The organism is Stenotrophomonas sp. ESTM1D_MKCIP4_1 (assembly GCF_003086895.1).
In the GTDB taxonomy this organism is placed as follows: domain Bacteria; phylum Pseudomonadota; class Gammaproteobacteria; order Xanthomonadales; family Xanthomonadaceae; genus Stenotrophomonas.
In genome coordinates this window covers 4417576-4475246 of sequence record NZ_CP026004.1, presented here as the reverse complement: position 1 = coordinate 4475246, position 57671 = coordinate 4417576, and the positions used below count along the sequence as shown (strand labels likewise).

46 protein-coding genes (2 of these 46 only partly in view) are annotated in these 57671 nt (G+C 68.3%); 23 read left to right on the top strand and 23 right to left on the bottom strand.

Going from position 1 to position 57671, the window contains the following annotated elements; translation table 11 throughout:
* The 5 genes from rnpA to C1924_RS20190 form a co-directional block, all read left to right on the top strand.
* Positions 1–262, top strand: partial view of a ribonuclease P protein component gene (gene rnpA / locus C1924_RS20210; RefSeq protein ID WP_108766916.1) — the 3' portion only. Its footprint begins 233 nt before the window's first position; the window shows 262 of its 495 coding nt (coding positions 234–495); its start codon lies off the left edge, out of view; its stop codon occupies positions 260–262.
* The gene (gene yidC / locus C1924_RS20205) at positions 262–1977 is read left to right on the top strand and encodes a membrane protein insertase YidC (RefSeq protein WP_108766915.1); all 1716 of its coding nucleotides are present in this window, start codon (positions 262–264) and stop codon (positions 1975–1977) included. Before rnpA ends, yidC begins: the two co-directional genes overlap by 1 nt.
* Positions 1978–2125: 148 nt before the next feature.
* Entirely contained in the window at positions 2126–4798 is a 2673-nt protein-coding gene (locus tag C1924_RS20200) for a polysaccharide deacetylase family protein (protein WP_108766914.1), read from the top strand.
* A gap of 3 nt (positions 4799–4801) precedes the next feature.
* Positions 4802–6151 carry a tRNA uridine-5-carboxymethylaminomethyl(34) synthesis GTPase MnmE gene (gene mnmE, locus C1924_RS20195; RefSeq protein ID WP_108766913.1) on the top strand — a complete coding sequence of 450 codons (1350 nt, stop codon included), beginning with the start codon at positions 4802–4804 and terminating at the stop codon, positions 6149–6151.
* Between the two features lie 148 nt (positions 6152–6299).
* Positions 6300–7403, top strand: a complete 1104-nt coding sequence (locus tag C1924_RS20190; RefSeq protein ID WP_108766912.1) for a glycerophosphodiester phosphodiesterase — start codon at positions 6300–6302, stop codon at positions 7401–7403.
* A gap of 63 nt (positions 7404–7466) precedes the next feature.
* On the opposite strand, the gene C1924_RS20185 is transcribed toward C1924_RS20190, so the two are convergent.
* Both C1924_RS20185 and C1924_RS20180 read right to left on the bottom strand, forming a co-directional pair.
* Positions 7467–8237: a rhomboid family intramembrane serine protease gene (locus tag C1924_RS20185; protein WP_108766911.1), complete on the bottom strand. Its 771-nt coding sequence runs from the start codon at positions 8235–8237 to the stop codon at positions 7467–7469.
* A 107-nt stretch (positions 8238–8344) separates the two neighbouring features.
* Positions 8345–9307 (bottom strand): TerC family protein, encoded by a 963-nt coding sequence (locus tag C1924_RS20180; RefSeq protein WP_108766910.1) that lies wholly within the window; start codon positions 9305–9307, stop codon positions 8345–8347.
* Positions 9308–9659: 352 nt separating this feature from the next.
* Between C1924_RS20180 and C1924_RS20175 the strand changes: the two genes are divergently transcribed.
* Together C1924_RS20175 and C1924_RS20170 are read left to right on the top strand one after the other, a co-directional pair.
* The gene (locus C1924_RS20175; RefSeq protein ID WP_108766909.1) at positions 9660–10829 is read left to right on the top strand and encodes a class I SAM-dependent rRNA methyltransferase; all 1170 of its coding nucleotides are present in this window, start codon (positions 9660–9662) and stop codon (positions 10827–10829) included.
* A gap of 199 nt (positions 10830–11028) precedes the next feature.
* Positions 11029–12270 (top strand): dipeptidase, encoded by a 1242-nt coding sequence (locus tag C1924_RS20170; RefSeq protein ID WP_108766908.1) that lies wholly within the window; start codon positions 11029–11031, stop codon positions 12268–12270.
* Positions 12271–12426: 156 nt separating this feature from the next.
* On the opposite strand, the gene C1924_RS20165 is transcribed toward C1924_RS20170, so the two are convergent.
* The 4 genes from C1924_RS20165 to C1924_RS20150 form a co-directional block, all read right to left on the bottom strand.
* Complete coding sequence (locus C1924_RS20165) at positions 12427–13854, bottom strand: amino acid permease (protein ID WP_108766907.1); 1428 nt, start codon at positions 13852–13854, stop codon at positions 12427–12429.
* Positions 13855–14024: 170 nt separating this feature from the next.
* Positions 14025–14681, bottom strand: a complete 657-nt coding sequence (locus tag C1924_RS20160) for a suppressor of fused domain protein (protein WP_108766906.1) — start codon at positions 14679–14681, stop codon at positions 14025–14027.
* Between the two features lie 68 nt (positions 14682–14749).
* Positions 14750–15745: an aldo/keto reductase gene (locus C1924_RS20155; protein ID WP_108767138.1), complete on the bottom strand. Its 996-nt coding sequence runs from the start codon at positions 15743–15745 to the stop codon at positions 14750–14752.
* A 38-nt stretch (positions 15746–15783) separates the two neighbouring features.
* Entirely contained in the window at positions 15784–16851 is a 1068-nt protein-coding gene (locus tag C1924_RS20150) for an aldo/keto reductase (RefSeq protein WP_108766905.1), read from the bottom strand.
* Positions 16852–16962: 111 nt separating this feature from the next.
* Between C1924_RS20150 and C1924_RS20145 the strand changes: the two genes are divergently transcribed.
* Positions 16963–17865 (top strand): LysR family transcriptional regulator, encoded by a 903-nt coding sequence (locus C1924_RS20145; protein WP_108766904.1) that lies wholly within the window; start codon positions 16963–16965, stop codon positions 17863–17865.
* 35 nt (positions 17866–17900) lie between these two features.
* Here the strand turns inward: C1924_RS20145 and leuE are convergent, their stop codons facing one another.
* Together leuE and C1924_RS20135 are read right to left on the bottom strand one after the other, a co-directional pair.
* The gene (leuE, locus tag C1924_RS20140) at positions 17901–18530 is read right to left on the bottom strand and encodes a leucine efflux protein LeuE (RefSeq protein ID WP_108766903.1); all 630 of its coding nucleotides are present in this window, start codon (positions 18528–18530) and stop codon (positions 17901–17903) included.
* A gap of 8 nt (positions 18531–18538) precedes the next feature.
* The gene (locus C1924_RS20135; protein WP_108766902.1) at positions 18539–19516 is read right to left on the bottom strand and encodes a LysR family transcriptional regulator; all 978 of its coding nucleotides are present in this window, start codon (positions 19514–19516) and stop codon (positions 18539–18541) included.
* A gap of 92 nt (positions 19517–19608) precedes the next feature.
* Here C1924_RS20135 and C1924_RS20130 point away from each other — a divergent pair, with 92 nt between their 5' ends.
* Positions 19609–20616, top strand: a complete 1008-nt coding sequence (locus tag C1924_RS20130) for a zinc-binding alcohol dehydrogenase family protein (RefSeq protein ID WP_108766901.1) — start codon at positions 19609–19611, stop codon at positions 20614–20616.
* Positions 20617–21144: 528 nt separating this feature from the next.
* Here C1924_RS20130 and C1924_RS20125 read toward each other — a convergent pair.
* Entirely contained in the window at positions 21145–21747 is a 603-nt protein-coding gene (locus C1924_RS20125; protein WP_108766900.1) for a glutathione S-transferase N-terminal domain-containing protein, read from the bottom strand.
* Positions 21748–21791: 44 nt separating this feature from the next.
* Here C1924_RS20125 and rmuC point away from each other — a divergent pair, with 44 nt between their 5' ends.
* The 3 genes from rmuC to C1924_RS20110 all read left to right on the top strand — a co-directional run bounded on the left by rmuC (position 21792) and on the right by C1924_RS20110 (position 24486).
* Complete coding sequence (rmuC, locus tag C1924_RS20120; protein WP_108766899.1) at positions 21792–23342, top strand: DNA recombination protein RmuC; 1551 nt, start codon at positions 21792–21794, stop codon at positions 23340–23342.
* 72 nt (positions 23343–23414) lie between these two features.
* Entirely contained in the window at positions 23415–23813 is a 399-nt protein-coding gene (locus tag C1924_RS20115) for a hypothetical protein (RefSeq protein ID WP_108766898.1), read from the top strand.
* A gap of 127 nt (positions 23814–23940) precedes the next feature.
* The gene (locus C1924_RS20110; RefSeq protein WP_108766897.1) at positions 23941–24486 is read left to right on the top strand and encodes a glutathione peroxidase; all 546 of its coding nucleotides are present in this window, start codon (positions 23941–23943) and stop codon (positions 24484–24486) included.
* A 106-nt stretch (positions 24487–24592) separates the two neighbouring features.
* Here the strand turns inward: C1924_RS20110 and C1924_RS20105 are convergent, their stop codons facing one another.
* From C1924_RS20105 to C1924_RS20080, 6 genes are read right to left on the bottom strand one after another with little or no spacing between them, the layout of a single operon-like run.
* Positions 24593–25594, bottom strand: a complete 1002-nt coding sequence (locus tag C1924_RS20105; RefSeq protein WP_108766896.1) for a VacJ family lipoprotein — start codon at positions 25592–25594, stop codon at positions 24593–24595.
* Position 25595: 1 nt separating this feature from the next.
* A complete protein-coding gene (locus tag C1924_RS20100; protein WP_108766895.1) occupies positions 25596–25907 on the bottom strand; it encodes an STAS domain-containing protein in 312 nt (103 codons plus the stop codon).
* Complete coding sequence (locus tag C1924_RS20095) at positions 25897–26559, bottom strand: ABC transporter substrate-binding protein (RefSeq protein WP_108766894.1); 663 nt, start codon at positions 26557–26559, stop codon at positions 25897–25899. Before C1924_RS20095 ends, C1924_RS20100 begins: the two co-directional genes overlap by 11 nt.
* Positions 26556–27080: an outer membrane lipid asymmetry maintenance protein MlaD gene (mlaD, locus tag C1924_RS20090; RefSeq protein WP_108766893.1), complete on the bottom strand. Its 525-nt coding sequence runs from the start codon at positions 27078–27080 to the stop codon at positions 26556–26558. Before mlaD ends, C1924_RS20095 begins: the two co-directional genes overlap by 4 nt.
* A 58-nt stretch (positions 27081–27138) precedes the next feature.
* On the bottom strand, positions 27139–27888 hold the full coding sequence (locus C1924_RS20085) for an MlaE family lipid ABC transporter permease subunit (protein ID WP_079224408.1): 750 nt from the start codon (positions 27886–27888) through the stop codon (positions 27139–27141).
* The gene (locus C1924_RS20080; RefSeq protein ID WP_108767137.1) at positions 27888–28676 is read right to left on the bottom strand and encodes an ATP-binding cassette domain-containing protein; all 789 of its coding nucleotides are present in this window, start codon (positions 28674–28676) and stop codon (positions 27888–27890) included. The genes C1924_RS20085 and C1924_RS20080 overlap by 1 nt, the downstream gene beginning before the upstream one ends.
* Before the next feature lie 208 nt (positions 28677–28884).
* On the opposite strand from C1924_RS20080, the gene recC reads away from it, so the two are divergent.
* From recC to recD, 3 genes are read left to right on the top strand one after another with little or no spacing between them, the layout of a single operon-like run.
* Positions 28885–32226, top strand: coding sequence for an exodeoxyribonuclease V subunit gamma (gene recC / locus C1924_RS20075; RefSeq protein ID WP_108766892.1), 3342 nt, complete (start codon positions 28885–28887; stop codon positions 32224–32226).
* On the top strand, positions 32223–35861 hold the full coding sequence (gene recB / locus C1924_RS20070; RefSeq protein WP_108766891.1) for an exodeoxyribonuclease V subunit beta: 3639 nt from the start codon (positions 32223–32225) through the stop codon (positions 35859–35861). Before recC ends, recB begins: the two co-directional genes overlap by 4 nt.
* Positions 35858–37723, top strand: coding sequence for an exodeoxyribonuclease V subunit alpha (gene recD / locus C1924_RS20065; protein WP_108766890.1), 1866 nt, complete (start codon positions 35858–35860; stop codon positions 37721–37723). Before recB ends, recD begins: the two co-directional genes overlap by 4 nt.
* A gap of 123 nt (positions 37724–37846) precedes the next feature.
* Here recD and C1924_RS20060 read toward each other — a convergent pair whose 3' ends face one another.
* The 6 genes from C1924_RS20060 to C1924_RS20035 form a co-directional block, all read right to left on the bottom strand.
* The gene (locus tag C1924_RS20060) at positions 37847–38245 is read right to left on the bottom strand and encodes a hypothetical protein (protein ID WP_108766889.1); all 399 of its coding nucleotides are present in this window, start codon (positions 38243–38245) and stop codon (positions 37847–37849) included.
* A 92-nt stretch (positions 38246–38337) separates the two neighbouring features.
* Positions 38338–40377 (bottom strand): FUSC family protein, encoded by a 2040-nt coding sequence (locus C1924_RS20055; protein WP_108766888.1) that lies wholly within the window; start codon positions 40375–40377, stop codon positions 38338–38340.
* Between the two features lie 3 nt (positions 40378–40380).
* Complete coding sequence (locus tag C1924_RS20050; RefSeq protein ID WP_108766887.1) at positions 40381–41850, bottom strand: efflux transporter outer membrane subunit; 1470 nt, start codon at positions 41848–41850, stop codon at positions 40381–40383.
* Positions 41847–42764 carry an HlyD family secretion protein gene (locus C1924_RS20045; protein ID WP_174208977.1) on the bottom strand — a complete coding sequence of 306 codons (918 nt, stop codon included), beginning with the start codon at positions 42762–42764 and terminating at the stop codon, positions 41847–41849. Before C1924_RS20045 ends, C1924_RS20050 begins: the two co-directional genes overlap by 4 nt.
* Complete coding sequence (locus C1924_RS20040) at positions 42761–42970, bottom strand: DUF1656 domain-containing protein (RefSeq protein ID WP_010487502.1); 210 nt, start codon at positions 42968–42970, stop codon at positions 42761–42763. The genes C1924_RS20045 and C1924_RS20040 overlap by 4 nt, the downstream gene beginning before the upstream one ends.
* A gap of 108 nt (positions 42971–43078) precedes the next feature.
* Positions 43079–43534, bottom strand: coding sequence for a MarR family transcriptional regulator (locus tag C1924_RS20035; protein WP_108766885.1), 456 nt, complete (start codon positions 43532–43534; stop codon positions 43079–43081).
* Positions 43535–44138: 604 nt separating this feature from the next.
* Here C1924_RS20035 and folE point away from each other — a divergent pair.
* From folE to C1924_RS20015, 4 genes are all read left to right on the top strand, one after another.
* Entirely contained in the window at positions 44139–44750 is a 612-nt protein-coding gene (gene folE, locus C1924_RS20030; protein ID WP_004141296.1) for a GTP cyclohydrolase I FolE, read from the top strand.
* Positions 44751–44862: 112 nt separating this feature from the next.
* Positions 44863–46332, top strand: coding sequence for a DUF3375 domain-containing protein (locus C1924_RS20025; RefSeq protein ID WP_108766884.1), 1470 nt, complete (start codon positions 44863–44865; stop codon positions 46330–46332).
* Positions 46319–47017 carry a DUF4194 domain-containing protein gene (locus C1924_RS20020; protein ID WP_108766883.1) on the top strand — a complete coding sequence of 233 codons (699 nt, stop codon included), beginning with the start codon at positions 46319–46321 and terminating at the stop codon, positions 47015–47017. The genes C1924_RS20025 and C1924_RS20020 overlap by 14 nt, the downstream gene beginning before the upstream one ends.
* 16 nt (positions 47018–47033) lie before the next feature.
* Positions 47034–50414, top strand: coding sequence for an SbcC/MukB-like Walker B domain-containing protein (locus C1924_RS20015; protein ID WP_108766882.1), 3381 nt, complete (start codon positions 47034–47036; stop codon positions 50412–50414).
* A gap of 95 nt (positions 50415–50509) precedes the next feature.
* Here the strand turns inward: C1924_RS20015 and C1924_RS20010 are convergent, their stop codons facing one another.
* Positions 50510–51289 carry a TSUP family transporter gene (locus tag C1924_RS20010; protein WP_108767136.1) on the bottom strand — a complete coding sequence of 260 codons (780 nt, stop codon included), beginning with the start codon at positions 51287–51289 and terminating at the stop codon, positions 50510–50512.
* A gap of 83 nt (positions 51290–51372) precedes the next feature.
* On the opposite strand from C1924_RS20010, the gene C1924_RS20005 reads away from it, so the two are divergent.
* Positions 51373–51765, top strand: coding sequence for a YchJ family protein (locus C1924_RS20005; protein ID WP_108767135.1), 393 nt, complete (start codon positions 51373–51375; stop codon positions 51763–51765).
* Positions 51766–51768: 3 nt separating this feature from the next.
* Here the strand turns inward: C1924_RS20005 and C1924_RS20000 are convergent, their stop codons facing one another.
* On the bottom strand, positions 51769–53049 hold the full coding sequence (locus C1924_RS20000; RefSeq protein WP_108766881.1) for a GGDEF domain-containing protein: 1281 nt from the start codon (positions 53047–53049) through the stop codon (positions 51769–51771).
* A gap of 142 nt (positions 53050–53191) precedes the next feature.
* On the opposite strand from C1924_RS20000, the gene egtB reads away from it, so the two are divergent.
* From egtB to C1924_RS19985, 3 genes are all read left to right on the top strand, one after another.
* Positions 53192–54463 (top strand): ergothioneine biosynthesis protein EgtB, encoded by a 1272-nt coding sequence (gene egtB, locus C1924_RS19995; RefSeq protein ID WP_108766880.1) that lies wholly within the window; start codon positions 53192–53194, stop codon positions 54461–54463.
* Complete coding sequence (gene egtD, locus C1924_RS19990; protein ID WP_108766879.1) at positions 54460–55446, top strand: L-histidine N(alpha)-methyltransferase; 987 nt, start codon at positions 54460–54462, stop codon at positions 55444–55446. The genes egtB and egtD overlap by 4 nt, the downstream gene beginning before the upstream one ends.
* Before the next feature lie 141 nt (positions 55447–55587).
* Positions 55588–57671, top strand: the 5' portion of a protein-coding gene (locus C1924_RS19985; RefSeq protein WP_108767134.1) for a lytic murein transglycosylase. The gene runs 19 nt beyond the window's last position; 2084 of the gene's 2103 nt are visible here — the first part of the coding sequence; the start codon lies at positions 55588–55590; its stop codon lies off the right edge, out of view.

Below are 57671 nucleotides of genomic sequence, written 5' to 3'. Positions count from 1 at the left end.
CCGGATCAAGCGCGTCCTGCGCGATACCCTGCGTCAGACACGAACCGACATCCAGCCAGGCGACTTCGTCGTCGTGGCTCGTAGTGCTGCGCGTTCCGCCAGCAACGACGACATCCGCCAGGCCTTTCTGCGCCTGTTGCGGCGCCTGCGTGCATTGCCCGCGCCGGGCGTGGACGGCACAATGCCGCCGCCAGATGGCATCGCATCTCCTTCTTTGACCGAGCCGGCATCGCGTCCCGGCCCCGCCGAGCCTGTCCGCTGATGAACCAGACCCGCGTATTCCTTATTTTTGCCTGGCTGATGGTGGCCGTGCTGCTGTGGATGGAGTGGAGCCGTGAAAAGGCGGCCCCGACCCCGGCACCGACCACGACGTCGGTCCAGGCCGCCGCACAGAGCGTTCCAGGGGCGACCCCGGGCAGCATCCCCAGCGCGCAGGTTCCCGGTGCACCCGGCCAGGCCGCGGTGCAGGCCCAGGCCAGCGCCACCCCGGCTGCCCAGCGCGTGACGGTCACCACCGACGTGCTGCGCCTGGTGCTGGATGGCGGCCGCGTGCTCGATGCCGAGCTGCTGCAGTTCCCGCAGTCCAAGGACGAAGGCAGCCCGCCGGTCCGCCTGCTGACCGAAAACCCCGCGCATCCGTACAGCGCGATCAGTGGCTGGGCCAGCGAAGACAAGAACACCCCGGTGCCGGGCGCCGATGGCTTCAAGCTGGTCGGTGACGTCCATGACTTCGTGCTGGCCGACGGCCAGAACCAGCTGCAGATCCCGTTCGTGTGGACCGCCGACAACGGCGTGACCATCAAGCGCACCCTGACCGTCTCGCGCAACGAGTACGCCGTGCGCTTCAAGGACGAGGTCAGCAACACCGGCGCTGCCCCGTGGAACGGCTACGTCTACCGCACCCTGGACCGTACCCCGACCATCCTGTCGCGGAACATGACCAACCCGGACTCGTTCAGCTTCAACGGCGCGACCTGGTATGACAACGACAAGAAGTACCAGCGCCGTGCGTTCAAGGATTACCTGGACGATGGCGCGCTGAACCAGAACATCACCGGCGGCTGGCTGGCGATGCTGCAGCACCACTTCTTCACCGCCTGGATTCCGCAGAAGGATCAGACCGCGCACTACGTGCTGTCGCAGGTGGCAGGTCGTGACCTGATCGAAGCACGTGGCCCGGCCTTCACCGTGGCCCCCGGCCAGTCCACCAGCACCGAAGCCCGCCTGTGGGTCGGCCCGAAGCTGGTGAACCAGATTGCCAAGGAAGACGTGCCGGGCCTGGACCGCGTGGTCGACTACAGCCGCTTCTCGATGATGGCGGTGATCGGCCAGGGCCTGTTCTGGGTGCTGAACCAGGTGCACAAGCTGGTCGGCAACTGGGGCTGGGCCATCGTCGGCCTGGTGGTGCTGCTGAAGCTGGTGCTCTACCCGCTGTCGGCCGTGCAGTACAAGAGCGGTGCGAAGATGCGTCGCTTCCAGCCGCGCATCGCGCAGCTGAAGGAACGCTATGGCGATGACCGCCAGAAGTTCCAGACCGCGATGATGGAGCTGTACAAGAAGGAAAAGATCAATCCGATGGGCGGCTGCCTGCCGATCCTCATCCAGATGCCGATCTTCTTCGCCCTGTACTGGGTGCTGGTGGAGTCTGTCGAGCTGCGCCAGGCGCCGTGGCTGGGCTGGATCCAGGACCTGACCGCACGCGACCCGTACTTCATCCTGCCGGTCATCAACGTGGCGGTGATGTGGGCCACGCAGAAGCTGACCCCGGCACCGGGCATGGACCCGATGCAGCAGAAGATGATGCAGTTCATGCCGATCGTCTTCGGCTTCATGATGGCCTTCATGCCGTCGGGCCTGGTCCTGTACTGGGTGGTCAACGGCGGCCTGGGCCTGCTGCAGCAGTGGTGGATGACCAAGCGCCATGGTGGCGAGCCGCTGCCGGCAACCACGGCACCGGCCCCGGTCAAAAAGAAATAAGCCGGGTAGAGTCGACCGTTGGTCGACTTCTCCAACGCCAGTCGACCAACGGTCGACTCTACCGCTGCAAAAGCCCGCCGCAAGGCGGGCTTTTCGCATGCAGGGGTAGAATCGCCCGCACACCGCTCCTCCCACCTCCGGTCATGCCATGCCGCGTACGTCGTCGTTCCGCCTGTTCCTGCCTTCGCTGCTGCTGACCCTGGCCGTTGCCGGCTGTGGCGACCAGGACGCGAAGGCGCCGGCGACCGCCGTTACCCAGCCCAGCGCGCAGGCCGCCGCCGCCGCCGACCCGGCCGCTGCACCGATCCTGGCTGCATTGCAGAAGCAGCTGGATGGCTACCGCCGCATCATCGTGCTGCTGGCCGACGAAGCGCAGCAGAGCCCCGCTGACCGCGGCACCTCCACCCGCATCGGCCAGCAGCTCTTCCACGACGGCCTGGAACAGCGCACCGCCATCGCCGCGCAGTTCGACAGCCTGCTGCGCAATGGCAGCCCGCAGCGCTTCGCCACCCTGGGCACGGTGCTGGACTACATCGAATCGGCACCGGAACTGTTCGACGCCGATCGCCTGGCCTTCCGCGAAATGCTGCGCGACCTGCACGAACGCGTGGGTACCGATTCCTCGCTGCCGGCGGTGAAGCTGCACCAGCGCATCGGCGAAGACCTCGATGCGCTGGATGAAATAGAGCGCAACTACAACCAGGAACTGACCCGCATCTTCAGCCGCTTCGAGCGCACCCGCGCCATCGACCTGAAGCGGGAGAAGTGGGAGGACTACATCGCCCACCTGCACAAGGACTACAGCCGCGAGGCCATCCAGCGCGACTACGGGGTGATCGAGCCGTACCCGATGTCGATGAAGGACAGCGACCGCGAGATCTTCGGCCGTGACCTGCCGCCGAAGACCGTGGTGCTGACCTTCGACGATGGTCCGCACAAGGCGTACACCGATGAGGTGACGGCCATCCTCAAGCGCTACGACGTGCCAGGCGTGTTCTTCGAGGTCGGCCGCAATCTGGGCAAGGTGGAAGCCGACGGCAAGGTAACCCTTGGCCCGATGGCGAAGATCAGCCGCACCCTGATGGAAGAGGGCTATGCGGTCGGCAACCACAGCCTGACCCACGCCCAGCTGTCGCGCACCACCGGCGATGCACTGCGCCAGCAGGTGCTCGATACCGACACCCTGTTGAAGGATGTCGACAGCAAGCGTGCGCCGCTGTTCCGCTTTCCGTATGGCGCGCGCAACGCTGAAGGCCTGCAGCTGCTCAACGAAGCCGGCCTGAAGTCGATCATGTGGAACATCGATTCGATGGACTGGGCCGACCCGGTGCCGGAATCCATCGTCCAGCGCGTGCTCGACCAGGTGCACAAGGAACAGCGCGGCATCATCCTGTTCCATGACATCCACGACCGCGCAGTGAAGGCGCTGCCACAGATCCTGGATCGCCTGATTGCCGATGGCTACCAGTTCGCCGGCTGGAATGGCCGCGAGTTCACCGTCGCCCGCGCGCGCAAGGGCGCGGCCAGCGATGCCACCGTCACCACCGGTTACGAGAAGTCGTGGGCGATCGTGGTCGGCATCGACAACTACGCCAAGTGGCAGAAGCTGGAATACGCCAGCCATGATGCGCAGGCGGTGGCCGACACCCTCACCGGGCAGTTCGGCTTCCCGTCCTCGCAGGTGATCGTGCTGAAGAACGAGCAGGCCACCCGCAACAACATCCTGGCCGCCTTCCACGACCGCCTGGCCGACGACCGCACCGGCAGGAACGACCGCGTGTTCGTGTTTTTCGCCGGCCATGGTGCTACCCGCCAGCTCGCCTCCGGCCGCGATCTGGGTTACATCATCCCGGTCGACTCGGACCCGAAGGAATTCGCTACCGACGCCATCGCGATGACCGACATCCAGAACATCGCCGAGAGCATGCAGGCCAAGCACGTGATGTTCGTGATGGATGCCTGTTACAGCGGCCTGGGCCTGACCCGTGGTGGCCCCTCGTCGTCGTCGTTCCTGCGCGAGAACGCACGCCGCAGCGCGCGGCAGATGCTCACCGCCGGCGGTGCCGACCAGCAAGTGGCCGACGCCGGCCCGAATGGCCATTCGGTATTCACCTGGGTGCTGCTGCAGGCGCTGGCCGGCAAGGGTGACCTCAATGGCGACGGCCTGATCACCGGTACCGAGCTGGCTGCCTACGTGGCGCCGGCGGTCTCGGCGGTCTCGCAGCAGACCCCGGCCTTCGGCAGCCTGCCCGGTTCGCAGGGCGGCGAGTTCGTGTTCCAGGTGCCTGACAGCCAGGAATACCTCAACGCCGATTCGCGCCAGCTGACTGCAGATGCCATCGCGTTGAACAACAAGGTCGACGCCGCGCAGGATGCCAGCGCTGCCCAGGCGCCGGTGACCGTCGCCGACCTGCAGGGCGGCAAGGCCAGGCTGGTGGTGCCCACGGCCGGACCGGCATCGGACCGGCAGCGCGCGCAGCAGGCCAACGACCGTGGCCTGCAGCTGTACCGCGAGAAGCAGTACGACCAGGCCGCGGCGCAGTTCGCCGAAGCGCTGAAGCTGCGCCCGGACTTCGCCCAGGCGGCCAACAATCTCGGCTTTGTCTATTACCGCCAGCAGCGCTACGCCGAAGCCGCGCGCTGGCTGGAAAACACGCTGAAGATCGACCCATCGCGTGCGGTGGCCCACCTCAACCTTGGTGATGCCTATTTCAACGCGGGCGACAAGGCCAAGGCCAAGCAGGCCTACACCACCTACCTGGCCCTGCAGCCGCAGGGCAGTGGCGCCGCACAGGCGCGCGCACAGCTGGAGAAACTCTGAGCCATGAACGATGTGACCCGCACCGAGACCATCGTCGCCATCGCCAGTGCCGCCGGCGCGGGCGGTGTCGGATTGCTGCGCCTGTCCGGCCCGCGTGCGGCGGCGATTGCCAACGCGCTGGGCGCGCCCTCGCTGCGGCCGCGCCACGCGCACTACGCACGCCTGCGGGATGCCGACGGTGAGGTGATCGACGATGGCATCGTGCTGTGGTTCCCGGCCCCGAACAGCTTCACCGGCGAGGAAGTGGTGGAACTGCAGGGCCACGGCAGCCCCGTGCTGCTGCAGCAGCTGGTCGCGCGCTGCATCGCGCTCGGCGCGCGCCAGGCGCGACCGGGTGAGTTCAGTGAACGGGCCTTCCTCAACGGCAAGCTCGACCTGGCCCAGGCCGAGGCCATCGCCGACCTGATCGCGGCCGGTGACAACCGCGCTGCGCGCGCGGCTCGTCGCTCGATGGATGGCGTGTTCTCGCGCCGCATCGAAGCGGTGGTCGAACAGCTGGTGCTGCTGCGCATCCACGTGGAAGCGGCCATCGACTTCGCCGACGAACCGCTGGACACGCTCGGCGGCGCGCAGGTGCGGCGTGGGCTGGAACAGGCGCGCGCTGATCTTGCCTTGCTGCGCCGTGATGCCGAACGCGGCCGTCGCCTGCGCGACGGTCTGCACGCGGTGCTGATCGGCCCGCCCAATGCCGGCAAGAGTTCACTGTTGAATGCACTGGCCGGCAGCGAGCGTGCCATCGTCACCGACATCGCCGGCACCACCCGCGACACCCTGCGCGAGACCATCCGCCTGGATGGCCTGGAACTGACCCTGGTCGACACCGCCGGCCTGCGCGACGGCGGCGATGCCATCGAACGCGAAGGCATGCGCCGCGCCCACGTGGAAATCGAGCGCACCGACCTGGCGCTGATCGTGCTGGACGCGCGCGATCCCGCTGCCGGCGAAGCCGCGCTGGGCGAGGCAGTGGCCGCCGTGCCGCACAAGGTCTACATCCACAACAAGTCGGACCTGCTGGACGCGCTGCCGACGCTGGCCGACCCGGATCGCGTGTTCGTCTCGGCCGCCACCGGCGCGGGCCTGGAGGAATTGCACGCCCGCCTGCGCTCGATTGCCTCGGCCGGGGCAGGGGAGCAGGTGGAGGGTGAGTTCTCCGCCCGCACCCGCCATGTCGATGCGATTGAACGCGCGCAGGAACACGCACAGCGCGCCGATGGCGAGCTGGTGCACGAGCACCTGGAACTGGCGGCCGAAGAGCTGCGGTTGGCGCATGACGCGCTGGGCGAGATCACCGGGCAGATGAGTGCCGATGACCTGCTGGGCAGGATCTTCTCCAGCTTCTGCATCGGCAAATAGCGCAGGGGTCAGATCCCCGCAGGGGCTCTGACCCCGCACCGGTAACCCATGGGGTCAGAGCCCCTGCGGGGATCCGACCCCGGCACCCCCGCCTGTAACATTGCCGCCCCATACTGCCTCCCATCACATACCGCTTGGGGAAGTCGAAGTGAAGTCGTGGGGTTGTGCGTTGCTGTTGTCGCTGGCCGTGGCACCATCGGTGGTCATGAGTGCTGAATCGTCCACCCCGACCGCGCCCAAGGCGCTGGTCTACGGCCATCGCGGCGCCAGCGCGCTGCTGCCCGAACACACCCTGGCCGCCTATGCGCAGGCCATCACCGATGGCGCTGACTACATCGAGCCCGACCTGGTGATGACCAAGGATGGTGTCCTCGTGGCCCGGCACGAGAACGAGATCGGTGGCACCACCGATGTGGCCGAGCACAAGGAATTCGCCAAGCGGAAGACCACCAAGGTGATCGACGGCGAGCGCGTGACCGGCTGGTTCACCGAAGACTTCACCCTGGCCGAGCTGAAGACCCTCTACACCCGCGAGCGCCTGCCGGAACTGCGCAGCACAGCGTTCGACGGCCAGTTCCGCATCGCCACCCTCGACGAGATCCTGGCCTTCCTGGTCCAGCAGGCGGGGCGTGCCAACCGAGGCATCGGGCTGGTGCCGGAGATCAAGCACCCGACGTACTTCCAGTCCATCGGCCTGCCAATGGAAGACAAGGTGCTGGCCGCGCTGCGCGGCAATGCCTACACCGCCGTCGCGCCGGTCACGATCCAGTCGTTCGAGACCGCCAACCTGCGCTACCTGCGCGGCAGGATCGGCCGTGACAGCAACATCCGCCTGCTGCAGCTGCTGTGGAAGGGCGATGCCCGCCCGGCAGATGTCGCCAAGGCTGGTGGCACGCTGACCTATGCGCAGATGATGACCCCGGCTGGGCTGAAAGACATCGCCAGCTACGCCGACGGCATCGGCCCGGAGCTGCGCTCGATCATCCCGCTGGAGGCCAACGGTGCGCTGGGCACGCCGACGGCGCTGGTGCGTGATGCACACGCGGCGGGCCTGATGGTGATCCCGTACACCTTCCGCCCGGAAAACCACTTCCAGGCCAGCAACCTGCGCAAGGGCGCCGACAGCGCGCGCAACCCGGACGGTTCGATTGCCGAGATGCGCGCCTATCTGGCCACTGGCATCGATGCATTCTTCACCGATGATCCGGCGCTGGGCCGGCAGGCGGTGGATGGCATGGGCGCAGCGAACTGACCCGCCAACGTCGCCGGGGGCGGGGTCAGAGCCCCTTCGGGGATCTGACCCCGACGCGAGCTTTCAACCGCGCGGCTCGTCCGGCCGGCGGAACGGGATCACCACGTAATCCTGCCCCTCGCGGGGCTGCCACAGCACCGGCACGCGGCGCGGCGAAGGCGGCTCAAGCTCGTCGTCGGCCAACGGCTGGACATCTTCATCCTCGTCCTCCCAGCTGTAGTGCGGGCGCGGCGCCATCGGGTCGGCATTGCGGAACAGCAGCGCGGCAATGATGCCGGCGAAGGCGCCGCCCATGTGCGATTGCCAGGACACGCCGTCGGCATGCGGCAGGATGGTCATCAGCATGCCGCCGTAGAACAGCATGCCGATCAGGCCGGTGGCAATGGCCGCGCGGTCGCGGCGCAGCAGGCCCAGGCTGGCCAGCAGGAACATCAGGCCGTGGGTGACGCCGCTGGCGCCCAGGTGCACGCTGCCGGGGTTGCCCAGCATCCACGCGCCGATGCCCGAACCCAGCCACAGCAGGGGCAGGGCACGCACGGTGGCCTTCGGGTACACGCTGCCGGCCAGAGTGCCCAGGATCAGGATTGCAAAGCCATTGGCGGCGATGTGCTCGACCGAAGCGTGCAGCATCGGCCCGCCGATCAGGCCCAGCAGGCCCTTGGCTTCCAACGGCGCCACGGCCCAGGGCCGCCAGTCGAAGCTGCCCTGCAGGGCGAACACGGCCACCAGCACCAGCACGGCGGCCAGGCTGACATTGAACGCCCGCAGGATGCGCATGCGGTCGTTGCGGGGGGCCGGCACGTCACCGGCGGGCAGGGGCGTGTTGTTGTCCATACCTCAGCAATGGCGGTGGCCGGCGCGAAACCAAGGCCACCGCTGCGGGAGAGTCGGCACGGCCGACGGGACAATCCCATCGGCCGCGCGCTGCGGACCGGTCAGGCTCACGCCTGGCCGGCGTCTTCCTTCGGCGGGTACTTCAGGCTGAGCACCACGGTCGCGGCGATGATCGCTGCGACCACGCCCAGCGACACCGGGGTCGGGATCTTGAACAGGTCGATGATCATCATCTTGATGCCGATGAAGCCCAGCACCAGCGCAAGGCCGTACGGCAGCAGGTGGAAGCGGTCGGCCATGCCAGCCAGCAGGAAGAACATCGCACGCAGGCCCAGCACCGCGAAGACGTTGGAGGTCAGCACGATGAACGGGTCGGTGGTGATGGCGAAGATGGCCGGGATGCTGTCCACCGCGAAGATCACGTCGGTCACCGCGATCAGGATCAGCACCGCGAACAGCGGGGTGAACCAGCGCACGCCGTCGCGCTTCACGCTCAGCGCATTGCCTTCATAGCCGGGCAGAAGGCGCAGGTGCTTGCGCATCCAGCGCAGGGCCGGGTTGGTCTCCAGGTCGGGTTCCTGGCCGGCGGCGAACCACATCTTCCAGCCGGTGAAGAGCAGGAAGGCGCCAAACACGTAGAGCAGCCAATGGAACTGGCTGATCAGCACGCTGCCGGCGAAAATCATGATCGTACGCAGCACGATCGCACCCAGGATGCCGATGATCAGCACCTTCTGGCGCTGTTCCTCCGGCACCGCGAAGTAGCTCATGATCATCAGGAAGACAAAGATGTTGTCCACCGCCAGGGCCTTCTCGACCAGGTAGCCGGTCAGGAATTCCAGGCCGACCTTGTTGGCCACGACCTGGCCCGCGGTCTCGCTGAGGTAGAACCACAGGCCCGCATTGAAGAGCAGGGCCAGCGCGACCCAGCCGATGGACCACCACAGGGCTTCCTTGAAGGTGACCTTGTGCGGTCCGCCGTGACGCATCAACACCAGGTCGACAAGCAGGGCGATGATGACCACCGCCACGAAGCCGCCCCACATCCACACATTACCGATCGTCTGCATTGGGAATATCCGTTGGAAAGATGAATGCCAGGCCGGACGGCGAGGATCTGCAACGGAGGATCGGGAGGGGGATCCAGGGACAGAGCTTCGCCAGTACGGCGAAGGTCTCGCTCGCAACCCCACGCGGGTGGGATTGCCGTTGCACCGGAGCCTGCGGGCTCGAATTGACGGCGACAACGTCTGGGAGCTACTCCCCTTCTGGCGCCGATTCTGCGGCCTGGCCGGTCCGCCGTCAAATGGGGGGGGCGGCGGGGTCGGACCCCCGCAGGGGCTCCGACCCCACACCGCCATCGACCAAGGGGTCAGAGCCCCTGCGGGGATCTGACCCCGGCGGCCGGTTTACAATAGGCCGATGAATACCCCCCTTCCCGTTGTCCGCCTCAAGAACGCGTGGCGCTCCAGCCACCCGTGGATCTTCCAGAAACTGGTCGAGAAGCCGACCGTCCGGCCCAAGCCCGGTTCCATCGTCGACGTGGTCGGTATCGATGGCGAGTTCATCGGCCGTGGCTTCTACAACGGGCACTCGCGCATCGCCGTGCGCATTCTCGAAACCGACCAGAACGTGCCGGTCGATGCCGGCTGGTTCTCGCGCAAAATCGCCCAGGCGGTCGAACTGCGCCGCGGCGTGCTGAAGCTCGATGCGGTGTCCGACGCCTGGCGCGTGGTGCACAGCGAAGGCGACGGCCTGTCCGGCCTGGTGGTGGACCGCTACGGCGACCTGGTGGTGGTCGAGTTCTTCGCTGCCGGCATGTTCCGCCACCGCGAGTGGATCTACGACGCCCTGCGCGAACAGTTCCCGGGCTGCCGTTTCCACAGCTTCGCCGACGAACACGTGCAGAAGCAGGAAAGCTTCGACTTCCACGGCAACACCACCACCGAAGCGTCGGTGATCACCGAGTACGGCATCAAGTTCCGCGCCGACCCGGCCGGTGCGCACAAGACCGGCTTCTTCGCCGACCAGCGCGAAAACCGCGAGTGGCTGAGCCAGCAGGTGGAAGGCAAGAGCGTGCTCGACCTGTGCTGCAACACCGGCGGTTTCGCCGTGTACGCGGCGGCACGTGGCGCTTCGGAAGTGGTCGGCATCGACATCGATGAAGACGTCATCCAGATCGCCAAGGGCAATTCGCGCCTGAACAACGTGCGCCCGAAGTTCATCCAGTCCGATATCTTCCCGTGGCTGCGCGATGCCGCCAACCGCGGTGAACAGTACGACGTGGTGATCCTGGACCCGGCGAAGATGACCCGCGACCGCGACCAGGTGATCACCGCGCTGAAGAAGTACCTGGACATGAACAAGCTGGCGCTGGGCGTGGTCAAGCCGGGCGGCCTGTTTGCCACGTTCTCGTGCACCGGCCTGGTGGCCGAGGATCAGTTCCTGGACATGCTGCGCCGCGCGGCCTATTTCTCCGGCCGTACGATCCAGATCCTGAAGGTGGCGGGTGCCGGTCCGGACCATCCGTTCATGGCCCATGTGCAGGAATCGCGCTACCTGAAGGCCGTGTTCTGCCGCGTGGTTGATTGATTTCAACCTGTAGAGCCGAGCCGCGCCACCTGAACAATGGGGCGCCATTTGTTTTGAGCGCATCGCAATGCGCGGGAGACTGGCCGCCGGGCCGTGAAAAGGATTCATGCTCGGCGAAGATCCGCCGGGCGTGGCCCGGCGCTACCCAATGCGGGGCCACGACGCTATGGTCGGGCTCTTCCCTTACCGGTGAGAGCCCATGCCATCGTTGCGTCAGCTGTCCGTCGTGCTTGCATTGGCGCTGTGCGCGCCGCTGTCCGCCCACGCCATCGAGTTCAGCGCGCAGGAACTGGCCCGCGCCAAGGCGCTGCAGCAGCGGCTGCTGACCCTGGACAGCCACCTGGATACGCCGGCCAACTTCGGCCGCGCCGGCTTCGACATCGAACAACGCCACGCGCACAACGCGCTTTCGCAGGTGGACTACCCGCGCATGGTGGAAGGCGCGCTGGACGGCGGTTTCTGGGCGATCTACACCGACCAGGGCGATCGCAGTGCAACGGCGCACCTGGCCGAGCGCGACCACGGCCTGCAGCGCCTGCTGGAGATCCGCCAGATGCTGGCCGCCAACCCCGAGCGCTTTGCGCTTGCGCTGACCGCCGATGATGCGGCGCGGATCAAGGCTGCCGGCAAGCGCGTGGTCTACATCAGCATGGAAAACGCCAGCCCGCTGGTGGAAGACCCCAGCCTGCTCTCGTTCTACCATCGCGCTGGCCTGCGCCTGCTCAGCACGGTGCATTTTGCCAACAACGAATTCGCCGATTCGGCCACCGACCCCAAAGGCCCCGAATGGAATGGCCTGAGCCCGGCAGGCAAGGATCTGGTGCGGGCTGCGGTGAAGCTGGGCATCGTCATTGACCAGTCGCACGCCTCCGATGCCGTGTTCGATGATCTGCTGGCGATGATGCCGGTGCCGTTCGTGCTGTCGCACAGTTCGGCCAAGGCGGTCTACAACCACCCACGCAACCTGGACGATGCGCGCCTGCGCGCGCTGGCCAAGGCGGGCGGCGTGATCCAGGTGAACGCCTATGGCGGTTACCTGATCGACACCGGCAAAACGCCCGAACGGAAGCAGGCCGAGGAGGCGCTGAGCAGGAAGCTGGGCAGCTGGGAAGGCATGACCATCGCCCAGGGCGTGGCCCTGCAGCAGGCCGAGCAGGCGCTGGACCACGAACACCCGGTACGCCATGCCAGCCTGGATGACTTCTTCGCCCACTTCGAGCACATCCTCACCGTGGTCGGTCCCGAGCACGTGGGCATCGGTCTGGACTGGGATGGTGGCGGTGGGCTGAGCGATCTGCCCGATGTCAGCCAGCTGCCGAAGATCACCGCATGGCTGCTGCGCAAGGGCTACAACGAGCAGCAGATCACCGCCATCTGGGGCGGCAACCTGCTGCGGGTGATGCGCCAGGCGCAGGAGTACGCGGCAAAGCAGGGCCGGTGAAGCGCCCTGCGGTAGTGCCGGCCGCTGGCCGGCATCGCCCGGATCAACAGGTTGCGCATTGCCGGCCAGCGGCCGGCACCACCGGTGATGCGAAAGCTGGGCGGCTGACCGCCCTGCGGTAATGCCGGCCGCTGGCCGGCATGCCCGGTGATCAGATTATTTCGCGATCAGTGCATTGCGGCGGCTGTACAGGAAGTACAGCACCAGGCCGACCACGTTCCACACCAGGAAGTACAGCTGGGTGGTGTGCGGCAGGCTGATGAACAGGTAGATGCAGCCCAGCGCGGCCAGCGGGCCGACCACGAAGGCCACCGGCGTGCGGAAGGTGCGCGCACGGTCCGGTTCGCGCAGGCGCAGTACCACCAGGCAGATGCCCACGGCGGTGAACGCGGCCAGGGTGCCGGCATTGGCCAGTGCGGCGATCTCGTCCAGGCGGGCCACGCCGGCCAGTGCCGACACCACCACGGCAGTGAACAGCGTGGTCGCCACCGGCGTGCCAGTGCGGGCGTTGACCTTGGACAGGCCACGCGGCAGCAGGCCGTCGCGGCTCATCACGAAGAAGATGCGGCTTTGCCCGTAGAGGAAGGCCAACAGCACGGTGGGCAGGGCGATGATCGCGATCACGCCGATCACCATGGCGGCGGTCGGATGGCCGAGCTGGCGCATGATCAGGGCCAGCGGCTCGGCGCTGTGGCCGAACACGGCGTAGCTCATCGCACCCACTGCGGCCAGCGCCACCAGCACGTAGACGATGGTGCAGCCGATCATCGAACCGATGATGCCGATGGACAGGTCACGGCCCGGGTTCTTGGTTTCTTCGGCTGCGGTGGAAATCGCGTCGAAGCCGTAGAAGGCGAAGAAGATGATCGCCGCTGCCGCCATCACGCCGTGCTCGACCCCGTCCGGACCGATCGACTTGGCAAAGCCATACGGCATGAACGGCTGCAGGTTGGCGCTGTCGAAGGCGGGCAGGGCCACGGCCACGAAGATCGCCAGCGCGATCAGCTTGAAGACCACCAGGATCGCGTTGAGGGTGGCGCTTTCCTTGGTGCCCGCCATCAGCATCAGTGCCACCAGCCAGGTGATGATGATGGCCGGCAGGTTGATGAAGCCACCGGCGACATGCGGGCCGGCAGCGAGTGCAGCCGGCAGGGTGATGTTCCAGCCGAACTGCGTATGCGCCCATTCGAGGAAGCCGACGAAATAGCCGGACCAGCCCACCGCCACCGTACTGACCACCAGCGAGTACTCAAGGATCAGGCTCCAGCCCACCACCCAGGCAAATACCTCGCCCAGTGCGCTGTAGCTGTAGGTGTAGGCGCTGCCGGCGGCCGGCATCATCGTGGACAGCTCGGCGTAGGACAGGGCTGCGCAGGCGCAGACCGCGCCAGCGATGGCGAAGGAGATCAGCACCGCCGGGCCGGCCAGGTTGGCGCCGACACCGATGAGCGTGTAGATGCCGGTGCCGACAATGGCGCCGATGCCCAGTGCGATCAGGTGTGGCCAGCTGAGGGTCGGCACCAGGCGGCGGCCGGCTTCATGGACAGTGACGGAATCGAGCGACTTTCGCCGGAGCAGGGACATGCGGGCCTCGGAAGGGGATGACTTGGAACGACAAGTCCCCGAGTGTGACCGAACGCAGCGCAGCATTACCACTGGCGAGGGTCATACCCGTCAGGGCGCGCGCTGCGCCCCGACCAGGGTGACGGAATCGGCATAAACCGCGTACCCGGTAGAGTCGAGCTTGCTCGACGCTACGGCGTCAACGCGATGCCGCGGCGCTCCGGGTCGACCACCGGCGCGGCGCCCGCCGCAGTCAGCTGCGCCAGCACCGTTTCAAAGTCGTGTTCGCGACCGAACGCATGCTCGTCCAGGGTCAGCGGCAGCAGCTGCAGGAAATCGAAGCGGCCAGAGGGCAGCTGTTGGGGGCCGGGGAAATGCGGCGAGGGAATGAACACCATCGCCTGCAGTTCGCTGTCGGCACGGTCCACCGGCATGCCCAGCTTCAACCGATGCCACGGCGCCAGGGGTCCGCCCGGCATGCGCGAATGGCACAGCAGCAGCTGGTAGGCGGTGAACCAGCGCAGGGTGGTCAACGCCCACGGCGCTTCGTCGCGCGTTTCCAGCAGCAGCTCAACACCGAAACCCGAATCGCCGTCCTCGTGCACACCTTCCCAGGCGTTGGAAAGGCCCGAGCTGACATACACCCAGTGCCTGCGCTCGCCATGTGGGGGGCAGGCGAATACGCCCACGTGCAGCCAGCGCGGATCGATGTCCTCCTGCTGGAAGACCCCGTGCAGCAGGTCCATGTCCAGCGGATGGATGCCCGGGCCGGTATCGCCGAAGTGCTGTTTGTAGAGGGACTCTTCGCGGACTTCCCAACTGTGTTCGAGCAGGGTGTCGTCATCCATGGCGGTCCTCGTGCGTTCGTTGCGCTTGCAGGTGGGGAACGCAGCATAGCGCGCCCCCCCCTGATGCCTCAGCGGTCCACCGTGGCCAGCACCGCCTCCGGGTAGCGCTCACCGGCAGCCGCGTGCAGCGGGAACACCGCATCCAGCCGTGCCAGTACCTCCGCATCCAACGACACCTGCAACGCGCCCAGATTTTCCTGCAACCGTGCCTGTCGCGTCGTGCCCGGGATCGGCACCAGGTGTGGACCCTGTGCCAGCACCCAGGCCAGTGCCAGCTGCGCCGGGGTGATTTCCAGCTCGGCAGCCAGTGCCTGCACCTGTGCCACCAGCGCCAGGTTGCGGGCGAAGTTGTCCCCCTGGAAGCGCGGCGAACCGCGGCGGTAGTCGTCGGCCTCGAAGTCATCCGGGCTGCGGATGGCGCCCGTCAGGAAGCCACGACCCAGCGGCGAATACGGTACGAAGCCGATGCCCAGTTCGGCGGTGGTGGCCAGCACCCCGTTCTGCTCCGGTTCGCGCGACCACAGCGAGTACTCGCTCTGCACCGCCGTGATCGGATGCACCGCATGGGCACGGCGCACAGTGGCTGCAGAGGCTTCGGACAGGCCCAGCCAGCGCACCTTGCCCTGTTCGACCAGGCGCGCCATCGCACCCACGGTGTCCTCGATCGGCACGGCCGGGTCGACGCGGTGCTGGTAGTACAGATCAATGTGGTCCACGCCCAGGCGGCGCAGGCTGTCCTCGCAGGCGGCCTGCACATATTCCGGGCGGCCGTCGATACCGCGCGCCTGCGGGTTGCCCGGGTCCAGCTTCAGGCCGAACTTGCTGGCCAGAAACGCCTCGTTGCGGCGCCCGGTGATGGCGCGGCCGAGCAGGCGTTCATTGGTGTGCGGGCCATACACATCGGCGGTGTCGAGCAGGGTAACGCCACGGTCCAGCGCCTGCTGGATCAGGGCGATGGCCTCGTCCTCGCTGCTGCGGCCGCCGTAGAAGGCGCTCATGCCCATGCAGCCCAGGCCGAGGGCGGACACGGTGGGTCCGGCCGGGCCGAGGGTACGGGGTGTCATCGGGGTGGGGTTCATCGTGAAGTCTCCAGGAAAAAGGGTCAGGCGCGTGGCTGCAGGCGGGTACCGCCGCTCATCAACATGCGCGGCAGCGGCATCTGCAGGAAGTCGTGCGGGAAGGACGGGGCCACGGCGCTGAGCGCATCCAGCCGGGCCAGCGCGTCGGCCGGAAGCTGCAGTTCCAGCGCGGCGAGGTTGTGCTCGAACTGGGCCAGCGTGCGGGCGCCGACGATCGGCAGCGCCCCGGCGCCCGGGCGCTGCAGCAGCCACGCCAGAGCGACCTGCGCTGGGGAGTGCGCCAGTTCCTCGGCGATCTGTTTCACTTCCTCGGCGATATCCAGCGAACGCGGGGTCAACGCACCGTTGATCAGGGCAACATTGCGGCGCGAGCCACCCGGCGTGGCATCCAGTGGCGCGTCCAGGGCCAGATCCGCTGCGCTGTACTTGCCGGTCAGCACGCCGCTGCCCAGCGGCGACCACGCCACCACCCCCAGGCCCAGCGCCTCGGCCATGGGCAGCAGCTCGTGTTCCACGCTGCGCTGGATCAGGCTGTACTCGATCTGCAGGGCCACCAGCGGGGCCCAGCCGCGCAGGTCGGCCAGGGTCTGCATGCGCGCGATCTGCCAGGCCGGCGTGTCGGATATGCCGGCGTACAGCACCTTGCCACTGCGCACCAGGTCGTCGAAGCCACGCATCACTTCGTCCACACCGGTGGTGTCGTCCCAGGCGTGCAGGTAGAGCACGTCCAGATAATCGGTGCCAAGCCGACGCAGGCTGTCCTCCACCGAGCGCAGCATGCTCTTGCGATGGTTGCCGGCATTGTTGGGGTCGCCCGGCACGGTGGCCAAGGTGTACTTGCTGGCGATCACCAGACGGTCGCGCTGGCCCTGGGCGAAGCGACCCAGCAGGCTCTCGGCGCTGCCATTGGTGTAGTTGTTCGCCGTATCGACGAAATTGCCGCCACGTTCGACGTAGGCGTCGAAGATGCGGCGGGCCTCGGCTTCGGCCGCGCCCCAGCCCCAGTCGGCACCGAAGGTCATCGTACCCAGCGCCATCGGGCTGACGCGCAGGCCGGAGCGTCCAAGAAGGCGGTAGTGGTCGAGCGACATCGCAGGTCTCCATCACGAAGGCGGTTCATCCGCCGGAGGAGCCAGCTTCCTCCTGTCGATCATGTGGATAAACTGCGTGCAACCGGACTCACTTTGAAGGTTGGCTTCACAATGGACGTCTCCGCCCCGCTGACCGCCGTGGTCGCCTTCGTCCACGTGGCCGAGCATGCCAGCTTCACCCGCGCTGCCGATGCATTGGGCGTGTCCACCTCGGCGTTGTCGCAGAGCGTGCGCGCGCTGGAAGCGCGGATGGGCGTGCGCCTGCTGCAGCGGACCACCCGACGGGTCGCACTGACCGAACACGGCGCGCGTTTCCTGCAACGGGTGCGCGGTGGCCTGGATCAGATCGACCAGGCCTTCGCCGAACTGGACAGCGCGCGATCGGTGCCGGCCGGGCGGCTGCGGGTGACCCTCCCACGCATCGTCGCCGACCGCATGGTGCTGCCGCGGCTGCCCGATTTCCTGGCGCGCTACCCGCAGGTGCAGGTGGAACTGTGCGTCGACCCGGCACTGACCGACCTGGTGGCCGACGGCTTCGATGCGGGCATCCGCTTGGGCGAATCCCTCGCGCAGGGCATGATCGCGGTACCGGTCGGGCCACCCGAACGGCAGGTAGTGGTGGCCACCCCGGCCTACTTTGAACGCCATGGCGTGCCACGGACGCCGCACGATCTGCAGGGTCATGCCTGCATCGTGCATCGCCTGGCCAACGGCCGGCTGATGCCCTGGGAATTCAGCCGGGACGGCCATGACCTGGAGGTGGAGGTGAGCGGCCGGCTGGTATTCAACGATGCCGGCGTCGCCCATCGCGCTGTGCTCGACGGCCTGGGCATGGCCCAGGGCTTCGCTTCACTGGTGGCCGACGACATTGCCGTCGGGCGACTGCAGAGCGTGCTGCAGGACTGGCAACCGCCGTTCCCGGGCTTCCACCTGTACTACCCGGCGCGCGAGCAGATGGCACCCAAGCTGCGGGTATTCATCGACCATCTGCGCGAAGGAATGCAGCCCCGGTAGCATCGAGCCTGCTCGACTCTACCGGGTACGCCGCATCACCCGTTCAACCCCAGCCGGATGCCGAAGCCGACCAGGAACAGGCCGGCCACGCGGCGCAGGGCCGTGCTGATGCGCGGGTGCTGGATCAGGCGGCGGCGGGCCAGGTTGCCCGCACCGATCAGCAGCGAGCAGTAAGCCACGCTGACCACGAAGATGATGCCGGCCAGTGCCGCGAACGTCGCGAGGCCCTGGTGGGCCTTGGGGTCGATGAACAACGGCAGGAAGGCCATGTAGAACAGGATGGCTTTCGGGTTCAACAGGCTGACCAGGATGGCCTGCTGGAAATAGCGGCCCGGCTGCATGCGGATCGGGCCGGCGTCGCCATCCCCGGTGCGCGGGGTGCGCAGCAGGCTGATACCGACCCATACCAGATAGGCCGCGCCCAGATACTGCACGGCGTGGAACACCAGCGGGTTGGCCTTCAGCAGCGCGGCCACCCCGGCCAGAGCCAGCCACATCAGGATCTGGTCACCCACCAGCAGGCCAGCCAGCGCGGTATAGCCGCCGCGGACTCCACCGCGCCCGGTAGCGGTGAGCAGGGTGAAGGTGCCGGGCCCGGGCAGGGCGAGGAACACCAGCACGGCGAGCAGGAACGTCCACAGATCCTGGATGCCCATCCACGGCATGGCATGGCTCATTGTTGTTGCGGGGGGGCGCCATTGTCGGCCAGAGCCGGTGCCGGGGACAGGGGGCCGCCGCCGCCGGGCAGGCCGGACAGCAGCGGTTGCAGGTGGTCCCGCAGTTGCGCGTGCAGTTGCCGCACCGCCGGCGAGAACTGCTTGCGGTGCGGGCACACCAGCTGCAACGGGATGTGGCTGCCGATGCCGTCAAGCAGCACCTGCAGGCGCCCGGCCCGGACGTCCTCGCGCAGGTCCAGCCACGACTTGTAGGTGATGCCTTCGCCCGCCACCGCCCAGCGCCTCACCACATCGGCATCGTCGCAGACCAGCGGGCCGCGCACCGGCACCACCAGCCGTCGTCCTTCGACCTCGAACGCCCAGCGGTCATGGGTGCGCCCGCCAAGCTGGTAGGCCAGACAGTCATGCTCGCGCAGGTCGTCCAGCCGTGCCGGAACGCCGCGCCGCTGCAGGTAGGCAGGCGAGGCGGCCAGGACACGGCGGTTGCCCTCCAGCAACGGCAAGGCCACGTAGTTGGCATCGTCGAAGTGGCCCAGCCGGATCGCCACGTCCACCGGGTCGCGGAACACATCGGCCACCTCGTCGGACAGGCGCAGATGCAGGCGCAGCCGTGGGTGCGCAGCCCGGAAGGTGGCCAGCCATGGCAGCAGCAGGTTGCGGCCGAAATCCGAGGGTGCCGACAGCTGCAGTGTACCGTGCAGGGCGGCATCCTCACCCTGTACCCGGGCCTGGCCCTCGCGCAGGGTGGCCAGCACCTCCTGGGCATAGGGCAGATACAGCGCACCTTCGCCGGTCAGGCGCAGGCTGCGGGTGGTGCGCACGAACAGGCGCAGGTCCAGCTCGCGTTCCAGCCGTGCCACGGCGGCGGCCACCTGGCCGGGCAGCAGGTCGGCCTCGCGTGCGGCCTGGGAAAAGCTGCCCAGTGCGGCGGTGCGGACGAACAGCTGCAGATCGTCGAAGCGGATCATTTTCATTGCCAGAGTGAAAGTGCTGACTGATTCTGCGCCTTTCCGCGGGGCTGCGCGCGGCGCACGCTGTGGCTTCCTTTCCCCACTGGACCGCTGCCATGCGCGCCATTGCCTACACCCACGCCGGCCTGCCGATCGACGATCCCCAGGCCCTGATCGACATCGACCTGGACCTGCCGCAGCCGGGCCCCCGCGACCTGCGGGTGGCGGTACGCGCGGTGGCGGTGAACCCGGTGGACACCAAGGTCCGTCGCAGCGCAGCCACCGAAGGCCCGCGCGTGCTGGGCTGGGATGCGGTGGGTATCGTCGATGCGGTGGGCAGCGAGGTGACCTTGTTCCAGCCGGGCGACGCGGTCTACTACGCCGGGGTGATCGACCGCCCGGGCAGCAATGCCGAATACCAGCTGGTGGACGAGCGCAGCGTGGGCCGCAAGCCCGCAAGCCTGGACGATGCCGCCGCCGCGGCCCTGCCGCTGACCGCGATCACGGCCTGGGAGCTGCTGTTCGACCGCCTGCGCATCTCCGAGGGCGGCGGTGAAGGCCAGGCCCTGCTGGTGATCGGCGCTGCCGGCGGCGTCGGCTCGATCCTGGTGCAGCTGGCGCGCCAGCTCACCAAGCTCACCGTGATCGGCACCGCCTCGCGCCCCGATACCCAGGACTGGGTCTACGCGATGGGCGCACACCATGTGATCGACCACACGCTGCCCCTGGCAGAAGGCCTGGCGCGGTTGGGCATCCCGCAGGTGGAACACGTGGCGAGCCTGACCCACACCGACCAGCACTACGCGCAGATCGTGGAGGTACTGGCACCGCAGGGCCAGCTGGGCCTGATCGACGATCCGGGCCAGCTGGACGTGATGGCACTCAAGCGCAAGGCGTTGTCGCTGCACTGGGAACTGATGTTCACCCGTCCGCTGTTCAAGACGGCGGACATGCAGCGCCAGCATGATCTGCTGAACCGCGTCGCCGAGCTGATCGATGCCGGTGTGCTGCAGACCACGCTGGGCGAGCACTTCGGGCGCATCAATGCCGCCAACCTGCGGCGCGCGCACGCGCTGCTGGAAAGCCATCGCGCCAAGGGCAAGATCGTGCTGGAAGGGTGGTAAGAGTCCAGGCCAACGGCTGAGCCCCTCGTGGCTGCAGATCGGTAGAGTCGACTGTCAGTCGACTGCAACAGCCGCGCCTGGTCGGGCGGGTTGGGTTCGCGGGACACGCCGTGAATCCGTCCTGGGAGGCTCGTAGGCGCCATCCATGGCGCCTGCGGTCCCGCGAACCCAACCCGCCCGACCTTTGACAGTTCCCGTGTGCGGTCAGCCACGGAAAAGAAAAGAAAGAGCAAGAGCCGGTCGCTTCGCTCGTGTGTCGACCAAGGTCGACACCTACCAGAGCCGGCTCCGTGCCGACCAACGGTCGGCACCCACCATCAGCAGTGGGAATCTGTCGAAGGCGGGGTGGGTCCGGTTGCGGGGGTATCCGCGCCATGGATGGCGCGGCTAAGCCCCCATGGACGGGTTTACGGCGTCCCCCTCAACCGGACCCACCCCGCCATCCCACGGAGTGCAGGCTTCTGATGTTGACGTTGCTCTGGCTTGCAGCAGGTGCAGGGCTGCAAGCCCTGCAAACACCCCCAACCCTCAGGCAACGCCGTTGTCGACGTGCTCGGCAAACCCCGGCTGCTGCCGCAACCGCTCGAACCACGCCTCGATGTTGGCCAGCACCGGCTTGTCGCCCGGCGTGCAGCGCCAGCGCTGGGTGGACAGCCCGAGCACGATGTCAGCCAGGGTGAAGGCTTCACCGACCACGTGCGCGTGGCCTGCCAACTGCAGGTCGAGCATCGTCATCAGACGGTTCCACTGCGCCAGGCTCGCCGCCGCCCGCGCGTCGTCCGGGTAATCGGCATGCCCACGTACGCGCGCCATGAACACGTGGCGCCACGCCGTGTTCAGATCGGTGGCCTGCCAGTCCATCCATTGCTCCACCCGCGACCGCGCCTGCGGCTCGGCCGGCAGCAGGTCGTACCGCTTGGCGCGCGTGGCCAGGTAGCGGCAGATGGTGTTGGATTCCCACAGCACGAAACCGCCCTCGCGCAGCACCGGCACCTGCATGTTCGGGTTCAGCCCACGCAGCAGGTCGGCATCGGGCGTCGCGTGGTGTCGCACGTCCAGGTCCAGCCCGGCGCACAGCCACAGCACCTTGCGCACGTTGATCGAAGTCGGCTTTCCGTACAGTTCCAGCATGGTCAGACGCAGCGTTTGAGACGGGGCCAGCCTACACTGGTGGCATGCAAACCGAATTCCTGCTCATCGGCGGCCTTCTGCTGGCCGTACTTGTCCTGCAGCTGGTCGCCCTGCTGCGCCGCCCGCCCCACGATCGCCTGGAACAGGCGGTTCGCGAGGAGGCGCGTGCCGGCCGCAGCGAACTGCGCGAGCAGCTGGACGGCTTCGCCCGCGCGCTGACCGATCTGTCCACCCGCACCGACCAGCGCCTGGACCTGCTGCGTGAAGCCCTCGGCGAGGATGCGCGCAAGGCCCGTGCCGAAGCGGCCGAAAGCCAGCAGCGCAGTGGCGCGCTGATGGGCCAGCGCCTGCAGGAGCTGCGTGCGCAGCTGGAAGTGTTCGGCCAGCAACAGGAGGCGCGCATCCACGCCTTTGGCCAGCAGCTGCAGGAACTCACCACCCGCACCGACACCCAGCTGGGCGCATTGCGCCAGACCCTGGTGGACGATGCGCGCAAGGGCCGCGACGAAGGCGCGCAGTCGCAGCAGCGCCTGACCGAAAGCCTGGGCCTGCGCCTGCAGGAACTCACCCAGCGCAACGAACAACGCATCGCCGAAATGCGCGCCACGCTGGAAGAACAGCTGCGCGCGCTGCAGAGCGACAACGCGCAGAAACTTGAACAGATGCGCGTGACCGTGGACGAAAAGCTGCAGACCACCCTGGAAACCCGCCTGGGCCAGTCGTTCAAGCTGGTGTCCGAGCGCCTGGAGCAGGTGCAGCGCGGGCTGGGTGAGATGCAGCAGCTGGCCACCGGCGTGGGCGATCTCAAGCGCGTGCTGACCAACGTCAAGACACGTGGCAGCTGGGGGGAGGTGCAGCTGGAAAACATCCTGGAGCAGACCCTGATCCAGGAACAGTACGCGCGCGCGGTGAAGGTGCGCCCGGACAGCGGGGAAATGGTCGATATCGCCGTACGCCTGCCTGGCCGCGGCGATGACGTACCCGTGTGGCTGCCGATCGATTCCAAGTTCCCGCGCGAAGACTACGAACGCCTGCTGGATGCGCAGGAGCAGGGTGATGCCGAGCTGGTACGCGTGCAGGGCGCGCAGCTGGAGCGTGCGGTGAAGGTCCAGGCCAAGTCGATCTGCGAGAAATACATCGTGCCGCCGCACACCACCGATTTCGCGGTGATGTTCCTGCCCACCGAAGGCCTGTACGCCGAGGTCATCCGCCGGCCCGGCCTGGTCGACCTGCTGCAGCGCGACCACCGCGTGGTGGTGGCCGGCCCGACCACCATCACCGCGCTGCTCAACAGCCTGCAGATGGGCTTCCGCACGTTGGCCATCGAAAAGCGCTCCAGCGAAGTGTGGAGCCTGCTGGGTGCGGTGAAGAGCGAGTTCGGCAAGTTCGCCGGCATCCTCGAAAAGGCCGAGAAGCAGATCACCACCGTGGGCCGCAGCATCGGCGCGGCCAGCCGCAAGACACGCACCATCGAGCGCCGCCTGCGTGGCGTGGAAACCCTTGCCAACGAGCAGGTGCAGCAACTGCTGGGTGATCTGGGCGAGGCCGAGGAAGAGACTGGCGAGGACGAGGCGGGCGAGGGCGAAGAGGCCTGAGCACGCTGACACATCCTCTGCACCTTGCAGTGCGTATGCTGGCGGCCTCGATTGCCGCCAGCAGGTCCAACCATGCGTCTTCGCTTCCTTGCCAGCCTGGCCCTGGCCACCCTGCTGTCGGCCTGCAGCAGTACGCCACCCACCGCTGACACCGCCGCGCAACCGGCTGCGGCGGATACGCCGGAAGCTACTGCGGCCTACCAGGAAGCACGCAATGTGGATTGCCAGGCCGCCGGTGGCACCCTGCAGCCGCTGGGCCGCCTGCAGCGCGTGCAGTGCGTGATTCCCTATGCCGACGCCGGCAGGACCTGCAGCAGCAAGCGCGACTGCAGTGGCCAATGCCTGGCCGCGGGTGAAACCGAGGCGGGCCTGGTGGCGACTGGTACCTGCCAGCGCGATGTCAGCCAGAATTTCGGTTGCCGCCAACGCGTCGAGGACGGCAAGGCGCAGGGCACGATCTGCGTGGATTGAGGTCGTGCCGGCCGCCGCATGAACCCCGGGGAACGGTGACATGCGAATGCCGGCCGGCGGCCGGCACCACCGACATCGTGCGGCGCTATGCTGGTGGACCTTTCCACGCCATAGCCGGAGCCCCCGCGTGAGCACCCCGATCCAGGACATTTCCCTCACCACCATCGACGGCCAGCCGTCCACCCTGGGCGATTACCAGGGCAAGGTCCTGCTGGTGGTCAACGTCGCCTCCAAGTGTGGCCTGACCCCGCAGTACGAAGGCCTGCAGGCGCTGTATGCGGAAAAGCAGGCCCAGGGTCTGGAAGTGCTGGGTTTCCCGGCCAACAACTTCCTCGGCCAGGAGCCGGGCAGCGAGGCGGAGATCCAACAGTTCTGCCAGCTGACCTACGATGTGACGTTCCCGATGTTCGCCAAGATCAGCGTGGCCGGTGAGGACACCCACCCGCTGTACCAGAAGCTGACCGCCGCGCAGCCGCAGGCCATCGGTGAAGGCCCGCTGCGCGAGCGCTTGGCCAGCAAGGAGATTCCGATCCACGCCGCCCCGGCAGTGCTGTGGAACTTCGAGAAGTTCCTGGTCGGCCGCGACGGCAAGGTGGTCGCACGCTTCGCCCCGGACGTGGCCGCCGATGACGCGCGCCTGCGCGAGGCGATCGACGCCGCGCTGGCCGCCTGATCAACCGGGGTCGGACCCCATTCCAGCGGAATAGGCTCCGACCCCAGGCGGCAGCCAAGAAAAAACCCCGCCAAGGCGGGGTTTTTTCCTGCGTGGACCGCGGCGATCAGTTGGTCCAGTTCGGCATCGGCATGGCGTCCACCGGGATCGGCGAATTCTCATCGTCCCTGCCGCGCTCGCGCTTGCCGCGCAGATCGTTCTCGATCTGGTAGTTGCGGCGCTGCAGCCAGGCATCGCGCACCAGCGCGTACTCATCCACGGCCGAGCTGCGCAGGTCATCCACCGCCAGCAGCTGCGCACGGGTGTCCACCAGCTGCAGGCCCTGCAGGCCGATGCGGATCTTGTCTTCCTCGATCGTGCGCATCGGCGACAGCGGCATGTCACCGGCAAGGCCGAACACATCGCGCACGGTACGCGGGCCGAAGAACGGCAGTTCCACGTAACGCGAACGGCGCCAGCCCCACGCGCCCAGGGTCTGCCCGAAGTCTTCGCGGCGGTTGGGCACCATCGCCTTGCTGGCGGGATCGAACAGGCCACCGATGCCCAGCGTCGAGTTCATCAGGAAGCGGCCCAGGGTGTCCCACGCATCATCCGGGCGGCCCTGCAGCAGCTGGTTGACGATGGTGACCGGCGCGCGGATGTTGCTGAAGAAATTGCTCACGCCGGTACGTGCGAAGCGCGGCACGACATGGGTATAGGCAGTGGCCAGCGGGCGCGCGATCACGTTGTCCACGCCCACATTGAAGCGGTGAACGCGGCGGTTGAGCGGCTCCCACGGGTCATAGGCGGCCGTGGTGGCAGCCGTGCCGGTGTTGCCGTACAGCGCGTCGAAGTCGTCGTCGCCACCGGGCGCGGCGGCGGCCGCAGCGGTTGCCTCGGCGTCGGCGTCGGCGGGCGTCGGCGTGGTCGTTGCCGACGCGTCATCCGCGGCAGCCGTCGGTGCCGGTTCAACCGCACCGGTGTCGGCAGCGGGTGCGTCGGCGGTGGCGGTGGCGGTGGCCGGAACCACGGTGTCGGCCACCGGCGCATCGCTGCGCGCGGGCTTGCCGGCACAGGCGCTGAGCGCCAGGGCCAGGATCATCAGGGGAAAGGCGCGTACGACGTTCATGTCAGCTCGCAGCAGAAGGTGCATTGAAATCCAGATCGGGCGACAGCCGGTAGGCTGCGCTCAGTTCGTTGAAGCCGGCCGGGGTGCCGGAGATGGCCAGTGGGTGGCCCTGGCTGCGTGCGCGCGCGGCCAGTTCGGCCAGCAGGGCCAGGCCGGCGCTGTCCACGCGCTCGACTTCGCCCAGTTCCAACCGTGCCAGTTTTGCCGGCAGGGCCTGCAGCTGCGGCCACAGCGCGACCACGGCGGCACGGTCGAGCACCCCGCGCAGGCGCAGGGTGTCGCCTTCCAGCAGGGCCAGCGGCTTACTTGCCATTGCCGGCCGGCCCGGCCTGCATGCTGCCGCTGCGCAGTTCACTGGCAACCTGCTTGATGCCCTTCTGGCGCAGCGGGGCGTCGAACTGGTTGCGGAAGGTCTGCACGTAGGAGATGCCTTCGATGTTGACGTCGAAGATCTTCCACTGGCCGTTCACGTTGCGCATCCAGTACTCGACCGGGGTCGGCTCGTTGCCGGCACGCACCAGCTCGGTGGCCACGCGTACGCCGCGGTTGCCCGGCAGCGGGCTCTCGCCCTTCAGGCGGAAGCTCGGCTTGCCCTGGATGTTCAGCAGGGTCGAGCCGTAGCGCTGCATCAGGCTGTCGGCCATCGCGTCGGCAAACAGCTTGATATCGGCGTCGGACGCACCGCGGGCGTGCGTGCCCAGCACCAGGCGCGCGGCATAGTCGCGGTCGAAGGTGCGGGTCAGTTCGCTGTCGATGTAGCTGCGCAGGCTGGCCGGGTTGCTGGTGAACTCAGCGCGGCGCTGCTGCAGGGTGGACATGATGCGGCTGCTGGCGTCGATCACCACCTTGCCGGCCTGGCCCTGCGGGGCGGCGGCAGCGGCGGGGGCGGACTGCGCCTGGGCCAGGAACGGAGAGGCCAGCAGCAGCGAGGAGGCCAGCAGGGCCGGGATCAGTTTCATCTTCATGGTTGCGGTTCCGTTGCAGGCGACTGCTCGCCATCGTTGGGTTTCTGGCCCGCGCCGCCACCGGCGCTGCCACTGAACATGTACTTGCCGACCAGCTGCAGCAGGTCCACCGCCGGCTGGGTGAAGACGATCTCCTCACCGGGCTTGAGCACTTCCGGATCACCACCCGGCTGCAGACCGATATAGCTCTCGCCCAGCAAACCGCTGGTGAAGATGCCGGCGGAGGTGTCGGCCGGCAGGTCCTTGACCTTGCTGTCCATGCGCAGGGTCACGATCGACTCGAACTTCACCGGATCCAGTTCGATGGAGGCGACCTGGCCGACGGTGACACCGCCGATCTTCACCGGCGCCTGCTTGCGCAGCTGGCCGACCTGGGAGAAGCGCGCCTTCAGTTCATAGCCCTGGCCGCCCCAGCTCCAGCGCTGGTTGGTCGAGGCCACGGCCAGCACCATCAGCGATGCCAGGGCCAGCAGCAGGAATGCGCCGACGGAGAATTCGAGTCTGGGACCGCGTATGGCCATGTGGATTACCTGATCGAGTCGTGGTGGCCGCGCGCCCTGCGCACCGCCGGAGGAGGGGTTAGGTGAACAACATTGCCGACAGCACGAAGTTGAACATCAGCACCAGCAGCGAGGCATTGACCACCGCACGGGTGGTGGCCACCGAGGTGCCTTCGATGGTCGGTTCGGCATGGAAACCGACGTAGGAGGCGACCAGCGCGGCGGTGCCGCCGAAGATCGCCGACTTCAGCATCGCCACGCCGAAGTCGTCCCAGAAGTCCACGCTGTTGCGCAGCGCCGACCAGAACACGCCGTTGTCCAGGCCCAGCACGTGCACGGCCTCGAAGTAGCTGGCACTGATGGCCAGCGAACAGAAGATGCCGGTCAGCAGCGGCACGGTCAGCACCGCCGCCCAGAAGCGCGGCGCCACGGCCTTGGCCACCGGATCGATGGCCATCAGTTCCAGTGCCTTGATCTGGTCGGTGGCCCGCATCAGGCCCAGTTCGGCGGCGATCGAGCTGCCAGCGCGGCCGATGAACAGCAGCGCGGTCAGCACCGGTGCCAGCTCGCGGTACAGCGACAGGCCAAGCAGGGTCGACAGCGCGTCGGCCGCACCAAAGGTGGTCAGCGTGCGGTAGCCCTGCAGGGTCAGCACCAGGCCGACGAAGGCGCCGCCGACGGCGATGATCGGCAGCGAGCGCGCGCCGATCTTGTAGATCTCGCGGGTCAGCTCGGCCAGGAAGTCGCGCGTGGGCAGCGAGCCGCGCAGCACGGTCAGCGAGAACAGGCCGGCGCGGCCCAGCGAACGGGTGGCTTGCACGAACGGCATCAGGCAACCCTCGCCCGCGGAGCGGCGTCGAACGGAATGGGGCCGTCGGGCTGGCCGTGCAGGAACTGCCGCAGCAGCGGGTCCTGGCTGGACTGCAGCGCTTCGGGCGTGCCCTGGAACACGATGCCGCCATTGGCGATGGCGATCACCTGGTCGCAGATCGGCAGGGTTTCATGCACGTGGTGGCTGACGATGATGCTGGTCAGGCCCAGGCTGTGGTTGAGGCGCTGGATCAGGCTCATGATGACCCCGGAGGCGATCGGGTCCAGCCCGGTCAGCGGCTCGTCGTAGATCATCAGCGGCGGGTCCAGCGCCAGGGCGCGGGCCAGTGCCACGCGGCGCGCCATGCCACCGGACAGCTCGCGCGGCCAGGCATCGGCGGCGGCCAGCAGGCCCACCGCGTGCAGCTTCATCTGCACCAGCCGGCGCAGCACCGCCGCCGGCAGGCGGGTGTGGGTACGCAGCGGCAGGGCGACGTTTTCGGCCACGGTGAGGTCGGTCAGCAGGCCATTGCCCTGCAGCAGCACGCCCACGCTCTTGCGCATGTCCAGCAGCGCGCCACTGTCCTGCGGGATGGGCTTGCCGAACAGCGTGACCTCGCCGGAAACCGGGCGCAGTTCGCCGGTCAGCGCGGCCAGCAGAGTCGACTTGCCGCTGCCGGAAGGGCCCAGCACGGCGGTGATGCTGCCCTGCGGAACCTGCAGGGAAACGTCGCGCAGGATCGTGCGTCCGCTCCGGTCGATGCGGACGTTGGACAACTGCACCAGACTGGAGGCGGAAGCCGACATGGGCACCATTAACGTTTTTTAGACATCGAAGGGTGGGGTCAGCCGGCTGAACATAAGCGGACTGGACGGTCCAGTATTGTCGCACGACGCGGCGGCCGGCAGGCCGGGACAATGCCCGGGTGTCCCGGAACAATCCATCGCGGCACATGCGGGCCTGGATGGGCCTGCCACCATTGAATACTGCCCGACGTCCTGCACACTGTGCACGATGACCGACCCGTTCAGCGATTTTCGCCTCTATCACTCCAACACGCTGGACGTGCTGGCCGCCCTGCTGGCCCGCAACGTGCGTGCCCCCGTGCAGGGCCAGCCACTGCTGGCGCCGGAGGTGGTGCTGATCCCGCAGGTGGCGATGCGTCGCTGGCTGCAGGCGACGCTGGCAGCCGAGTATGGCGTGGCCGCCAACCTGGAATTCCTTACGCCGGGCGAGTTCGTCGCCCGTGCGCTGAATGCCAATGTCGAGGGCGAAGCCGACGATCTGGATGCCGCCGGCCTGCACTGGAAGCTGTACCAGGCGCTGCGTGATCCCGCGCTGCTGGCGCAGCCCCCCATGCGTGCGCTGCAGGCCTATCTTGCCGGTGGCGACGCGTTGAAGCCGTGGGCGCTGGCCGGTGAACTGGCTGCGGTGTTCGAGAAGTACCAGGCGTGGCGTCGTGATTGGCTGCTCCGCTGGGATGCCGGCGCCGACCCGGCGGACCCGCAGGCGATCCTGTGGCGTGCCATCGCCGCCAACCGCGGCTACCGCGCGCGCCGCATCCAGGACTATCTGGATCGCTTTGAAGGCCCGGGCAAGCCGCTGCCCAAGGGCCTGCCTCCGCGCCTGTCGGCGTTTGCCACCCTCAACATCTCGCCTGATGTGCTGCGGGTCATGGCCACCCAGGCCCGCGTCGGCGAGCTGCACTTCTATATGCCGACCCCGGTGCAGTCGTACTGGGGCGACCTGCAGACCCTGGCCGAGCGGTTGCGCAGCGGCGCGCCCGATCCCTTCGGCGAGGCCGCCGGCGAGAACCGCCTGCTGGAAGCCTGGGGAGCGGCCGGCCGCGACTTCATGGCCGTGCTCGGCAGCTACGAAGTGGTGCACCCGGCCGGCGAGATCGCCGCGTACTCCGATCCGGAAGACGACACCCGCCCGACCCTGGATGAAGGCGGCCTGGCCGACAGCCTGCTGCATCGCCTGCAGCGCGATCTGTTCCATCGCCGGGCATTGCCCTCGGGCGAGCTGCGCGCGCAGCTGCGCAGCGACGATCCCAGCCTGCAGGTGCATGCCTGCCACACCCGCCTGCGCGAACTGCAGGTGCTGCACGACCAGCTGCGCAGCCTGCTGCAGGACCCACGCTTCGACCCGCCCCTGCAGGCGCGCGAGATTGCCGTGCTGGCGCCGGACATCGATCCCTACGTGCCCTATCTGGAAGCCGTGTTCGGCGGCCGCAGTGGCGACGAGGAGCATATTCCCTACGCGCTGGCCGACAGCAGCCCGCTGGCGGGTGAACCGCTGGCCGACGTGTTCGTGCACCTGCTGTCGCTGCCGGTGTCGCGGTTTGGCCTCAACGAAATCCTCGACCTGCTGGCCAGCGCGCCGCTGGCCGAGGCCGCCGGGCTGGAGGCGGTGGACTTCGACCGCCTGCATGGCTGGCTGCAGCAGGCCGGTGCGCGCTGGGGCATCGATGCCAACCACCGCAGCCAGCTGCAGGCCCCGCGCGACGATGCCTACACCTGGCAGTTCGCACTGGACCGCCTGCTGCTGGGCCACGCGACCGGCAGTGATGCCGACCTGGCCGGTGTGGCGCCCTGGAGCGAGCTGGAAGGCGGCGCGCTGGACGCGCTCGATCACCTGTTGCGCCTGCTGCGCGTGCTGGCGCTGTACCAGCGCAGGCTGGGCGAGACCCTGACCCCGGCGCAGTGGCGGCAACGCCTGTTGTCCCTGCTCGATGCGCTGCTGCCGGAGGCGCCCAGTTCGCCCAACAGCCAGCGCGCGCTGGAGCGCCTGCGCAAGCTGCTCAACCAGTTCGCCGACGATGCGCACAAGGCGGGTTTCGAGGACGGTGTGCCGCCGGAGGTGGTGCGTGCCCACTTTGCCGGTGCACTGTCCGAGGCCGATACGCGCGCACCGCTGCTGACCGGTGGCATCAGTTTCGGTCGCATGGTGCCGATGCGCCTGCTGCCGTTCCGGGTGATCTGCGTGCTGGGCCTGAACGATGGCGACTTCCCGCGCCGCGACCCGGCCGCCGGCCTGAACCAGCTCACCGCCGAGCTGGACACGCCGCGCCGTCGCGCGGGCGACCGTTCCACCCGCGAAGACGACCGGTTCCTGTTCCTGCAGTTGTTCGCTGCCGCGCAGGATGTGTTCTACCTGAGCTATCTGGGCGCCGACCCGCGCGATGGCAGCGTGCGTGAGCCCTCGGTGCTGGTCAGCGAGCTGATCGACGCCGCCGCGGCCTATCACCAGGCGCCGGAGCTGGCCATCGGCGCGTTCACCGTGCGTCATGCACTGCAGCCGTTCTCGCCTGCGGCCTTCGGCGAAGGCGATCCGCGTCGCTTCAGTTACCGCCGCCAGTGGTACCCGGCGGCCGGGCGCATGGCGGGGCAGCGCGGTGGGCTGCAGCCCTGGTTCGATGCCGCGTTGCCGCCGCCGCTGGATGATGCGGTCGAAAACGAGGTGGCACTGGATACGCTGCGCCGCTTCCTGTGTGATCCGGCAGGGCAGTTCCTTGCCCAGGCACTGGGCCTGCGCCTGGCGGATGATGTCGAGGACGTGGACGACCTTGAGCCGCTGGTGCTGTCATCGCGCGGCCCGGAGAAGCGCAGCGTGCAGGCGGCCGTGGTGCGCGCCACCCTCAGCGGCGATGCCGAGCCGTTGTACCCGCGCCTGCGTGCCCGTGGCCTGCTGCCGTCCGGTGCGCTGGGCGAGCGCCAGTTCGAGGCCGAGCAGCTCAAGACCCGCCCCTATGCCGCCGCGATGCTGGGCTGGATGAAGGGCGAGCCGCTGGAAAGCCGCCGCTATGAAGTGGAGATCGACGGCGTGCGCCTGCATGGCCGCGTGGCCGACCGCCATCCCGAGGGACTGGTGCGCCTGCGCGCGGGCACGCTGAACGGCAACGCGGTGATCCGCCAGGGCCTGGACTGGTTGCTGGCCAACGCGGCCGGCGATGCGCTGCCGCTGGTGCAGTTCCATGACGGCGGCGATGCCGGCCCCGGCCCGCACATCCTGCCTGCGCCCGGTGCCCCAGCGGCACGCGCCGCGCTGCGCGCCCTGCTGCAGCTGCGACGGAGAGGCCTGCGTGAACCGCTGCGCTTCGCGCCGTATACCGGCTGGGTGCTGTTCACCGCGCCAGCAGACAAGCAGCGCAGCGAAGGCTGGAAGCAGTGGCACGGCAGCGACCGCAGCTGGGGCGAAGCCAACAGCGATGCCTGGCAGCTGCTGCTGCGTGGCGCCGATCCCTTTGCCGATGACGACAGTTACGCCGACCTGCTGCGCAACAGCCAGGTCGTGTTCGGTGCGGTACGCGACGGGCGTGGCCCGGCGGACACCCGCAAGGAGGCCGACGCATGAGTGCACCCGTTGATCCCTACCTGCAGCTGCCGCTGCAGGGCATCGGCCTGATCGAAGCCAGTGCCGGCACCGGCAAGACCTTCACCCTGGCCACGCTGTTCACCCGCCTGGTGGTGGAGCAGGGCCTGCGCATCGGCCAGATCCTGGCAGTTACCTTCACCGATGCGGCCACCCAGGAACTGCGCAAGCGCATCCGCGAGCGCCTTGCCCTGGCCGCGCGCCTGGTCGATCTTGCGCCGGCCGGCGACGAGGCGCCGGACGCGCTGCTGACCCGGCAGGTGCTGCAGCGGCACCTGGATTCCGGCCAGGAGAGCGCCACCGCACTGAAGCGCCGCCTGCAGGTGGCCGCCGATGAGATCGACCTGGCCTCGATCTTCACCATCCATGGCTTCTGCACCCGCGTGCTGCGTGAGCATGCGCTGGAAAGCGGGCATACCTTCGATCCGCCGGAACTGCTGGCCAGTGATCGCGAGCTGCTGGAAGAACTGGCTGCAGACCTCTGGCGCCTGCACGCCAACGACCCGGCCACGCTGGAGCCACTGACCTGGCTGTGGTCGCACCCCGATGCACTGGCCTCGGACCTGCGCGCGCTGCTGGCCTCGCCGCCGCTGTACCCGCGCCCGCAGCCGGTTGTGGTGGACGATCCGCGACCGGCCCTGCAGGGCGCAGCCGCGGAACTGTCGCGGGCCGTGCGCGAGCATGGCGAACAGTTCTTCCTCGACCTGTGCGAAGCGGTCGACAACAAGTGGATCAACGGCGTGTCCTACAAGCTGGGGTGGCTGCATCCCCTGGGCCGGCAGCTGCTGGCCTGGGCCGAGCGCGGTGATGCCAGCGAACTGATGACCAGCGACCGCCTGCCCGCGCTGCTGCGCGATGCACTGGTGGCCAAGACCAACAAGAAGTTCGTCGACCGCACGCCGTCCTCGCCGCTGCAGGCACCGCTGGAACGCTACGTGGCGCTGCTTGCCGTGCGCGAACAGTGGCTGCGTGCCACCGCATTGAACTTCCTGCACGCCCTGCGCGAGGAAGCCACCCAGCGCCTGGCCATGCTCAAGCGCACCCGCCGTGTACAGACCTACGACGATCTGATTGATGGCGTCGCCCACGCACTGGAGGGATCGCAGCGACTGGAACTGGTGCGCAAGCTGCGCCAGCAGTACCGCATCGCCCTGGTCGACGAATTCCAGGATACCGATGACCGGCAGTGGAGCATTTTCCACACCGTCTTCGGCGATTCACCCGAAGTGCGGGAGCTGGACCTGCCGCCCGCGCTGTTCCTGATCGGCGACCCGAAGCAGGCGATCTATGGCTTCCGTGGCGGTGACATCCACACCTATCTGAAGGCCAAGCAGGCCGCGCGGCCGGCCCCGCCGCTGGACCAGAACTTCCGTTCACGGCCTTCGGTGCTGCGCGCGCTGCAGGCGCTGTATGACAACGGGGGTGAGGACGCCTTCCTGGAAGCGGGCATCGGCTTCGAGCCGGTCCGCCCCGGTGGTGTGCGCAGCGACGGCGATTACCAGCGCGATGGCAACGCAGCGCCGGCACTGACCCTGCGCGTGCTGCGCAGTGAAGGCGACAAGGCGATGAGCGCCGACGCATCGCGCGCGGCAGCCACCCAGGCCTGTGTGGCCGACATCCACCAGACGTTGCTGGATGCGCGCGCCGGTACCGCCCTCCTGCGCGGCCGCGCCGTGCAGCCTGGCGACATCGCCGTGCTGGTGCGCTCGCACCGCGAGGCGACGCTGGTGCAGCGCGCGCTGGCGGCAGTGGGCATTCCAGCGGTGGCGGCGGGCAAGCAGAGCCTGTTTTCCACCCCGGAAGCACGCGATCTGCGTGTGCTGCTGCTGGCCTTGCTGCAACCAGCCGACGAAGGCCGCCTGCGCGCGGCACTGGCGACCGTGCTGCTCGGCCAGCAGGCCAGTGCGATTGCCAACATGGAACGGGAGGGTGACCTGCAGCGCGCATTCCAGGCACAGCTGCTGCACTGGCGCGAGCGCTGGCAGCGCGGTGGCCCGTTTGCGGTGGTGGCCGATGTCTGCGCCGCGCAAGGCGAACGCCTGCTGGCGCTGATCGACGGCGAGCGCCGGCTGACCAACTACCTGCAGCTGGGCGAACTGCTGCAGGAAGCCTCGGCGCAGGCGCTGGGCATGCATGGCCTGCTGGACTGGCTGCAGGGGCAGATGGCCAATGCCGACCAGAACGACGAACAGCAGCTGCTGCGCTTGGAATCGGATGCGCGCCGCGTGCAGATCATCACCCTGCACAAGAGCAAGGGATTGGAGTACCCGCTGGTCTACCTGCCCTTCGTCGGCATCGACGGTGGCGCACCCAGTACCGCCGGGCACTGCACCGTGCATGTGGACGGCGAGCGCCAGCTGCACTGGAAGCTGGACAAGGACGAGGCCTGGGAAGCGGCCAGCGGGCAGCGCGACCGCGAGCAGCGCGCCGAGGATGCGCGGCTGCTGTACGTCGGCCTGACCCGTGCCGAGCATGCGCTGTGGATCGCCATCGGCGATCTCGCTGGGCTCGGCAAAACACGCCTCGCACCGCTGCTGGGAGACCTGCAGGCGCTGCGGACGCATGCCGATGTGCACGTCGATGACAGTGAGCCGGTGCTGCGGCTGCCGCAGCTGCCGGTGGAACAGGAGGGCGGACTGCCGCCCGTGCGCACCCTGACCCGGCGCGTACCGCATGACTGGTGGGTGTACAGCTTCACCCAGCTGGCGCATGCCGATGCCGGCGACGACGTTGAAGCCGCTGCCACCGAACTGCCGGCCCCGGCCGCCGACGAACCGGCCGGCGCGGAACTGCCCCTGGAGCCGGCCCTGCCCGAACCCGCCGCCGCCGAAGCCGCGCCGCTGGACCCGCGCTTCATGGGCAGCCGCTTCGGCAACGTCCTGCACAACGCCCTGGAGAACGTCGATTTTGCCGCCTGGGGCGCATGGGTACCCGGGCAGACTGCGCCGCAAGGACAGGATGTACTGCTGCGCAAGGCGCTGCATGACGAAGGCTATGCCGACCAGGACCTGGACGATGGCGTGGCGGTTCTGGTGCCGCTGGTCGGCCACACGCTGACCGTTGCACTGCCTGAGGGCGGTGCCCTGCACAGCCTCGGTGAAGATGAGCGTCGTGCCGAAATCGAATTCCACTTTGCGATCGAACCCACTGCCGTGCCAGCGCTGCTGCAGCTGCTGCACGACCATGGCATTTCCAGTGCGCGTCGTGGCTTCGGCCTGCGTCGCCGTCTGGAAGGGCTGATGACCGGCAAGATCGACCTTACCTACGTGCGCGATGGGCGCTGGTACGTGCTCGACTACAAATCCAACCGACTGCCGGGCTACAGCCCGGACCTGCTGCAGATCGCCATGCACCACAGCGAGTACGACCTGCAGGCGCTGATCTACACCGTGGCCCTGCACCGCTGGCTGCGCTTCCGTCTGGGCCGTGCCTACGCGTACACGCGCGACATGGGCGGCATCCGTTATCTGTTCTGCCGTGGCCTGGATGGCACCGGCAATGGCGTGCACACGCAGCGGTTCCCGCCGGAACTGGTGGATGGGCTGGATGCACTGTTCGCGGGGGGCGAAGCCGCGCATGCGGAACTGGTCGCGCGCGCCATCGGAGCCAGCGCATGAGCGAGACCCTGCTAAAGCAGCTGTACCGCGGCGGGCACCTGCGCACGCTCGACCATGCGCTGGCCACCAGTCTGCTGCGGCTGCGCCACGACACGCCCGATGGCGTGGCGGTGGCCGCAGCGTTGGCGTCGCTGGCAGTGTCGCAGGGGCACGCCGGCTTCGATCCGTGGCAACCCGGCCGCCTGATCGAGGGTGAGATTCCATGGCCGCCTGCGCAGCACTGGCTGGCCCAGCTGCAGGCGTCGCCCTGGGTGGCGCAGCCGGAGGATGCCGATGCTGCTGCCGGGGAGGCCCCCCTGGTGCTCGAAAACGGCCTGCTGTACCTGCGCCGTTACCGCGAGTACGAACGACAGCTGGCCGCAGGCCTGCAGCGCATCGGCCGGCATCCGTTGCCGCCACCGGACCTGGCCGCGCTGGCGCCGCTGTTCGCACGGCTGTTCCCCGCTGCCGCCGTGCAGGAAGACCACCAGGCACGTGCGGCCGGCGTGACCCTGCGCCATCCGTTGGCGCTGGTGACGGGCGGTCCCGGCACCGGCAAGACCACCACCATCGCCCGCCTCTTGTTGCTGCTGGCTGCGCAGGCCCTGCAGGCGGGCGCACCGGTGCCACAGGTCGCCCTGGCGGCACCGACCGGGCGCGCCGCCGAACGCATGGCCGAAAGCCTGCGCCTGGCCGTGCAGCGGCTGCAGGAAGAAGGCCTGGATCCGGCGCTGTGTGCGGCATTGCCGACCACCGGTACCACCCTGCATCGCCTGCTCGGCGTCATCCCCGATTCACCGCGTTTCCGCCACCACGCTGACAATCCGTTGCCGGTGGACGTCGTGGTGGTGGACGAAGCCTCGATGATCGATCTGCCGCTGATGGCCAAGCTGGTCGATGCCATTGCCAGCGGCACCCGCCTGATCCTGCTGGGTGATCCGGACCAGCTGCCCTCGGTGGAAGCGGGCGACGTGCTCAGCGCCATCCTGCGCGCCAGTGGCGATGGCACCGGCACCCGTGCCGACGATGCGCAGGCCCTGCATCATCTGCTGGCAACACCGACCCTGCAGCCGCCAGCCGCGCCGCGCGCCTTTGCTGGCCGTCGCGTGCAGCTGCAGCGCGGCTACCGGCAGAGCGACGCATTGCAGCTGGCGCCGTTGGCCCAGGCCGTGCGCGAAGGCGACAGCGATACGGCCCTGGCGTTGCTGCGTGCAGGGCAGCTGTCCGGTGTCCACTTCCACGACAATGACGCCGACCCGCTGCGCGGCCAGCGTGAGCACCTGCTTTCGCACTGGCGGGCGCTGGCCGAGGCCGAAGACCCCGGCCGCGCGCTGCAGCAGGCCGGCCGCCTGCGCGTGCTGACGGCCCTGCGCGAAGGCCCGCAGGGCGCACGCGGGCTCAACAGCCGCATCGAACAGCTGCTGGCCGGCAACACGCCGGGCTACTTCCAGGGCCGCCTGCTGCTGGTGACCGAGAACAGCTATCGCCATCGTCTGTTCAACGGGGACATCGGCATCTGCCTGCGGGACAGCAGCGGTGCGATGGCGGCCTGGTTCCCTGGTGACGCCGCCGAGCAGCCGCGGGCGTTCCATCCGGCAGCACTGCCGGCGCACGAAAGCGCCTTCGCCATGACCGTGCACAAGGCACAGGGCTCGGAGTTCGATGAAGTCTGGTTGCAGCTTCCCCGCCAGGACAGTCGTGTGCTGTCGCGCGAGCTGGTCTACACCGGTATGACCCGCGCCCGCCAGGTGCTGCACGTGGCCGGCAGCGAAGCGGTGCTGAAAGCCGCGTTGAAGCGGCACGCGAGCCGCCTCGGCGGATTGGCGTGGCGCTTGGGTGCAGAGCCGGGGTCAGATCCCGATGCCGACGGGAACGGGCTCTGACCCCCATCCACGCATGGCGTGGATCTACTGGAAACTGCGGCTGTTGGTAGGTGTCGACCGTTGGTCGACACATCTGTCAGACATCGATATCCGACCCCGTGTCGACCAAGGTCGACACCTATTTCATTCCGCGATCAGCACCAGGCCATCGGGAAAAACGATCGCTGCTTCATCGGCACTCAGGTCGAAAAAACCCACGCCGTGCTTCTCGGCCAGATCCTGCACGCGCCCGTGCGCACGTTCGGCCACCGAGTACGCGAACGCCCCGTAGATCACCTCGCGGCCGATGCTGTAATCGGTCACCTCGGCACGGTCGTCATCGTCGTTGCTCAGCGGCCCGTTCATCGGCGGGTACTCCTGCGCCATGTCCGCAAACCATGCCTGCAGTGCCGGGCTGCTGACCACCGGGTCGTCGTACTCGTGGTTTTCGCCCCACTGTGCCTGCTTCTCGAACCAGGCGATGAAGGCCGCTGCTTCGCGCGGGGCCGCGCTGGCCTCGAACACCATCATGTCGTAACTCATGGAACCGTCCTGTGCATGGCGGGGTCAGAGCCTACGCCCTTGGCGAAGGATCCGACCCCGGCGTGGGATCTGTGGCTGCACAGGGTATCGCGCTACGAGGGTTCGGCCGCACTCATCGCCAACCCCGGTGCCAGTGCCTTCGCCTCCGGGAACAGCGCGAAGCGCAGGCCGATCAGGCCCATCAGCGCCTCGTCGCGTGCTTTGCACGCAGCCACGCCGCCGACGCGGCCCAGTGAGGTGTCCAGGCGCTCGCGCAGTGCCTCGGCCGGGGCGATCGGGTGACGCGCAATGATCTGCCGGCGGTAGTGCGCGGCAATCTCTTCCAGGATGTGCTCGACCGCTTCGCGGCTGCGTTCGGGCAGTTCCAGCCGGGCGCGACGCAGCTGCAGGATGTTCAGGCCGATGCGCGCCTCGTTGAGCATGTCCACCGAGGCGATGTCGCTGCCTTCCGGGGTTGCCGCCAGGCGTGGTGCGAGCAGGCCCAGCAGATCGAGCATGCGTGCGGCAAAGCGCTGGCGGTCCTGCTGGCCACGCCCTTCGGCGGCTTCGGCCAGCGTGGTCCACCCCTGGCGCACCAGGCGGCGCGCGGTCCATTCGGCACCTACTGAACGGAACAGGCGCGTCATCACCACCGCAAAGCCAATGCCGATGAACATCGCGATGGACGAGTTGAGGAAGCTCTGGATGTTGGCGCTGTAGGTGTTCTGCAGGCTCAGCAGAGCAGCCAGGTTCACGGTCAGCGGCAGCGCGAACAAGGCGCTCTTGGGGTGGTGCAGCATCAGGCCCAGCGGCAGGAACGCCACGGCCAGCACCAGTGCCAGCAGACCGAAGTCATGCACGGCCGGGAACACGCCGAACAGGTACACGCCGGCCACCAGCGAAGCGACGATGGCCCACACCAGGAACGAGACCATGCTCGGTGCCGGGTCATCCTGCGCAGCGAAGAACGCGGCAGTGACCGCCGCCATCATCGCGCCGTTGCCGCCACCCTCCCAGCCCAGGCATATCCACAGGACGCAGTAGCTCATCAATGCCACGCCGGCGCTGAGCGCGGAGAACAGCGCCATGCCGTAGTCCACGTGCTTGTCGGTGGCCACGCGTTCGGTGCGGATGCGGTAATGCGCGCGGTCCAGCGGTGCCGTGCCCTGGTCGATGGCGTGCTGCAGGGTGCGGCAGTCCTGCCACAGGTCCACCAGCTCCTCCAGGCGCAGCAGCAGGCTGGCCAGCTGCAGGTGTTGCAGGTCACTGTCCACCTGCGGTTTCAGCGCACTGATGCGCGCGCGCAGGCGGGCATAGGCGCTGGCGCTGGCGGGCGCATCGATCCAGTCGCGGATGTCATCGACCAGCGCCGGCAGCCCCTCAGGCAAGGCCTGGCCATCGCTGCGCAGTGCGCTCAAGCGGTCGGCAATCGAGGACAGCACCGGCAGCAAAAGCAGCATGCGCTCGCGCAGGCGTTCCATCGAAACGGCGCCACCCGCATGGCGCGGATCATCGCGGCGCAGGAACTCGATGAGCGCCTCGAACTGCACCAGGTCGGCGGCCAGCCGGTTGCGCGGGGCATGGGCGCGGCCACGCTCGAGGATCTGCCGGCACCACTGCGCGGCATCCTCCATCCAGTTGCCGATGCGGGTGCGCAGCATCGGCTGCACCGAGGCCGGGAACAGCAGCGAGGCCGCCAGCACCGCCACCACCGTGCCGAGGATGATCTCCTCGCTGCGCGCCACCACGGTATCGAAGATGGTTTCCGGCGAAGTGACCGCCGGGAAGCCGATGAAGGCGGTGGTGTAACCGGCCAGCAAAAACGCATAGCCACGCGGGCCACGGTTGAGCAGGGCCAGGAACAGGCAGGCGGCCAGCCAGACCGACATCGCCGCACTCAGTACGAAGGGCGTTTCCACCAGGGCCGGCAGTACCAGCAGGGTCGCCAGGCCGGCCACCAGGGTACCGACGATGCGGTACACACCCTTGGCCCGGGTCGGCCCCAGCAGCGGCTGGCTGACGATGTACACCGTGCCCATCGCCCAATACGGGCGCGACAGGTTGCCGGCCATGGCGATGTACAGCGCGGCCACTGCGGCCAGATAGGTCTTGATCGAGAACAGCCAGGCCTGGCGGTCGGTCAGCGCGTTCATGGCTTACTTCGCCGTGGCCTGTGCGGTGGCAGGAGCGGCCGGGGCCACCGTGGTCTGCCAGCCGCCGCCGAGCACCAGGAACAGATGGATCTGGTCGCGCGACACCTGGGCTTCGGCCGCGGCCAGGGTGGCATCGCTGGTGGCCAGGCTGCGGTCGGCATCCAGGCTGGACAGGTACGGCGTGCGACCGCCCTGGTACAGCCGGCGGTTCTGCTCGGCGGCCAGCGCGGCCTGCTGCTGGGCTTCGCGCAGCGACTGCAGGCGGCGAAGATCCTGTGCATAGCGGTCCAGCGCGGTCTGGGTCTCGCGCAGCGCCTGCAGCACTGCATGGTCGAACTCGGCCAGTGCCGCGTCGGCGCCTGCCTCGGCGGCGTGGATGCGCGCATGGGTGCCCGAGGACGGCAGGGTCCAGGAGATCAGCGGGCCGATCGACCATTGCTGGGTCATCGGTGTGCCGAAGTCCTCCAGCAGGCCGGCCGCACCGAGCGAGGCGCCCAGCCGGATGTCCGGGTACAGCTCGGCCGTGGCCACGCCAATCCGCGCGGTGGCCGAGGCCAGCTTGCGCTCGGCCTGGCGGATGTCGGGGCGGCGCTGCAGCAGCGCGCGGCCATCGCCCACCGGCAACGGCTGGGCCAGGCGCGGCGCGTCGGCGCAGTCGATCACGCCGGGCGGCAGTTGGCCGGGGGTCTGGCCCAGCAGGGCGGCCAGGGAATACGCCGCCGCCGAACGCTGCGCGCGCAGCGGCGGCAGCGCGGCTTCCAGCAGGGCCACCTGCGCGTTGGCGCGGGCCAGTTCCGGCGGCGTGCCGCGGCCGGCGTTGATCAGGCGCTGGGTCACCGAGCGGCTGCGCTGCTGCAGCTGCAGCGAATGTTCGGCCACGTGCAGCTCGTGGTTGGCATGGCAGATCTCCAGGTAGCTGTCGGCCACCTCGGCCACCACGCTCACCTGGGCCAGATCACGTGCGGCGGCCACCGACTGTTCGTCGGCGCGTGCGGCTTCGGCACCCCGCTTGAGCTTGCCGAACAGATCGAACTGGTAGCTGACCGCGAACTTGCCGTCGGCCAGGTTGATCACCGGCAGTTCGTGTTCCTGCAGGAAAGCCTCGGCAGACAACTGGGCGCGGCTGACGCCAGCCTCGGCCTCGTACTCGAAGCCACCGGCATCCATCGCCTGTTCGTACACGGCGGCAGCGCGGCGCAGGTGCGCATCGGCGGCCTTCAGCTCAACGTTGTCACGCAGCGCCTGGGTGATCAGGCCATCCAGCACCGGATCGTTGTACAGCGACCACCAGCGGTCGGGCAGCGCCTGGTTGGCGGCAACGTCCGGGTTCCGGGTGTCGATGAAGGCCGCATTGGCCTCCGGGCGCTTGAAGGCCGAGCCTTCCGGCAGGGCGTAATCCGGGCCGACGGTCCTGCAGGCGGCCAGGCTGGCCAGCGCAACGATCAGGCCGAGACGGGGCAGGGCGGTGTTCACAGGCCCGCCTGTGTCGGCGTGGTGCCGGCCTTGTCTGCGTGCTTCGTACGGTTGGTCTGCACGGTCACCGTGGCGGTACGCCCGGCGATCAGTTCCACGCCTTCGGGCACGTCGTCGATGGTGATGCGTACCGGGATGCGCTGGGCCAGGCGCACCCAGTCGAAGGCCGGGGTCACATTGGGCAGCAGCGTGCTGCCATTGCTGCGGTAGCGGTCTTCGATGCCGGCGGCGATGCTTTCCACGTGGCCATGCAGCGGGGTCGATTCACCCATCAGGCGGATGTCCACGCTCTGCCCCGGAGCCACGCCGCGCAGGCGGGTTTCCTCGAAGTAGCCATCGATGCGGAACGAACCGGTATCCAGCAGCGCCAGCACCGGCTTGCCCGCAACCACGTAGTCGCCCACGCGCAGGGTGCGGTCGTTGACCCGGCCATCGGCCGGCGCGTGTACTTCGGTGCGGGCCAGGTTGAGCTCGGCCAGGTCCACCGCCGCCTGGGCGGTGGCCAGCGCAGCCTGTGCAGCCTGCAGCTTGGCCCGGCGCACTTCGGCGTCCTCGGCGGCCACCAGGTCCTGCAGGCTGCGGTCGCGGCCGATCTCGCGGCGCAGCTGCGCCACCGAGGCTTCGCGCTCGGCCTGGCTCGCCCTGGCCTGTTCCAGCGCGATGCGGTAGCGCGCGCGGTCGACCACGAACAGCACGTCGCCCTTCTTCACTGCCTGGTTGTCGGCCACGTTCACCGACTCCACCAGGCCGGACACGTCCGGCGCCACCTGCACCACGTCGGCACCGACATGGGCGTCGCGCGTCCATGGCTCATCCATGTAATAGACCCACAGCTGGCGCAGCACCAGCAGGGCCACGATCACGGCTGCGCTGGTCAGCAGTATGGGAAGGGTCTTCTTCACGATCTTGTTCACGATTGCATCCAACGCAGGAGGTGGAACAGCAGGCCAAGCACGATCCCGTACAGCGCCAGGTTGAACAGCGCCGGATGCCAGACATGGCGATAGGCACCGGCACGCTGCAGCAGCGCGTGCAGGCCGCTGTTGACCAGGTAGGCCAACAACATCAACCCGAGCAGGGTCGGGACGAACACTCCGTGGAGACTGAATTCACCGGGCATCGGAAGGGGGCGGGATGGGGGAGGGAAGGGGCAACACACAGGACAACGGCAACGGGCAAAAGCCGCTGGCGCATTCACGGCAGCGGCGGTGTTCCAGGGACAACGGGCTTACGTGATGCGGTCGGCCGCCTCGGCGAGCAGGCGCCATGCCTTCAGCACGGCCTGCAGTTCATCCATGGAAAGTTCGCCGAACACGTCCTGGCGCAGGCCGATGAGCTGTTCTTCCAGCTCGCGCACCAGCGCCTGCCCCTCGTCGGTCAGCCACAGCAGGTTGGCGCGGCGGTCGCTGGCATCGCTTTCGCGACGCACCAGCTCGCTGGCGCACAGCTTGTCCAGCAGCCGCACCAGCGACGGGCCTTCCATGCCCAGCTGCTGGGCCAGCGCCACCTGGCGGATACCGCCGCCGGAGCGGCCGATCATCAGCAGGGGCATGGTGCAGGCGGTGGAGATGCCGTAGCTGCCGAGCCGGCTGTCGGCCAGCCGCTGCCACTGCCGCCCTGCGTAGAGCAGGCCGGAGCTGAGCTGCATCTGCAGCCGGGTGCGGTCGTCGAGGGGTCGGTCCATAAGAGATAGATAGGATACTACTAATTTCATTCCTATCAATAGTTTTTGCTGAATGGGGTGGGGTGTATTGAGGAAAGCGTTGCGCCGGTTGGCTATCGGTTGGGTTTGCGGAGGGCCGGACGGGGCAGGGCACGCTGCAAGTACGTCCATGTAAGCTCGATCGGCGCATCCATGCGCCTCACGGCCCTGCCCCGCCCGGCCCTCCGCAACCCACCCCACATCCGGCGAGCGCGGTGGGTTGGCTCTTTAAAGGCAAGGGCAGGAGCCGAAGCAGTGCGGACCAACGGTCCGCACCCACCACAGCAGCTGCGCGGTCCTTCCGGCGCCATGAACCCCCGCTTTTGCCCCCGCTTTCGGGCGGTCCGGCCGCGCCCGCAGGAAACTGTCCGGGAGGCGCGGGGGAGGGCAGGCAGGACCGCAGGCGCCATGGATGGCGCCTACGAGCCCCCATGGATTGGTTTACGGCGTGTCCTGCCTGCCCTCCCCCGCGCCTCCAAACCGATAGCAGGTAGGCGCCGCCAGACCCCCGATGAACCCGATCCACAGGACGACCCACCCCCCGGTCGGGTACGATGCTCGCCCCCCGTTCGGGACGCTGTACGCAATGAGCAAGAACAACGAAAAGGCCGCCCCGCAGGGCGACGTGACCCAGGACCAGGCCGAGGATGCCGTGCGCACCCTGCTGCGCTGGGCCGGCGAGGACCCGTCCCGTGAAGGCCTGCTGGATACCCCCCGCCGCGTCGCCGAAGCCTATGGCGACTGGTTCAGCGGCTACCGCGACGACCCGCGCGCCTACATGGAGCGGACCTTCGAGGAAGTGGCCGGCTACGACGAACTGATCGTCCTGCGCGACATCGAGTACGAAAGCCACTGCGAACACCACATGGCGCCGATCATCGGCCGCGTGCACGTCGGCTACCTGCCGGCCGGCAAGGTGGTGGGCATCAGCAAGCTGGCGCGCGTGGTCGAAGCCTACGCCCGTCGCTTCCAGGTGCAGGAAAAGATGACCGCGCAGATCGCCCAGTGCATCCAGGACGTGCTGCAGCCGATCGGCGTCGGCGTGGTCGTCGAAGGCGCCCACGAATGCATGACCACCCGCGGCATCCACAAGCGCGGCGTCAGCATGGTCACCTCCAAGATGCTGGGCAGCTTCCGCGACGACGCGCGCACCCGCGCCGAGTTCCTGCGCTTCATCGAAGTGGGCGGCAAGCGCTGAGCCGCTTGTCCGCACCGCGCCGGCCCCGCGTGGCCGGCACGTCCACGGCTGCCCCCGCGGCGGCCGTGCATGGCTGCCCGCAGCCGCCAGCGTCCATGAATCCTTTCGCTGCATGAAGCACCGCGAACGCATTGCCCGTTACCGCCATCTGCGCGAACAGCCCCAGTGGAAGCTGCTTGCCGCCGACCACGCCCCGGAAATCATCGGCCTGCTGCAGGGCCTGCTGATGGATGGCGAGCGCACGCTGCCGTCCTCGGTGCTGAACGAGCGCCTGCAACGCGCGCTGGACCAGCTGGCCGGCGACGAACTGTCGCGCGAGCTGCCACGTACCGCCCAGGCCTACATTGCCCATTGGCTGGCGCAGGGGTGGCTGGAACGCCGCCTGCCCGAAGGCGCCGACCAGGAACAGTACGAACTGTCGACCCCGGCGCTGCAGGCGATCCGTTTCGCTGACAGCCTGGAACAGGCCCGCGTGGCCGCCACCGAAAGCCGCCTGGCCCTGGTCATCGAGCAGCTCTCGGCACTGGCCGCACAGACCGAAGCCGATCCGGATGCGCGCCTGTCCGCGCTGCACGACGAACGCGACCGCATCGACGCCGAGATCGCCCGCGTCGGCGCCGGCCGCGTGGTGGCCCTCGACGGCAAGCGCGCGCTGGAGCGCACCCGCCAGATCATCGGCCTGGCCGACGAGCTGACCGAAGACTTCCGCCGCGTACGCGATGACTTCGAGCAGCTCAACCGCGATTTCCGCGAACGCATCATCGACGACGAAGGCGAGCGCGGCGACGTCCTGTCGCAGCTGTTCGAGGGCGTCGACGTCATCGGCGAAAGCGATGCCGGGCGCAGTTTCCAGGCATTCTGGCGCCTGCTCAACGACGCCGAACAGAGCGCCCAGCTCGACGCCGCGCTGGAGGCTGTGCTCGCTCGCGGCTTCGCCCGTCGCCTGGATCGCAACGAACGTAATTTCCTGCGCGGCTTCACCAGCACCATGCTGGAACGCGGCGGCCAGGTCCACGACGTACTGCAGAACTTCGCGCGCAGCCTGCGCGGCTTCGTGCAGAGCCGCGGCTATCTGGAACAGCGTCGACTCAACCAGCTGCTGAAGCAGGCACAGTCCGAAGCGCTGGCCCTGCGCGATGAGTTCCCCGCCCAGCGCAGCATCGGCCGCGACCTGCAGCTGACCACCAGCCGTCTGCGCTCGTGGTCGCAGTGGAAGCTGCACGACCCGCGCAGCGCGCAGGTGGATGGCAACGTCGAATACAACGATGCGGCCAGCATCAGCCTGGAAAGCGTGGGCGATCTGGTGGCGTCGTCGGAAATCGACTTCCGCACCCTGCGCCGTGACCTGCACGATCTGCTGGACGCGCAGCCGCGCCTGAGCATCGCCCAGGCGCTTTCGCAGCGCGAAGCGCCGCAGGGCCTGGGCAGCGTCATCGGCTACCTGTCGCTGGGCACGCGCTTTGGCAACGTGGTTGCCGGCGAGCAGGAGCTTGCGCAATGGCGCGGCGGCGACGGCCAGGTGCGCCGTGCCCGTATTCCGCTGGTTTGGTTCACCCAGGAGAGACGCCATGAGCTGGCATGAAGACCCCATCGAAGCAGCGGCGCCCGACCTGGTCGAAGACGCCTACGAGGCCGAAGCGGCCGTAGCCGCACCGCCGCGTCGTGGCAACGACGTCTATTACATGGGCGATACCGGTCGCCTGCCGCTGGATGCGCGCCGCGCGCTGTGCCAGCTGCTGATCGGCCCCAGCATCGACCAGCTGCGCCACGCCAAGCTGTGGCCGGCCCTGATCCGCAGCGAAGCGGCCATTCGTTCGGCCCTGGCTGACCTGTTCCTGGAGCTGGTGCTGGACCGTGACAGCGGCGTGGCTTTCACCCGCCAGGCCGACACCGAAGACGTCGACGCACCGGTGCTGCTGCGCACCTCGCCGCTGACCTTCATCGACTCGGTGCTGCTGCTGTTCCTGCGCCAGCAGCTGGCAGAAGCCGATGCGCGCGGCAATCGCGCTGTCGTCGCCGACGCCGAGATGGCCGAAGCGCTGGCCATCTATGAGAAGAACCTGTCCACCGACCGTGCCGGCTTCAACCGCCGCGTGGCCTCGGCCGTGCAGAAGATGAAGGACAACCACATCCTGACCCGCCTCAGCGGACAGGAAGACCGCCACGAAGTCTCGCCGGCGCTGAAGCTGCTGTTCTCCGCCGAAGACGTGTCCCAGCTTTCGGCGGTGTACCGCCAGCTGCGCGAAACCCCGGCCGCCGAGGCCTGAGAGACCCGAGTACCGCATGGCCATTTCCAAGCACACTCCCGCCCTGTTCAACGACGGTCTGCCGGACCCGCGCCTGCAGCAGTTCCGCATGCGCCGCCTGCAGGTGCACAACTGGGGCACCTTCAACGGTCTGACCGAGGTGCCGATCGCCGAGCGTGGCTTCCTGTTCGTCGGCCGTTCCGGTTCGGGCAAGTCGACCCTGCTCGATGCCATGTCCGCGCTGCTGACGCCGCCGGCCATCGTCGACTTCAACGCCGCCGCGCGCGAGGCCGAGCGCAGCGGTCGCGACCGCAACCTGGTGTCCTACGTGCGCGGCGCGTGGGCCGACCAGCAGGACAGTGGCACCGGCGAAATCGCCACCCAGTACCTGCGCAAGGGCGCGACCTGGACCGCACTGGTGCTGGAATACCGCGCCGGCGATGGCCGCGTGGTGTGCCTGGTGCGCCTGCTGTGGATCTCCGGCAACGGCACCTCGGCCGGTGACGTGCGCAAGCACTACATGATTGCCGAGCGTCCGTTCGACATCGCCAAGGACCTGGGCGGTTTCGACCTGGACCTGCGCAAGCTGAAGCAGAAGCTGGCCGACCTCCACCACTTCGACACCTTCTCCGGCTACGCCGAGCGCTTCCGCCACCTGCTGGGCATCGACAATGAAATGGCGCTGCGCCTGCTGCACAAGACGCAGTCGGCGAAGAACCTGGGCGACCTCAACGTCTTCCTGCGCGATTTCATGCTGGACACGCCGCGCACGTTTGATGCCGCCGAGCGCCTGGTCAGCGATTTCGCCGAGCTGGATGGCGCCCACCAGGCGGTGGTCACCGCCCGCCGCCAGGTGGAAACCCTGCTGCCGGCGCGCGCCCACTACAGTGAACTGAAGGCCATGCATCGCCAGCGCGGCGATGACGAGACCCTGAAGCTGGGCATCGACAGCTTCCGCGAGAGCCGCCGCCAGCTGCTGATCGAAGCGCGGCTGCGCGAGATGGACGTGCGTGACCGCGGCCTGCTGGGTGAAGAGGCCCAGCGCCGTGCGGCGCTGGACAACCATACCGAACGCCTGGCCGAGCTGGAACTGCAGCGTCGCCAGCAGGGCGGTGAGCGCATCGAGGAACTGGAACGCGAACAGGGCCGTGCCGAAGCCGAGCGCGACCGTCGCCTCGCCAAGCAGGCGCAGGCGCGCGAAGCCGCACGCCATCTGCAGGCCGAACTGCCGGACGATGCGCACGGTTTCTCCGAACTGGTCGAGCGCGCGCAGAACGAACTGCAGGACCGCCAGCGCGCTTCGGCGGCGCTGGACGATGCCATCAGCGAGCGTCTGGGCGGCAAGCGCGATGACGAACGTCGCTTCGGCGAAGTGCGTGGCGAACTGGAAGCGATGCAGCGCACGCCGTCCAGCATTCCCGCGCCGATGCAGAAGCTGCGCGCACGCCTGGCCGAAGAGACCGGCATCTCCGAAGCCGCGCTGCCCTTCGTCGGCGAACTGATCCAGGTCCGCGGCGAAGAGCAGAACTGGCAGGGCGCCATCGAGCGCGTGCTGGGTGGCTTCGCGCAGTCGCTGCTGGTGGACGACAAGCACTACAACGAGGTGGCCGACTGGGTGAACCGCACCCACCTCGGCATGCGTTTCACCTACTACCGCGTGCGCCGCAACGACGATGCGTTCGCCCGCGAACCGTCCGCACGTTCGCTGCTGCACAAGCTGGAACTGCGCGACCACGCCTTCGAGGGCTGGCTGCGCCGCGAACTGGGCAAGCGCTTCGATTACGAATGCGTCGATGCCAAGCAGCTGCGCAACGTCGACCGCGGCATCACCCGCGAAGGCCAAGTCAAGCATCCGGGTGACCGCTTCGAGAAGGACGACCGCAGCGCGGTGAACGACCGCCGCCGCTGGATCCTCGGTTTCAACAACCGCGACAAGCTGGTGGTGTTCGAGCGCGAGGCGCAGGAACTGGCCAAGCGCATCGCCAGCTGCGATACCGACATCGCCAGCCTGCGCGGCCAGCGTGACCGCGACAACGAACGCCGCCTGGCCTGCCACGAACTGATCGGCATCCAGTGGAACGAGATCGACGTGGCTGCGCCGCAGCAACGCCTGGCCGACATCGAAGCTACCCTGCGCGACCTGCGCGAAGGCAATGCCGACCTGGCCCGCCTGGCCCAGCAGATCGACGCCGTACGTGCCGATATCGAGCAGGCCCGCCGCACCTATGAAGACACCCGTGTCGAGCGCGGCCAGCTGGTGCGCGAACGCGACCGCCTGGACCGTGCCCGCCAGCAGAGCCGTGCGCTGGTGCTGCCGGCGCTGGCCGAAGACCAGGAAGCCGGGCTGGCCGAGCGCCTGCAGGAGCAGGGCCCGCTCAGCCTGGAAACGCTGGAAGCGCACATGCGCCAGGTCAGCAATGCACTGAACGAGCAGCTGTCGTCCTCGCAGCAGGACGTCAACCGCGTCGAGAACCTGCTGCTGGGCTGCTTCCGCCGCTTCATCCAGCAGTGGCCGGAGGAATCGGGTGACTTCACGGTGTCGGTGGCCTCGGCCGAGGATTTCCTCGCCCGCCTCGAACGCCTGGAGCGCGACGGCCTGCCGCAGCATGAAGAACGCTTCTTCGACCTGCTGCAGAACCAGAGCAAGAACAACCTGCTGGCCCTGCAGCGCCACAGTGCCGAGGCCCGCAAGTCGATCGGCCAGCGCCTGGATGAGGTCAACGCCAGCCTGGAACAGGTGCCATTCAACCGTGGCACCCTGCTGACCATCGAACTCAGCGACCGCCGCCTGCCGGAAGTGGGCGAGTTCCACCTGCAGCTGCGCGAGGTGCTGTCGCAGCAGCAGACCGAACAACGCGAGCTGGCCGAATCGCAGTTCACCGTGCTGCGCCAGCTGGTCAACCGCCTCGGTTCGCAGGAAGGCGAGGACAAGCGCTGGCGCGAGCTGGTGCTGGACGTGCGCATGCACGTGGAGTTCATCGGCGTGGAGCTGGACGCGGAAACGCGCCAGCAGGTCGAGATCTATCGCAGCGGCGCCGGCAAGTCCGGTGGCCAGCGCCAGAAGCTGGCCACCACCTGCCTGGCTGCGGCCCTGCGCTACCAGCTCGGCGGTGCCGACAGCCAGCTGCCCAGCTATGCCGCCGTGGTGCTCGACGAAGCCTTCGACAAGGCCGACAACGAGTTCACCGCGCTTGCGATGAACATCTTCGACAACTTCGGTTTCCAGATGGTGGTGGCCACCCCGCTGAAGTCGGTGATGACGCTGGAGCCGTTCATCGGTGGCGCCTGCTTCGTCGAAATCAGCGGTCGGCACGACTCCGGCGTGTTGCTCATCGAGTACGACGAAGAAGGCAAGCGCCTGAAGCTGCCCGAACGCAGCCGCCAGCAGGCCAACGAACCGGAAGAAGCCGAGGCCTGACCGGCCAGATTGAATGGGCATGCCGGCCAGCGGCCGGCACTACCGATGGGCAGGTTCATGACCCGGTAGTGCCGGCCGCTGGCCGGCAACCACATTCACGCGCCGCGGAACGTATCCCACGCCATCCGCGCGATCAGCACCACCACCAGCCCCACGAACAGCTTGCGGATGAACGGCGTGCCACCCTTCAGCGCCAGGCGGGTGCCCACCACCGAACCGAAGATGTTGGCCGCCGCCATCGGCAGCGCGAACAGCCACAGGATGTTGCCGGTGGGGATGAAGAACGAGATCGCCGCCACGTTCGTCGCCAGGTTCACCACCTTCGACGCCGCCGAAGCACGCAGGAAATCCAGGCCGAAGAAGCGCACGAACAGGAAGATCAGGAAGCTGCCGGTACCGGGCCCGAAGAAGCCGTCGTAGAAACCGATCGCCGCGCCGATGGCCAGTGCGATCACCAGCTCGCGGCGGCCGATCTCCTGCGGCCGGTGCAGCGCACCGAAATCCTTCTTCCACAGCGTGTAGCCCAGCATCGCCACCAGCAGCACCAGCACCAGCGGGCGCACCGCGTCCTTGGGCAGCAGGCTGACCGCCGTGGCGCCGGCGAAGGAGAAGACGAAGGCAGTGCCGGCGGCGAACAGCACCGGCTTCCACGGGAAGCGCACGTTGCGCGCATACCGCCACGCGGCCGCACCGGTGCCGAACATCGAACTGAACTTGTTGGTGCCGAACAGCATCGCCGGTGTCTGCTGTGGCAGCACCGTGAACAGCCCAGGCAGCTGTACCAGCCCGCCGCCGCCCACCGCCGCATCGACCAGGCCGGCGATGAAAGCGATCACCACCAACCACCACAACTCAGGGGGAACCAGTTCCAGCACGGCGATCGACACTTGAATGGGGGCGCGACAGCATACGCCTATCGGCGATGGATGCCGGCGGCGTCCCGCGCGACAATACCGGCATGACCCGCACCCCCGCTGACCCCTGTCCCTGCGGCCTGCCCGCCGATTATGCCGCCTGCTGCGGCCGCTTCCACGCCGGCGAAGCCGCGCCGGATGCCGAACGCCTGATGCGCTCGCGCTACAGCGCCTACGTGCGCCAGCTGGCCGATTACCTGCGCCAGACCTGGCACCCGGACACTCGCCCGGCCGAACTTTCGCTGGACGAGGCACCGGGCCAGCGCACTCACTGGCTGGGCCTGACCGTGAACGAACACCGCGTTACCGGCGCCGACAGCGCCGAGGTCCGCTTCACCGCCCGCTACCGCATCGGTGGCGGCAGCGCGGTCAGAATGACCGAGCACAGCCGCTTCCTGCGTATCGACGGCCGCTGGTACTACCTCGACGCCGTCTGAGCCTCAGCCCCCGCGTACTGCCAGCACACGCTGGCCCCCGTGCGCGCAGACCCGGTTGCGGCCTTCTTCCTTGGCCGCATACAGCGCCTGGTCGGCAGCCTTGACCACCCCGGACGGCCGCGCGTCGACGCGGCTGTCGGCCAGGCCGATGCTCACCGTCACCTGCACCACCTGGCCCGTGCCGCCGCGCCCACGCTGCTGCTGCCCGGCCGCGTCGTCCCGGCTGCGCGTGCTGCGGTCACGCAGCTGCATGCGGCTGTCCTCGATGCTCTGCCGCAGGGCCTCCACTGCATCCACGCAGGCCGGTGCCGGCCGGTCCAGGAACACCACTGCGAACTCCTCGCCGCCGTAGCGGAATGCGCGGCCCCCATCGCCCACCCGCGCCAGGCGCGAGGCCACCAGCTTCAACACGTCATCGCCGGTATCGTGGCCGTGTGTATCGTTGAATGCCTTGAAATGGTCCACGTCCACCATCGCGATGCTGTAGGTGCCGGCGGCCCGCTGCAGGGTTTCATTGAAGGCCCGGCGTCCGGGCAGCCCCGTCAGTTCATCGCGGAACGCCATGTGGAAGGATTCCTGCAGGGTCGCGCCCAGCATCAGCAGCAGCGCGGCCACGCTCAGCGCCGGCAGCAGCGCCGGCTGCAGGAAGATGCGCGGCAGCATCCACCACAGGCACAGCAAGGCCAGCAGCATCGCCGTGTGCAGTGGGCGGGGCCGCCGCCAGGCCTGCCAGCCCAGCGCGGCGGTGGCCAGCAGGAACAGCAGGGCCGGCAGCTGTGCAAGCGCATTCCACTCGCTTGGAACCCAGGCGGCATGCCGGTTCGAGAGCAGGTCATGCATGGCCTCCGGCTGCTGCGCGGCCAGCAGCAGGAAGATCGCCAGCACGGTGCCGCTGCTGATCCCGCGCAGCAGCAGGTCCTGGCGGCGCCGGCCGCGCTCCGGCCACAGCGCGTGGGCAGCGAACAGCACTGGCAACCAGGTGGAAACGGCATGGAACCGCAGCGGTGTCAGCGGGCGGATGTAGCCCAGGCGCAGGAAGTGCGCCAGATCGGGGTGCAGCATCGTGAACACGGCCGCCGTCAGCAGCAGCAGGCACAGCGTGCGGACCTGGTTGTACATCAGCGCCAGCCCCGAGCCCAGGCAGGCCAGCAACCACGGCAGCACGCGCTGTCCGCTGCGGCCGACATCGTCGTTGCCCAGCGTGGTCCACAGCACCAGCGCGACCAGCAAGGCGGGCAGCACGAACAGGTAATGCGCAGGCTGGCGGAGCGGATGATCGGACAAGCGGTAGTTCCAGCGCGGTCACTACACGGCCGCAGCACTGCCGTTAGCGGCGTTGCCACCGGCTTCTTGAATGGGCGGGATGTGAATGCGGTGACCTGAAGCGATGACATCGCGCTCACCCATGGCAGCCGAAGCTGGGCCCATGGACAGCGCAACCCTCGCCGTCGCTGCCCCGCAGCGTGAACTCGACGGCCACTTCGCTCACGTGCGTGGACGCAGCCAGCAGTTGGCGGCACCCCTCAGCGCCGAAGACGCCATGCTGCAGAGCATGGACGATGCCAGCCCGGCCAAATGGCATCTGGCCCACGCCACTTGGTTCTTCGAGCGCTTCGTGCTGGCCGGCGTGCGTGGCTATCAACCGTGGGATCCGGCCTGGGATTTCCTGTTCAACAGCTACTACAAGAGCCTGGGCCCGGCTCACGCCCGCCCGCGCCGTGGGCTGCTGTCGCGGCCTTCGCTGCAACAGGTGCGTGACTATCGCCGGCACGTCGATGAGCAGGTGCTGGCCCGCCTGGCCGACGGCGACCTCGGCGAAGAAGCGCTGCAGCACCTGCAGCTGGGCCTGCAGCACGAACAGCAGCACCAGGAGCTGCTGCTGACTGATATCAAGCACGCACTGTGGTGCAACCCGCTGCAGCCGCCCTATCGCGAAGACCTGGCCGCGGTCGCCAGCGTGCCAAGCGCGCAGGGCTGGGTGCCGCAGGAGGAGCGCATCGTCAGCGTTGGCGCAGCGCGCTGGCCGCAGCAGGCAGCCTTCGCCTACGACAACGAATCGCCGCCACACCGCGTGCTGCTGCCCGCGCACGCCCTCGCCGAGCGCCCGCTCAGTAACGGCGAGTACCGTGCCTTCGTCGATGCCGGCGGCTATCGCGATCCCCGCTGGTGGCTCAGCGAAGGCTGGGCCCTGTGCGAAGCCGAAGGCTGGCAGCACCCGCTGTACTGGCATGACGACCTGCAGCGTGAGTACACCCTCGGCGGTTGGCGCCCGCTCGATCCACATGCGCCGGTCTGCCACCTCAGCTATTACGAAGCAGATGCCTGCGCGCGTTGGCATGAGGCACGGCTGCCGACCGAGTTCGAGTGGGAAGCGGCCGCCGCCACCCAGCCGCTCAACGGCCACTTCGCCGATGACGACCGGCTGCATCCCTGCGCAGGGCAGGGCAGGGGCCTGCGCCAGCTGTTCGGTGACGTCTGGGAATGGACCTCCAGTGCCTATGGTGCCTACCCGGGCTTCCAGCCGTTTGCCGGCAACCTGGGCGAATACAACGGCAAGTTCATGTGTGGCCAATGGGTGTTGCGCGGCGGCAGCTGCGCAACACCGCGCGGTCACGTACGCAGCAGCTATCGCAACTTCTTCAATCCACCGGCCCGCTGGCAGTTCTCCGGCATGCGCCTGGCAAGGGACCTTCCATGAGTACCGTACAGGATGCGCTGCAGGCGCTGACCGACCTCACACCCGGCCGCCAGCAGATCATGGCCGACACCATCGCCGGCCTTTCACGCGCGGCGCGCCAGCTGCCGTCCAAGTATTTCTACGATGCGCGTGGCTCGCGGCTGTTCGAGCAGATCACCCATACCCCCGAGTACTACCCCACGCGCACCGAACTGGCCCTGCTCGACCGCGTACTGCCGGAGATCGCCAGCGCCGTCGGCGCCCATGCCCACGTGGTCGAGCTGGGCAGTGGCAGCGGACGCAAGACCGCGCGCCTGCTGGCCGCGCTGCACGATCCGGTGGCCTATACCCCCATCGAGATCTCCCGTGCGGCGCTGCTTTCCAGCATCGATCACCTGGCCCCGGCCTTGCCGCAGGTGCAGATGCTTCCGGTCTGTGCCGACTTCACCCGCCCGGTGCAGGTACCTGCGCCGGACCGTCCCGCCGCGCGGCGCCTGCTGTTCTTCCCCGGCTCCACCCTGGGCAATTTCGCCAGCGAGGACGCGGTCGCGCTGCTGCGTGCCATGCGCCAGACGATGGGCGAGAGGGGGCTGGCCCTGGTCGGTATCGATCTGCACAAGGACCCGGCGCTCATCGAGGCCGCCTACAACGACGCCGACGGCATCACCGCTGCCTTTACCCTCAACCTGCTGGCCCGCCTCAACCGCGATGTCGGCAGTGATTTCGACCTGGATGGCTTCCGCCACCAGGCGCGTTACAGCACCGCGCGGCTGCGCATCGAAACCGACCTGGTCAGCCAGCGCGAACAGGATGTGCATCTGGATGGGCAGACCTTCCACTTCCAGGCCGGCGAACCCATCCGGGTCGAATACAGCCACAAGTACACCGAGGCCAGCTTCAACCATCTGCTGCAGCAGGCCGGTCTGGAAACCGTCGCCCACTGGGACGCGGCCGACCCCGCCTACGGCCTGCGCCTGCTGCGCGCCGCCGCTCCGCATCTGTAGCGCCAGGCCGTGCCTGGCGGCTGCCAGGCCGTCCACCCGCGCTAACATGGCCCCAGCACCGGCAACACGGAGGACGCCATGCCCTTGATGACCACGCTCGGCCTGGCCGCCGCGCTGGCCGCGCCGTCGGCCGCGCCCACGATGCCCGCCGCTGATCCGGTGTTCGCCCGCTGCATGACCCAGCTGCAGGCCACGGCCGCCAGGCAGGGTGTGGCCGCGGATCGCTTCACTGCGATCACGGCCGGCCTGCAGCCCGACCCCAGCGTGCTGCCACTGCTGGACGCACAGCCGGAGTTCACCACGCCCATCTGGGATTACCTCGCCGCGCTGGTCGACCGCCCGCGCGTGGATGACGGACGCGCGATGCTGCAGCAGCATCGCGACCTGCTGCAGCGCGTATCGGCGCAGTATGGCGTCGATCCGGCCACCATCGTCGCCGTATGGGGCGTGGAGAGCGACTACGGGCGTGTGTTCGGCAAGCGCCCGCTGCTGCAGTCGCTGGCCACGCTGTCCTGTGTCGGCCGGCGCCAGCCCTTTTTCCGTGGCGAACTACTGGCGCTCATCAGACTGATCGAGCAGGGCGACCTGCAGGCGCAGGGGCTCACCGGTTCCTGGGCCGGTGCCTTCGGCCATACCCAGTTCATGCCCAGCACGTATGCGCGCATCGCTGTCGACGGCGACGGTGATGGCCGCCGCGATCTGGTCGGCAGCATTCCCGATGCGCTGGCCTCCACCGCCAACTATCTCAAGCGCGCCGGTTGGCGCAGCGGCGAACCGTGGGGCATGGAGGTGCGTGTGCCCGAGGGCTTCAAGACCAGCCTGGCCGGGCGCACCCAGCGTCGTGCGCTGGCCGACTGGCGCGCGCTGGGCGTCACCGGTCTGGATGGCAGCGCCCTTGCAGCGCAGGGCCTGCCAGCCGACGCCCGCGCAGCGCTGCTGCTGCCCGCCGGCAGCAAGGGGCCTGCACTGCTGGTGTTCCGCAACTACGATGCGATCTACAGCTACAACGCCGCCGAAAGCTACGCGCTGGCCATTGCCACCCTGGCCGACCGGCTGCGCGGTGGCAGCGGGCTGGCCACGCCCTGGCCCACCGATGACCCGGGCCTTGGCCGTGACGAGCGCCGCCAGCTGCAGACCGTGCTGCTGGCGCGTGGTCACGCCATCGGTAGTGCTGATGGCATGATCGGGACCGCCAGCCGCCGCGCCATCCAGGCCGAACAGCGTCGCCTGGGCTGGCCCAACGCCGATGGCCGCCCCGGCCAGCGCATCCTGCGCACCCTGCAGAGCGAGCCGCGCACGCCAGCGTTGCCTACCCGTTTCAGCCTTCCCGCCAACTACAGTGCCGTGCAGTCGCCGGCCATACGGAGTCGATCCACCGTGCAACAGATCCAGGGTGTCAGCAGCGGCCAGTTCCAGGGACTCGATGCCTGGCTGGTGGAAACCCCCGAGGCCACCGCCGCCATCAGCGTGTTCGGCGGCCAGTTGCTGTCCTTCGTGCCCAAGGGCCAGCCCGACGTGATGTGGCTTTCGCCCAAACGGGCCGAACTGCCGACCCCGATCCGTGGAGGCAGCCCGGTGTGCTGGCCGTACTTCGGCCGCCAGGGCCAGGGCAATGACGTGCCGGCGCACGGCTTCGTCCGCACCCTGCCGTGGGAACTGCAGCAGGCGCGCCGGCTGGACGACGGCAGCATCGAGCTGACCCTCGCACCGCCGGCGCTGCAGGATCTCGGCCTGCGCTTGGCGATGACCGTGCGGGTGGGTCGCGAGTTGCGCCAGCAGCTGCTCACCGAGAACACCGGCCAGGCACCGGCCACCTTCACCCAGGCTCTCCACAACTACTTCCGCGTGGGTGACGCCACCCGGGTCGAGGTCGATGGCCTGGATGGCGTGACTTACCAGGACAAGTACGAGAACTACGCCCAGACCCGTCGCCAGCAGGGCCCGTGGTCGTTGAACGACCCGCGCGATCCGGGGCGCAGCGACCGCATCTACAGCCCGGCCGGCGGCCGCTACGTGCTGCGCGACCCGGTGCTGAAGCGCCGCATCGAGCTGCGAACCGAGGGCAGCCGCGCGCTGGTGGCATGGAACCCCGGTGCCGACGCCGCGGCGAAGATGGCCGACGTCGGTGCAGGCTGGCGCGATTACGTCTGCCTGGAAGCGGCCAACGCAGGCCCCGATGTGGTGACCGTGGCCCCGGGTGGCCGCCATGTGCTGGTGCAGACGCT

Coding starts and splice junctions, on each gene's coding strand:
- yidC (WP_108766915.1), top strand. CDS start 262: ATGAACCAGACCCGCGTATTCCTTATTTTTGCCTGGCTGATGGTGGCC.
- C1924_RS20200 (WP_108766914.1), top strand. CDS start 2,126: ATGCCGCGTACGTCGTCGTTCCGCCTGTTCCTGCCTTCGCTGCTGCTG.
- mnmE (WP_108766913.1), top strand. CDS start 4,802: ATGAACGATGTGACCCGCACCGAGACCATCGTCGCCATCGCCAGTGCC.
- C1924_RS20185 (WP_108766911.1), bottom strand. CDS start 8,237: ATGGACAACAACACGCCCCTGCCCGCCGGTGACGTGCCGGCCCCCCGC.
- C1924_RS20180 (WP_108766910.1), bottom strand. CDS start 9,307: ATGCAGACGATCGGTAATGTGTGGATGTGGGGCGGCTTCGTGGCGGTG.
- C1924_RS20175 (WP_108766909.1), top strand. CDS start 9,660: ATGAATACCCCCCTTCCCGTTGTCCGCCTCAAGAACGCGTGGCGCTCC.
- C1924_RS20170 (WP_108766908.1), top strand. CDS start 11,029: ATGCCATCGTTGCGTCAGCTGTCCGTCGTGCTTGCATTGGCGCTGTGC.
- C1924_RS20165 (WP_108766907.1), bottom strand. CDS start 13,854: ATGTCCCTGCTCCGGCGAAAGTCGCTCGATTCCGTCACTGTCCATGAA.
- C1924_RS20160 (WP_108766906.1), bottom strand. CDS start 14,681: ATGGATGACGACACCCTGCTCGAACACAGTTGGGAAGTCCGCGAAGAG.
- C1924_RS20155 (WP_108767138.1), bottom strand. CDS start 15,745: ATGACACCCCGTACCCTCGGCCCGGCCGGACCCACCGTGTCCGCCCTC.
- C1924_RS20150 (WP_108766905.1), bottom strand. CDS start 16,851: ATGTCGCTCGACCACTACCGCCTTCTTGGACGCTCCGGCCTGCGCGTC.
- C1924_RS20145 (WP_108766904.1), top strand. CDS start 16,963: ATGGACGTCTCCGCCCCGCTGACCGCCGTGGTCGCCTTCGTCCACGTG.
- leuE (WP_108766903.1), bottom strand. CDS start 18,530: ATGCCGTGGATGGGCATCCAGGATCTGTGGACGTTCCTGCTCGCCGTG.
- C1924_RS20135 (WP_108766902.1), bottom strand. CDS start 19,516: ATGAAAATGATCCGCTTCGACGATCTGCAGCTGTTCGTCCGCACCGCC.
- C1924_RS20130 (WP_108766901.1), top strand. CDS start 19,609: ATGCGCGCCATTGCCTACACCCACGCCGGCCTGCCGATCGACGATCCC.
- C1924_RS20125 (WP_108766900.1), bottom strand. CDS start 21,747: ATGCTGGAACTGTACGGAAAGCCGACTTCGATCAACGTGCGCAAGGTG.
- rmuC (WP_108766899.1), top strand. CDS start 21,792: ATGCAAACCGAATTCCTGCTCATCGGCGGCCTTCTGCTGGCCGTACTT.
- C1924_RS20115 (WP_108766898.1), top strand. CDS start 23,415: ATGCGTCTTCGCTTCCTTGCCAGCCTGGCCCTGGCCACCCTGCTGTCG.
- C1924_RS20105 (WP_108766896.1), bottom strand. CDS start 25,594: ATGAACGTCGTACGCGCCTTTCCCCTGATGATCCTGGCCCTGGCGCTC.
- C1924_RS20100 (WP_108766895.1), bottom strand. CDS start 25,907: ATGGCAAGTAAGCCGCTGGCCCTGCTGGAAGGCGACACCCTGCGCCTG.
- C1924_RS20095 (WP_108766894.1), bottom strand. CDS start 26,559: ATGAAGATGAAACTGATCCCGGCCCTGCTGGCCTCCTCGCTGCTGCTG.
- mlaD (WP_108766893.1), bottom strand. CDS start 27,080: ATGGCCATACGCGGTCCCAGACTCGAATTCTCCGTCGGCGCATTCCTG.
- C1924_RS20085 (WP_079224408.1), bottom strand. CDS start 27,888: ATGCCGTTCGTGCAAGCCACCCGTTCGCTGGGCCGCGCCGGCCTGTTC.
- C1924_RS20080 (WP_108767137.1), bottom strand. CDS start 28,676: ATGTCGGCTTCCGCCTCCAGTCTGGTGCAGTTGTCCAACGTCCGCATC.
- recC (WP_108766892.1), top strand. CDS start 28,885: ATGACCGACCCGTTCAGCGATTTTCGCCTCTATCACTCCAACACGCTG.
- recB (WP_108766891.1), top strand. CDS start 32,223: ATGAGTGCACCCGTTGATCCCTACCTGCAGCTGCCGCTGCAGGGCATC.
- recD (WP_108766890.1), top strand. CDS start 35,858: ATGAGCGAGACCCTGCTAAAGCAGCTGTACCGCGGCGGGCACCTGCGC.
- C1924_RS20060 (WP_108766889.1), bottom strand. CDS start 38,245: ATGAGTTACGACATGATGGTGTTCGAGGCCAGCGCGGCCCCGCGCGAA.
- C1924_RS20055 (WP_108766888.1), bottom strand. CDS start 40,377: ATGAACGCGCTGACCGACCGCCAGGCCTGGCTGTTCTCGATCAAGACC.
- C1924_RS20040 (WP_010487502.1), bottom strand. CDS start 42,970: ATGCCCGGTGAATTCAGTCTCCACGGAGTGTTCGTCCCGACCCTGCTC.
- C1924_RS20035 (WP_108766885.1), bottom strand. CDS start 43,534: ATGGACCGACCCCTCGACGACCGCACCCGGCTGCAGATGCAGCTCAGC.
- folE (WP_004141296.1), top strand. CDS start 44,139: ATGAGCAAGAACAACGAAAAGGCCGCCCCGCAGGGCGACGTGACCCAG.
- C1924_RS20025 (WP_108766884.1), top strand. CDS start 44,863: ATGAAGCACCGCGAACGCATTGCCCGTTACCGCCATCTGCGCGAACAG.
- C1924_RS20020 (WP_108766883.1), top strand. CDS start 46,319: ATGAGCTGGCATGAAGACCCCATCGAAGCAGCGGCGCCCGACCTGGTC.
- C1924_RS20015 (WP_108766882.1), top strand. CDS start 47,034: ATGGCCATTTCCAAGCACACTCCCGCCCTGTTCAACGACGGTCTGCCG.
- C1924_RS20005 (WP_108767135.1), top strand. CDS start 51,373: ATGACCCGCACCCCCGCTGACCCCTGTCCCTGCGGCCTGCCCGCCGAT.
- egtB (WP_108766880.1), top strand. CDS start 53,192: ATGGACAGCGCAACCCTCGCCGTCGCTGCCCCGCAGCGTGAACTCGAC.
- egtD (WP_108766879.1), top strand. CDS start 54,460: ATGAGTACCGTACAGGATGCGCTGCAGGCGCTGACCGACCTCACACCC.